Raw genomic sequence first — 56,155 nt, forward strand, 5'->3', positions numbered from 1 at the left:
GTGGTCGCCGTCACCGACGCCGAGGTGCTGTTCACCGCCTCCGGCGGCGCCGCGGAGACCGACCCCGAGCCCGGCTGGATCGCCGTCGGCCGGATCAGCCACGACGGCAAGCGGCTCGGCTGGGAGTCTTCCAACGGCCGTCCGTTCACCTCCGTCACCAGCGCCGTGCACGCGGGCGGGATCACCGTGCGCGCCACCGCCGAGCCCGACCTGCCCGGCACCCTCGTCCAGGTCGCCCGCGACCTGCCCGAAGGCGTGGTCGTCGACGACGTCGCCACCATCGCCTCCTACGCCGAGACCCCGGTCATCACCGCCCGCCCGGTGTTCCGCTTCGCCGGCGAGCGCCGCATCCCGTCCGCCGTCTTCCTGCCCACCGGCTACGACCGCGAGCGGGACGGCTTGCTGCCCGTCCTGATGGACCCGTACGGCGGCCCGCACGGCCAGCGCGTCGTCCAGGCGCACAACCCGCACCTCAACTCGCAGTGGTTCGCCGACCAGGGCTTCGCCGTGGTCGTCGCCGACGGGCGCGGCACCCCCGGGCGCAACCCGGCCTGGGAGAAGTCCATCGCCTTCGACTTCGCCGGGGCCACCCTCGACGACCAGGCCGACGCGTTGCAGGCACTCGCCGAGGAGTTCCCGCTGGACCTCGGCCGGGTCGCCATCCGCGGCTGGTCGTACGGCGGCTACCTCTCCGCGCTCGCCGTGCTGCGCCGCCCCGACGTCTTCCACGCGGCCGTCGCCGGCGCCCCGGTGACCGACTGGGAGCTGTACGACACCCACTACACCGAGCGCTACCTCGGCCACCCGGCCGAGCGGCCCGAGGTGTACGCGGCCAACTCGCTGACCGGCTACGCCGCCGGGCTGGAGCGGCCGCTGATGATCATCCACGGCCTGGCGGACGACAACGTGGTCGCCGCGCACACCCTGCGGCTGTCCTCCGCGCTGCTCGCGGCCGGCCGCCCGCACACCGTGCTGCCGCTGTCCGGCGTCACGCACATGACGCCGCAGGAGGAGGTCGCGGAGAACCTGCTGCTGCTCCAGGTCGACTTCGTGAAGCGCGCGCTGGGCCTCTGACAACCGGCCTGACCTGCGGTTGTGCGGCCGGTACCCCTGACCCGGGTACCGGCCGTAGCCATGACATCCGTCATACCGAAGGCACGACGGCGGACACTGCCGCCGCACCCTGCCCGCACGGGACTCTGAGGTGGTGCGAACGACACCGATCGCGACACCGATCGCGACACCGATCGCGACCACGGGCGCGACACCACCAGGAGAGAAGAGCAGGGCGATGAGCACCGAAGTGGCCGCCTTCCGCGGCGTCGGCAAGAGCTACGGGCGGGTGCGCGCCGTGGACGACCTCAACCTCGTGCTGCGCCCGGGCGAGACCGTCGCCCTGCTCGGCCCGAACGGCGCCGGCAAGTCCAGCAGCCTGGACCTGCTGCTCGGCCTGCGCCAGCCCGACCAGGGCAGCGTCACGCTGTTCGGCGGCACCCCGCGGGAGGCGATCGTGGCCGGCCGGGTCGGCGCGATGCTGCAGAGCGGCGGGCTGATGGCCGACGCCAAGGTCCGCGAGCTGGTCGAGCTCGCCCGCGCCGTGCACCCGCGCGGCCGGCCGGTCAAGGAGGTGCTGGCCGACGCCGGGATCACCGAACTGGCCGAGCGCCGGGCCGACAAGCTGTCCGGCGGCCAGGAGCAGCGGGTCCGCTTCGCACTCGCGATCGCGGGCGACAGCGACCTGATCGTGCTGGACGAGCCCACCACCGGCATGGACGTCACCGTCCGGCAGGCGTTCTGGGCGAGCATGCGGGCACAGGCCGACGCCGGGCGCACGGTGCTGTTCGCCACCCACTACCTGGAGGAGGCGGACTCGATCGCCGACCGCGTCCTCGTCCTGCACCGGGGCCGGCTGATCGCCGACGGCAGCTCCGCCGAGATCAAGGCGCGCGCCGGAGCCCGCCGAGTCGCCTTCGAACTCCACGACGTGGACGGGGAGTTCGACGAAAACGTGCTACGCCTGCTGCCGGGCGTGCAGTCCCTGGACGTCACCGCCCGGGTGCCGGGCGTGCGGACCGTCCGGATCCGCACCGCGGACGCCGACGCCAGCGTCGCCGGGCTCTACCGGGCGGGCCTGTATCCGCGGGGGCTGGAAGTCACCGGCCTCGGCCTGGAACAGGCCTTCCTGACGATCACCGGCGCGCAGGACCGGCACGAGGACGCGAAGGAGACCGTGCGATGACCACCCTGATCCGGCTGGAGATCCTGCGGACCTTCCGCAACCGGCGCTACCTGGTCTTCACCATCGCCTTCCCGGCGCTGATGTACTTCTTCTTCACCCACGCCTACGGCTCCTCCCCACTGGCCGGCGGGCTGTCGGTGAAGACCTACTTCATGGTCTCGATGGCCACCTTCGGCGCGGTCGGCGCGGTGCTCACCGGCAGCGCGCAGCGGATCTCGCTGGAGCGCAAGAGCGGCTGGGTGCGCCAACTGCGGCTCACCGCGCTGCCCGGCCGGGCGTACACCCTCGGCAAGATCGCCGCGAGCTCGGTGACCACGCTGCCGGCGATCCTGGTGGTCTTCGCGCTCGGCGCGGTCCAGGGCGTGTCGCTCGGCGCGGCGCAGTGGGCCGGTCTGGCGGCGGCGCTGTGGCTGGGCAGCTTCGTGTTCGCGGCACTCGGGGTGGCGCTCGGGTACGCGGCGGCGCCGGACTCGGTGCAGACCATCGTGATGATCACCTACATGGTGATGGCGCTGTTCGGCGGGACGTGGTTCCCGGTGAGCGGCTCGCTGGAGAAGTTCGCCCGGTTCAATCCGGTGTACCTGTACAACCAACTGGCCGCGTTCACCCGGCCCGGGCACTCCCTGGACACCGGCGCGGTCGCCGGACTGGCCGCCTTCCTCGTGGTGTTCGTCGTCGCCGCGGCGGCGCTGTACCGCCGCGACACCCGCCAGGCATGATGACCGACATGACCGAGCCGCGCCAGACCCGCCGATCCGACGAGCAGCCGGAGGCGGGTCCGGCGCGCACGTCGTTCATGACCGTCCCGGGCTCGCCGATCGAGACCAGGCGGCAACTGCTGGTCAAGGTCAGCTGGATGCTGCTGTGGACGATCTACCTGGCCTACCCGGTGGGCAACCTCCTGCACGGCGGGCACGGGACGGCCGCCCGGGTGTTCGGCTGGCTCTGCCTGGCGGTCTTCGTCGGCAGTTACGTCCTGCTGGTGATCTTCCGCTCGATGGTCGGGATGCGGCCCCGGGCCTGTCGGCTGATCGTCGCGACGATGGTCGCGCTCGCGACCGTGTCGGCCTTCGTCCTCGGCGAGGCCTTCCTGACCCTCTTCACCTACGCCTCGGTGTGCGTCGCCGTGGTCCTGCCGGTGCGCTACGCGCTGCCCGGCGTCGCCGCCATGGCCGTGCTCACCGCCACCGTCGGCGTGCTGAGCCACGCCGGCGGCGACACCATCCCCACCCTGGCCCTCACCTCCTTCCTCGCCGGCGCCGCGATGACCGGCATGCAGCGGCTGGTCGCCACCATGAAGGAGCTGCGCGAGGCCCGCGCCGCCGTCGCCCACCTGGCCGCGTCCGAGGAACGGCTGCGCCTCTCCCGCGACCTGCACGACCTGCTCGGGCACTCGCTGTCGCTGATCACGCTGAAGAGCGAACTGGCCGGGCGGTTCATGGACGCCGGCAAGGACGAGGCGGCGCGGGCGCAGGTCGCCGACATCGAGCAGGTCGCCCGGCAGTCGCTGATCGACGTCCGGGAGGCGGTGACCGGCTTCCGCCGCCCCACCCTGCCGGTCGAACTCGCCGCCGCCCGCACCGCGCTGGCCGCCGCACAGGTCCGGCTGGAGGCCGCGCCGGAACTGGCCGACACCTGGCCGGGGCTCGCCGACGAGGAGGCGGGCGCGCTGGCTTGGGCCCTGCGCGAGGCCGTCACCAACATCGTCCGGCACGGCGAGGGCGCCACCGTCTGCACCGTCACGGCCGACGAGAGCTGGGAGGGCGGCGGCGAGCGCTACGCCGTCCTGGAGATCGCCGACAACGGGCGCGGACCGGGCAAGTCCCAGCCGGGCAACGGGATTTCGGGCCTGGAGGAGCGGTTGGCCCTGGTCGGCGGGCGGCTGGAGGCCGGGCCGGGCGAGCGGGGCCGGGGCTTCCGGCTCCGGGCCCTCGTCCCGCTGCGGACGGTCACCGCGCCGGCCGGCACGGAACCCGGCCGGTCGGGTTGACCGTCCTCCCCGGCATGGCTACCGCACTCATCCTCGGCTTCGACCCGCACACCGTCCCCGGCATGGACGGCGACGGCCTGCGGGCCGTTCTCGACGCCGAACTCGCCCGCTTCGCCGACCACGGCATCGACGCGGCGATGGCCCTGGTCGCTCCCGACGAGACGGCCGGGCCCGCGATCACCGCCGCCCTCGCGGGTCGGGACTGGGACGTCGTCGTCATCGGCGGCGGCATCCGCAAGCCCGAACCCGCCCTGCCCTTCTTCGAGCTCGTCGTCAACCTCGTCCGGCGCCACGCCCCGCAGGCCGCCATCGCCTTCAACACCAGTGGCTCCGACAGTGTCGAGGCCGCCCAGCGCTGGCTCTGACCCGCATCCGGAGTGGGAAGTCGGCCGGGCCGACTTCCTATGCCGAGGCCCGGCCGTCGGTGAGGGAGCGGCTGAACCGGAGGCCGGGGCGGTCGTCGAGGGTGAGTTCGGCGACGACCGTGAAGCCGTTGCGGGTGAGGACGGCTTGGGAGGCGAGGTTGTCGAGGGTGGTGACGGCGGTCAGCGACGTGAGGGCGTAGTCCGCGGCGGCCAGCCGGCAGAGGTGGGCGACGGCGGTGGTGGCGACGCCCCGGCCGACCGCGTGTTCGCCGACGCGGTAGCCGAGTTCGGCGGTGCCGTCGGCGATGTCGACGAGGTTGACGCGGCCGAGGACGGCGCCGGCCGCGTCGAGGACGACGTGGAACCGGCAGACGCCGGAGTCCTGTTCGGCGAGCAGGGCGGCGTGGCGGGCCGGGAACTCGGCGAAGTAGGCGTCGCCGCGGTCCGGAACGGTCCGCGCGAACCAGGCGCGGTTGGCGCGCTCGAAGGCCAGCAGGGCGTCGGCGTGGTCCGGGCGGAGGCGCTCCAGGTTCAGCATGCGGCCAGTCTGGCCCGCAGGGCTTCGGCGAGCCAGGCGAATACCGCCCGCAGCCTCTCCGGCGCCCCTCTAAGGTCGTGGGCATGAGCGACATTCAGAACGGGGCCCTGATCCGCGTGCTGCTCGCCGAGGACCAGGGGATGGTCCGGGAGGCGCTGGCGGCGCTGCTCGGGCTGGAGGGGGACATCGACGTCGTCGCGCAGGTGGGGCGAGGGGACGAGGTGGTGGCGGCGGTGCTGGCGCACGAGGTGCAGGTGGCCGTGCTGGACATCGAGATGCCGGGGATGACGGGCATCGAGGCGGCCGCTGAGCTGCGCCGGAACGCGCCGGGGACGAGGGTGGTGATCGCGACGACCTTCGGTCGGCCGGGGTACCTGCGGCGGGCGATGGAGTCGGGGGCGGACGCGTTCCTGGTGAAGGACGCGCCGGCCTCGGAGCTGGCGGAGGCGATCCGCCGGGTGCTGCGCGGGGAGCGGGTGATCGATCCGGTGCTGGCGGCGGCCGCGCTGGCGGAGGGGGCGAACCCGCTGACGGCGCGCGAGCGGGACGTGCTGGGCGCGGCGGCGGACGGGGCGGTGAACGCGGACATCGCGCGGCGGCTGCACCTGTCGGAGGGGACGGTCCGCAACTACCTGTCGATGGCGATCCAGAAGACCGAGGCCCGCAACCGCACCGAGGCGGTGCGGATCGCCCGGGAGAAGGGCTGGCTCTGAGCGCGCCCCCGGCCGGCTCCGAGCGCGCTCCCGACTGGCTCCGAGCGCGTTCCCGGGCGGTCGTCAGTTGAGCCGGTGCCGGGCGGCCCGGGCCTCCTGGCGGACCTTGGCGGCGGTGTCGGGGTCGAAGGTGTCGAGGATCTGCGCGAAGGCGTCCATCTCGGCCGAGCCGCCGAGGAAGTCGCCGGTGCGGACGAGGAGTTCGGCGCGTTCGAGGCGGAGCTGGGCGGGATGGCGGGGCAGTAGGAGGGCGAGTTCGGTGGCCCAGAGCTGGGTGCGGGCGTGTTCGGGGCGGTCGGCGGCCCAGGCGCGGATGTTGCCGAGCACGCGCAGCACGAGGTCGAGCGGCTGGGCGGGGGTGAGCAGGTCGGGGCTGAACTCCTGCCCGGCGCCGCGGACCAGGCGCTCGGCGTCGTCCGGGTCGAGCAGCCGCCCGCCGTGGAAGGGGTCGGCGAGCACGTACTCGTCGCCGCCGCCCGGCCCTCCGACGGCGACGATGACGTGGCCGGGCAGCGCGATGCCGTGGACGGCGAGCCCGGCCCGCCGCCCGACCGCCATCCACACTAGGGACAGCATGATCGGCAGTCCGCGCCGCCGCCGCAGCACGTCGGGCAGCAGCGAGGATTCGAGCCGCCGGTAGTCGGACTGCCGCCCGTGGAAGCGTTCCCGCCCGCCGAGGACGGCGGCGAGCAGGGCGGCGGTCTCCTCCGGGCCGGCGGGGGCGCGTTCGGCGACGGCGAGCCGGACGGCGCTCGCGTGCCGGTCGAGGGCGGCCTCGCAAGCGGCGAGCAGGGCGTCCACGCTGGGCGGTTCCCCGGGGTCGTCCGGGTCGAGGACCGGGCCGTGTTCGGCGGCGGCGAGCAGGCAGAGCAGCACCGGGTCGGGATGCTCGGCGCGGGCGGCGGTCCGGAAGCGGTCTCTGCTCTGCTCGGTCACGGTGACGGCGACGGCTTTCGTACGGCGGGCGGGCGGGCAAAGGCGGGCGAGGAGCGGCGGGCGGGCGGGCAAAGGCGGGCGAGGAGCGGCGGGCGGGCGGGCGGGGCGGCGGTGCGGGCGGGCGGTGCTACCCCTGGGGGAGAAGGGCGTAGTGGTAAGTGTGACTGGTCGTGAAGCCGAGTCCGTCATAGAGCGCGATCGCCCCGGTGTTGTCCGCCTCGACCTGGAGGTACCCGCCGGTCGCCCCCTCCTCGGCGGCCCGGGCGGCGAGCACCGCCATGACGGTCGTGGCCAGCCCGGCCCGCCGGGCGTACGGCGCGACCTCGATCGCGCCGAAGCAGGCCCAGGGCCCGTCGATGACGCAGCGTCCGATCGCCAGCGGCGGCTGTCCGGGGGCGCCCGGCACGGTGGCGAACCAGACCGACGGCCCGCCATGCAGCACCTGCCGGGCGGCCTGCTCCAGCGCCTCGTCCTCGCCGACCCGGCGGTAGAGCGAGAGCCAGGCCGGGTCGGCGGTCCGGGCGAGCCGGACCCGCTCGGGCCCGGAGCCGGTCCGGGCGAGCCCGGCCAGCGGGGCGGTACGCACCAGGGTGGGCGCGTAGCCGGCGCCCAGCCGGTCGAGCTCGGCCCGCAGCTCGTCCGGCGAGCCCGGGGTGATCACCTCGACGTACGCGGGAAGGCCGCGCGCCGCGTACCAGCGGCGGACGGCGGCGAGCGCGTCGGGCAGCGGCAGTCCGGGGTCGCCGAGCGCCTGGACGGAGTTGGCGCGCCGGGTGAACCCGGCCGAGGCGCGCAGCGTCCACGCGCCGAGCGGCTCCTGTTCGACGGCGGGCCAGCCGCGGGCCGCGATCCGCTGGAGCTCGACGGGTGTGGCGGCGGGCAGCGGCGCGCGCCGGGCCGGGAAGAGCGGCACGACCTTGCCCGCGACCAGCAGCTTCTCGGCGAAGGAGACGGGGTCGCCGGTCCGCGGGGCGACCGTCAGTCCATGATCGTCCCACGATGTGAGCACGCCGATCGAATCCCGGAACACCGGACGGTCGTCCACGAACCCCGAGAGGCGGCGGACGGACACGCGTCGTCCCACGTCAGAGCGATCTATCCGGACCTCCGGACGGTCCTGGGCCGGGCCGCCTGCCGTCATCTGGGCACCTCCTGTGCATTTGCGGTCTCCGACCCGCGATACTAGGGGCGGGCATCGACGACGCCGCGCTCACCGCGCACGCGAGCAGAACAGAACGGGCCGCCACGGCCCTTCCGAGGAGGAACGACAGCGTGACCTACGTCATCGCGCAGCCTTGTGTCGACGTGAAGGACAAGGCGTGCATCGAAGAGTGCCCGGTTGACTGCATCTACGAGGGCGAGCGATCGCTCTACATCCACCCGGATGAGTGTGTCGACTGTGGCGCTTGCGAGCCGGTCTGCCCGGTCGAGGCGATCTTCTACGAGGACGACACCCCGGAGGAGTGGAAGGACTACTACAAGGCGAACGTCGAGTTCTTCGACGATCTGGGTTCGCCCGGTGGCGCCTCGAAGCTGGGTCTGATCGAGCGCGACCACCCCTTCATCGCCGCTCTGCCGCCGCAGAACGCCGACCACTGACGATCGGTGGCATCTGAGCTGTGAACACCAACAGCACGCGCGCGCCGTTCCCGGGTCACCCGGGGGCGGCGCGCCGCGTTTCCGACCTCCTGCCGGTCTTCCCCTGGGACAAGCTGGAGCCGTACAAGGCGACCGCGCTGGCCCACCCGGGCGGTCTCTGCGACTTCTCGGTGGGCACCCCGGTGGACCCGGTCCCCGAGGTGATCCAGAAGGCGCTGGCCGCCGCCACCGACACGCCGGGCTACCCGACGGTGTGGGGCCCGGTGGAGCTGCGCGAGGCGATCGCCGGCTGGCTGCACCGCCGCTGCGGCGCCGAGATCGGCCCGCAGGCCGTGCTGCCGACCGTCGGCTCCAAGGAGCTGGTGGCCTGGCTGCCGACCCAGCTCGGCCTCGGCCCGGGCGACCAGGTCGCCTACCCGCGGCTGGCCTACCCGACGTACGAGGTGGGCGCGCGGCTGTGCGGCGCGGAGCCGGTCGAGTACGACTCGGTGGACGAGCTGGACGGTTCGCGGGTGCGCCTGCTCTGGGTGAACTCGCCGTCCAACCCGACCGGCCGGGTGCTCGGCGGGGACGAGCTGCGCCGGGCGGTCGCCTGGGCCCGGGAGCACGGGGCGCTGCTGGTCAGCGACGAGTGCTACCTGGAGCTGGGCTGGTCCGCCGAGCCGGTCTCGGTCCTGCACCCGGACGTCTGCGGCGAGGGCCACGAGGGCCTGCTGGCCGTCCACTCGCTCTCCAAGCGCTCCAACCTGGCCGGCTACCGCGCCTCCTTCGTGGCGGGTGACCCGGTGGTGGTCAGGGAGCTGCTGGAGGTCCGCAAGCACGGCGGCATGATCGTGCCGGCGCCGGTCCAGGCGGCGACGATCGCGGCGCTGTCGGACGACGCGCACGTGGCGGAGCAGCGGGAGCGGTACGCGGCCCGGCGCTCGGCGCTGCGGGCGGCGCTGGAGGCGTACGGCTTCCGGGTCGAGCACTCGCAGGCGAGCCTCTACCTGTGGGTGACGCAGGACCGCCCGTGCTGGGAGACCGTGGCCGAACTGGCCGCACTGGGCATCCTGGTGGCGCCCGGTGACTTCTACGGGCCGGCCGGCGAGCGCTTCGTCCGGGTCGCGTTCACCGCGACCGACGAGCGGGTGGCCGCGGCCGTGGAGCGGCTGAACGCGGCCCGCTGACCGACGCCGAAGGGGCCGGTGTTCCGAACGGAACACCGGCCCCTTCGCCGTACCCGGGGCGGGTTACAGCGGCAGGCCGCTGATGCTGCCGCCGTTCACGCCGCCCAGCAGGCCGCCGATCGGGCCGAGCGCGCCGGTGAGGCCGGACAGCGGGTTGTTCGGGCCGAGGTCGGCGCCGCCGAGGCGGTTGGCCGAGCCGTGCTCGGCCAGGCCCAGGACGTCGGTGGCGGGCAGGGCGGGCAGCGCGCGCGCGACGGAGCCGAGCGGCAGCGCGTCGGTGACGGCGTTGGTGCCGGGGACGGCGCCGGCGAGCTTGTCGGCGCCGGGCAGGCCCTTGGCGATGGAGCCGGTCTGGGCGAGCCCGCCGACCGGGCTGGCCGCGGCGCTGCGGGTGCCGACGCCCTTGCCGGTGACGGCCTCGCCGAGCTTGCCGGCCAGTGCGGAGGCGACCTTCGGGGTGACGGCGGAGAGCTGGCCGGTGGTGGCGGCGGTCTGGTCGACCGGGGCGGTCAGCGAGCTGGCCTTCTCGTTCGCCTCGGGGAGCTGGTGGGCGACGATGTTGCCGGCGGCGTCGGCGGAGGCCGGTACGCCCGCGGCGACGGTGGCGGCGCCGGTGCTGCCGGCGGCCTGGCCCAGCTGGTGGGTGGTGTGCTGGAGGGTGGAACCGGTGTCGGTGTTGGTCAGCTGGCCCAGCGGCGCGACCAGGTCGCTCTTGGGCAGCAGGGCGTCGCCGCCCAGGGCGGACGCGGAGCCGGCCGCGACCAGCGGGGTCGCGCCGGCCGCCACGAGCAGCGCGGCGCTGGCGATCCGTCGCGTGAGGGGGTGAGACATGGGGCTCCTCGGAGGGTCTGGGTCCGTCACGTCCGCCGGGCGGACTGACGGTGTTACCGCTTGAGGAGCCAGAAGGTTTCGGCCTGGATCAGGAAAGTGTCTGACCGACCATCGGATCGTAGGACCGGCGTGACGGCGCCTGGCGGGCCCGTACGGCCCCCGTGGACCCGGCCCCGGGCAAGGGGAGTGACGGTTCTCCAGCGGGGCCGCCACGGCGGGCTCCCGGTCCACCGCGGTTGACCGGGTTCACCCGTCCGGCGGCCACCCGAACGTCGGTTCGTCAGCCCTTGTCGGACGTGGCGAGGGTGACCTGAACGAGCTTGGTCGACGTCCCGGAGGTCTGCGACTGCCAGCCGTCCTCCGACTTGGCCTTGCGCCAGATCTTCCCGTCGTAGGCGACCGTCGCGATGCCCAGCTGCTGGGCCTGGGCGACCGCCCAGTGGGCGACCTCCCAGCCGCTCGCCCGCTCGGCGGTGATCCCGCCGTCGGCTCCGTCGGCCGAGGAGGTCAGCGCGGCGGCGGACGGGTCCGGGGTGAGCGAGACCGCGTTCTCGGCGCCCTTGATGGTCGAGGCGTACCCGGTGGCCGGGGTCACGGTGCGGCCGAACTCGCGGCGCACCCGGTCGGACAGCACCTGGGCCCGGTCCGCGGCGGTGGGCTGGGAGGCGGCCGGGGAGACGGAGGCACTCGCCGTGGGGGAGGACGAGTCGGCCGGATCCGGCTTGGCGTAATCGCGCACCACGCAGGAGAACGAACCGGGCTCCCGGCCGGCCAGCGCCGAGGTGAGCAGCGTCGCCTTGGTCTCGTGCTTGGCGTACGCCTGCGGGTAGCCGCTCTTCTGCACGGCCTGGGCCGCGTCGGTCAGCGGCAGCCGGGTGTAGCCGGGCACCTTGACCAGGCCGTCCAGGAACTTGTTGGTCGCGTAGACCGGGTCCCCGATCTGCTGCGCCGTGCCCCAGCCCATCGAGGGCCGCTGCTGGAAGAGGCCGATCGAGTCCCGGTCGCCGCCCGCGAGGTTGCGCAGCTTGGACTCCTGCATCGCGGTGGCCAGCGAGATCGCCGTCGCCCGGTCCGGCAGCCCGCGCGAGCGCGCCACCGCGGCGATCGTCGCGGCGTTGGCCGCCTGCGGGAGCTCCAGCGTGCCGCTGCCGGCCGCGGTCTTCACCGTGCAGCCCTCGGGCTCGCCCTGCTTGAAGCCGAACCACCAGATGCCGACCACGGCCAGTCCCGCGACCAGCGCGAGGCCGAGCAGGCCGACGATCACGAGCAACAGCGCGCGCAGTGGACCGCGGCGGGGGGGCGCCAACTCCTCGCCCAGCTCCTCGCCGCTCTTTCTCCTGGCCACCGTCGCCCCTCTCGCGCCTTGCTTCTTGATCCGACACCGTACCCACTCGGACGGGTGTGCGGCGCCACCCGGTTGCGGTTACCCGCCCGCTCGCTCCGGGGCGGGCCGCCGCGTCCCGCGTCACGCAAGCGCCACGCGGGGCGCACACCCCGCGGACTAGGCTGGCGCCATGAGCAGCCCGAACCCGACGCCCCTGGACCTCACCCTCGACGGCGGCGCGCTGACCGCCCGGCTCGTCGACTTCCCGTCGGTGAGCGGCGACGAGCAGGCGCTCGCCGACGCCGTGGAGACCGCGCTGCGCGGCTACCCGCACCTGACCGTGGACCGGTACGGCAACAACGTGGTCGCCCGCACCACCCTCGGCCGCCCCGAGCGCGTCCTGCTCGCCGGCCACCTGGACACCGTGCCGATCGCCGACAACGTGCCCTCCCACGTCGAGGGGGACCTGCTCTACGGCTGCGGCACCTCGGACATGAAGTCCGGCGTCGCCGTCCAGCTGCGGCTCGCCGCCACCCTGCCCGAGCCCAACCGCGACCTCACCTTCGTGTTCTACGACTGCGAGGAGGTGGAGGCCCACCGCAACGGCCTCGGCCACCTCGCCAGGGAGCGCCCGGACTGGCTGGCCGCCGACTTCGCGGTGCTGATGGAGCCGAGCGGCGCGGTCGTCGAGGGCGGTTGCCAGGGCACCCTGCGGGCGCAGATCCGGCTCACCGGCGTGCGCGCGCACTCGGCCCGCAGCTGGCTCGGTGACAACGCCATCCACCACGCCGCCGAGGTGCTCACCCGGCTCGCGGACTACCGGCCGCGCCGGGTGGAGATCGACGGACTGGAGTACCGGGAGGGCCTGAACGCCGTCCGGATCGACGGCGGCGTGGCCGGCAACGTCATCCCGGACGAGTGCGTCGTGACGGTCAACTTCCGCTACGCGCCGGACCGCAGCGAGGCGGAGGCGGAGAAGCACGTGCGCGAGGTCTTCGACGGCTTCGAGCTGACCGTCACCGACTTCGCCCCGGGCGCGCTGCCCGGGCTCGCCCAGCCGGCCGCCCAGGCCTTCCTGGAGGCCACCGGCGGCCAGGCCCGGGCCAAGTTCGGCTGGACCGACGTCGCCCGGTTCAGCGCGCTGGGCGTTCCGGCGGTCAACTACGGCCCCGGTGACCCGAACCTCGCGCACAAGCGGGAGGAGCACTGCTCGCTGAGCGCCATCGCGGAGACCGAGGACCGGCTGAGGACCTGGCTGACCAGCTGAGGTGCCGCTCCGATGATCGGCCGGTCCGACCGGCCGATCATCGGCTGAGCGCCATCTTCCGGTCGCCCAACCGACCTTCCCCTGTTGCCTGAAAACCGGGATCACCGGACGTAGGGTTTCGTCATGACAGGCACAGGAGACGAGAAGCACTACGGACACGGCCCCGAGCAGGTCGGCGTGCCGCGGAAGAAGAAGGCCTGGCCCGAGAAGCAGAAGGGCCCGGTGCTGGTGCGCCGGGACCAGGTCGGCACGAGCACCACGGACCAGCGGCTGCTGGACACCACCGGCCCGACCGACTGGCTGCACACCGATCCGTGGCGGGTGCTGCGGATCACCTCCGAGTTCGTCGAGGGCTTCGGCGCCCTCGCCGAACTCCCGCCCGCGATCAGCGTCTTCGGCTCCGCCCGGACCCCGGCCGACTCGCCCGAGTACGAGGCCGGCGTGGCCATCGGCCGGGCCCTCGCCGAGGCCGGCTACGCGGTGATCACCGGCGGCGGCCCGGGTGCCATGGAGGCCGCCAACCGCGGCGCCTCCGAGGCCGGCGGCCTCAGCGTCGGCCTCGGCATCGAGCTGCCCTTCGAGCAGGGCCTCAACGAGTTCGTCGACCTCGGGCTGAACTTCCGTTACTTCTTCGTCCGCAAGACGATGTTCGTGAAGTACGCCCAGGGTTTCGTGGTCCTGCCCGGCGGGCTCGGCACGCTGGACGAGCTGTTCGAGGCGCTCACCCTGGTGCAGACGAAGAAGGTCACCCGCTTCCCGGTGATCCTCTTCGGCAGCGCGTACTGGGGCGGCCTCTACGAGTGGCTGAAGAACACCCTGGTCGCGCAGGGCAAGGCGGCCCCGCACGACCTGGAGCTGTTCCACATCACCGACGAGATCGACGAGGTCATGAAGATCCTCGCCGACACCCGCCGGCCGACCAACCAGATTTAGGCCCCGGGCCCTCCGGGCCGCCTACGCCAGCCCCCGGCGGGCGACCGCCGGGGGGCGGGTGCCCCGGATCGAGGCGACCATGTCCAGCACCTGGCGGGTCTCCGCGACCTGGTGGACCCGGTAGACCTGTGCGCCCAGCCAGGCCGAGACCGCGGTGGTGGCCAGGGTGCCGAGCAGCCGCTCGTTCACCGGCCGGTCCAGCGTCTCGCCGACGAAGTCCTTGTTGGACAGCGAGACCAGCACCGGGAAGCCGGTCGCGGTCATCTCCGGCAGCCGCCGGGTGGCCTCCAGCGAGTGCCGGGTGTTCTTGCCGAAGTCGTGCCCCGGGTCGATGATCACCGCGTCCCGCCGCACGCCCAGCTCCACCGCCCGCTCGGCCAGCCCGACGGTCACCCGCAGGATGTCCGCCATCACGTCCTGGTAGCCGACCCGGTGCGGCCGGGTGCGCGGCTCGGCGCCGCCCGCGTGCGTGCAGACCAGCCCGACGTCGTGGCGCGCGGCCACCTCGGCGAGCTTCGGGTCCACCCCGCCCCAGGCGTCGTTCAGCAGGTCGGCGCCCACCTCGCAGACGGCCTCGCCGACCTCGTGCCGCCAGGTGTCGACGCTGATCACGGCCTCCGGGTGGCGCTTGCGCAACTCGGCGACGAAGGGCACGGTGCGCCGCAGTTCCTCCTCCACCGTGACCTCGTCACCGGGCCCGGCCTTCACCCCGCCGATGTCCAGGATCGCCGCGCCCTCGGCCATCGCGCGGTCGGCGGCGGCGAACGCGGCCTCGTCCGCGAAGGTCGCCCCCTTGTCGAAGAACGAGTCCGGCGTCCGGTTGACGATCGCCATGATCACCAGCTCGTCGTCACCGAATTCCCGCGGTCCCAGGCGCAGTGCCACCGATGTCTCCTCCACAGCTGCTGCGGGTGCGATGATGGCCCCCGGCCTCACAGGGACCATGCTGTCATGATCAGTTTGGTCGGGGGCACTTCGCAGCAGGCCGGCCGGGAGTTCGGGAGGACAGCTCGTGTTCTGGGTGATCGTGGTCGCCATGGCCGTGGTGGTCGGCGGCGCCGCGCTGGTGGCGCTCGGCGGGGGCGGCTCGATGCCGGAGGCGGTGCAGGACCGCCTCGCGGCCCGGCTGCCGCAGGACCGTCCGCTGAGCAAGGCGGACGTCGACGACCTGCGGCTGCCGATGGCCGTCCGCGGCTACCGGATGGACGAGGTCGACGACGTCCTGGACCGCCTCGGCGCCGAACTCGCCTACCGCGACTCGCGGATCGCCGAACTGGAGGCCGCCGGCCACCTGCGCGGCGCGGTCGAGGCGACCGACGGCCCGGACGCCGGCGCCGAACCGCTGCCCGGCCTGGAGGAGTTCGCGAAGGTGGTCGAGCCGGCCGTCGCGCTCACCAAGGAGCGGCCCGAGCAGGAGCGGCCCGAGGACGCGAAACCGGTGAACGACCGGTGACCGCCCTCACCGAGGGCGCGGTGCTCGGCGCGGACGGCCTGCGCCGCTGCGCCTGGGGCGAGTCGACCGACGACTACCGGGCCTACCACGACACCGAGTGGGGCCGTCCGGTGCACGGCGACGACGCCCTGTTCGAGCGGGTCTGCCTGGAGGCGTTCCAGTCCGGGCTGTCCTGGCTGACCATCCTGCGCCGCCGGGAGGGCTTCCGGGCCGCGTTCGCCGGCTTCGGGATCGCCGAGGTCGCCGAGTTCGGCGAGGCGGACGTGGAGCGGCTGCTCGCCGACACCGGCATCATCCGCAACCGGGCCAAGATCCAGGCCGCCATCGCCAACGCCCGGGTCGCCCGCGACCTGGACGGCGGGCTGGACGCGCTGATCTGGCAGTTCGCCGGAGCCCCGGACCGGCCGGCCCCCCGCACGATGGGGGAGGTGCCGGCCGTCACGCCCGAGTCGACCGCGCTCGCGAAGGCCCTGAAGAAGGAGGGCTTCCGCTTCGTCGGCCCGACCACCGCCTACGCCCTGATGCAGGCCTGCGGCCTGGTCGACGACCACCTGGCGGACTGCCACGTCCGCACCGCGCGCCCGGTCTGACCGGTCGGGCAGGAAACCCTGGGACCCGCCCTAGCGGCCCAGGTACTGCGGCTTCTCCTTGGCGATGAAGGCGCGGACCGCGATCCGGTGGTCCTCGCTCTCGCCGGCCAGGGTCTGCAGCTCGTCCTCCTTGTCGAGCAGTTCGTCCAGCGAGTGCGAGGCGCCGTACGCCAGCGACTCCTTGATGGCGCCGTAGGCCACCGTGGGGCCTGCGGCCAGCTCCTGGGCGAAGGCCCGCGCGGTGGCGGCGAGCTCCTCGGCCGGCACCACCCTGGTGGCCAGGCCCAGCTCCAGCGCCTCGGCGGCCTTGACCGTCCGGGGCAGCATCAGCAGCTCCGTGGCCCTGGCGTGCCCGACCAGCCGGGGCAGCGTCCAGGAGGCGCCCGAGTCGGCGGTCAGGGCGATCCCGGCGAAGGCGGTGTTGAAGCCGGCCCGGTCGGAGAGGACCCGGAAGTCGCAGGCGAAGGCCAGCGAGGCGCCCGCGCCGGCCGCCACCCCGCCGACCGCGGCGACGGTCGGCTTGCGCATCCCGGCCAGCGCCCGCACCAGCGGGTTGTAGTGCTCGGCGACGGTGCGCAGCGCGCCCTCGCCGGTCTCGTCGGCCCGCTTCAGCATCGTCAGGTGCTCGTTCAGGTCCTGCCCGACGCAGAACGCGCGCTCGCCGGCCCCGGTCAGCAGCACCGCCCGCGCCGCCGGGTCCGCGGCCGCGGCGGCCACGGCGTCCCGCAGTGCGATCTTGGTCGCTACGTCGAGGGCGTTCATCGCCTCCGGGCGGTTGATGGTGATGACGGCCAGGCCGCCGTCCAGCTCGTACAGCACGGAATCGGACATGGGCGAGGGCTCCCCGGTGGTCGGCTCGGTGTCGGTCGAGTGCCAGGATGCCGGAGCGGACGGCCGGGTGGGGAGTGTGAGGTATCGCACCTTTCGACGGCCCGCGCACCGCCGCCACGCCGGGGCTTATGACGGCAATTGCGGCGCTTGGGGGCGGTCCGGCCGATGTTGCACCGAGAGTGATGTTGGTCATCAGCCCGTGGCATGCGGGATAATGGCTTCCGATCAATGCGTTCGATACCGGCGGTGGACGGACTGCCGGTGCGTAGCTGAGCGGTTGCAGGAAGGGGAACGAGCATGGCGGCCATGAAGCCGCGGACGGGTGACGGCCCGCTCGAAGTCACCAAAGAGGGACGGGGCATCATCATGCGCGTTCCGCTCGAAGGCGGCGGACGCCTTGTGGTGGAGCTCACACCTGACGAGGCCGACGCCCTCGGCGAGGCCCTGAAGAAGGCCTGCGGCTGACCGCAGCGGGTGCTCGTCATCTCCTGGAGATGTGCTGCCGGGCCCGGGTACGACGTCATGTCGGCCCGGGCCCCGCGGCGTTTGGGGCCCTGCGGCGTTCAAGGGCCCGGCGCGTCAGGCGCCCGGCGGCCGCGGCCTGAGGCGGCGGGACCGCCACCTGACGGTCCCACTGCCTGACGGCCCTGCCGCTCGACGGTCCTACCGTTTGATGGCGCAGAGCAGCCCGTCCGAGACCGGCAGCAGCGCCGGCAGCAGCGCCTCGCTCTCCCGGACGTCCCGGACCAGGTCGCGCACCGCGCCCGTCTGGGGGTCCTGCAGCTCCGGCTCGGCCAGCCGGCCCTCCTGGAACACCCCCTCGAAGCAGACCATCCCGCCCGGCCGCAGCAGCCGCAGCGACTCCAGCAGGTACTCCCGGGACTCGGCCGGGTCGCCGTCGCAGAACACCAGGTCGTACTGGCCGTCGGCGAGCCGGGGCAGCACCTCCAGCGCCCGGCCCGGTATGAACCGCGAGCGGTTGGCCGCGAATCCGGCCGCGTGGTACGCCTCGCGGGCCAGCTGCTGGCGCACCGGTTCGGAGTCCACCGTGGTGAGCACGCCGTCCGGCCGCATGCCGCGCAGCAGGTAGACCCCGGAGACGCCCGTCCCGGTGCCGATCTCGGCCACCGCCTTGGCGTCCAGTGCCGCGGCCAGCAGCCGCAGGCACGCCCCGCCGCTGGGCCCGATCGCCCGTATCCCGGTGCGCGCGGACTGCGCCCGGGCGTAGGTCAGCACCGCGTCCTCGCCGACGTAGGTGTCGGCGAGGGCCACACGCTCGGGCCCGAACTCGCTGATGGCTGCCTCTTTCGGAGCCCCGGGTTACGGCCCGGTGCCGAGGGAAGTCGATATTTCCTGGCACAGATTACTGGCCGACCGGGAACCGCGTACGGCGGCGGGCCGTTGTCACGAAGGACCGGGTACGGGAGACCTCCCGGGCACTTTTATCCGGGCTTGACGGGTGAGGTGGATATGGTGGTGGCCCTGCTGGGCAGAAGAGCCGACCGAGGAGGTGTGGCCGAGGGCGACGTCCCCGTGCGGCGGCACTCCCGCTGCACCGCGTCGGCCCGTACGCCGAAGCCCGTGATGAACCAGCCTGCGCACTCCGACCTGGACCAGCCCGCCGCCGCAACGCCGGCCGCCGGTACCACCGAGGCCCCCGCCCTCGCGACCTTCACCGAGGGCCCCGACGCGCAGACCTGGACTCCGCCCTCCTGGGAGGAGATCGTCGAGGCGCACAGCGCCCGGGTCTACCGCCTCGCGTACCGCCTGACGGGCAACCAGCACGACGCCGAGGACCTCACCCAGGAGGTCTTCGTCCGGGTGTTCCGTTCGCTGTCCACCTACACCCCCGGCACGTTCGAGGGCTGGCTGCACCGGATCACCACCAACCTGTTCCTGGACATGGTCCGCCGCCGCCAGCGCATCCGCTTCGACGCGCTCGGCGAGGACGCGGCCGAGCGGCTCGCCTCCCGCGAGCCCAGCCCGGCCCAGCACTTCAGCGACACCCACTTCGACGCCGACGTGCAGCACGCCCTGGACACCCTCGCCCCGGAGTTCCGCGCCGCCGTGGTGCTCTGCGACATCGAGGGGCTGTCCTACGAGGAGATCGCCGCCACGCTGGGCGTCAAGCTCGGCACCGTCCGCAGCCGCATCCACCGCGGCCGCTCGCACCTGCGCGCCGCGCTCAAGCACCGTGCCCCCGGCTCGGCCCCCGGGCGCGAGCGCCGCGGCGGCTCGGAGGAGCCGGTGCCGGTCGGCGCCGCCGTCGAGGGCGCGCTCGCGCCGGGTGTGCGCGGACGGAGGCGATCGTGAGCGGAACCGGCCGGTCCGGGCCGGGCCAGCCGGACCCGTCCGGCCGGTCGGCGGCCAGGCGGGGCTGGGCCCTGCCCGGCCGCCGCGGCGGCGACGAACCGGGCGAGCCCGTCCTGCCCGCGCTCCCGCTGCCGGGCGAGACGGCGCTGCGCGCGGTGCCGGTGCGCCCCGCCGAGCCGGCCGCCGAGGAGCACCACCTCGGTGAGCGCCTCTCCGCGTTCCTGGACGGCGAACTCGGCCACGACTCGCGCGATCGCGTCCAGGCCCACCTGGCGACCTGCCCGCAGTGCCTCGCCGAGGTCGACGCGGGCCGGGCCGTCAAGCACCTGCTGACCCGCACCGGCACCCCCGGGCCGTCCTCCGGCCTGATGGCCCGGCTGATGGCCGTCGGGGCCCTGCCGGCGGACGATCCGGCGGACGCCGACTGGCCCGTCGGGCGCGGCAGCCGCGGTGACGACGACGACCTGCCCGGCGGCGGGGTCGCGGCCGGCGGCACGCTCGGCGGCAGCCGGCTCACCGGCGGCTCCTTCGGCCGCGGCGCTGGCGCCTCCTTCGGCACGGGCGCGCTCGGCGCCGACACCCCGGTGCCCGGGGTCGACCCGCGGGCGTTCGGGCGCGGCGGCGCGGTGCTGCGGCCCCTGATGGGCCGGCGCAACGGCCGCCCCGAGGCCGCGGCCCGCCCCGAGAGCCCCGCCCGGCCCCGCCAGGCCGCCGCCTCCGTACGCTCCGCCGCGCCGCGCGGGCGCCGCTTCGTCTTCGCCGCCGCGGGCGCCTTCTCGGTCGCCGCGGTCACGCTCGGCGGGGTCGGCGGCCTCAGCGCGCAGAGCGAGGACCAGCACGGCAACCCGGTCAGCACGGTCGGCAACAGCGGCGGCACGGGCCGCGGCGGGGGCCTGGTCCCGATGACCGCGCAGATCCCGGTGGACTTCCCGGCCCACCCCGTCGCCGCGACCCGCGACGCGACGCCGCCGCCGGCCGCGGAGCGAAACTCGGGCGGCCTGCCCGCACTGCGCCAGCAGACCCGCTAGGCCCTGTCCGGGCCTGGAGCGCCGCTCGCGCCCCGGTCGCGACGATCTCGGCCATCGGCAGGTCTTTACCACGGCTTCATCGCAGCGTGGACCATGGACCCGCCGATGGCCATTACCCTGTAGGGACCGTCGTCCGACGAGCTAGGGAGCTTAGGTGTTCAGCGATGTAGGCGGGCTGGAGATCCTGACCCTGGCCGTGATGGCGATCATCATCTTCGGCCCCGACAAGCTCCCGAAGCTGATCCAGGACACCATGGGCTTCATCCGGAAGGTCCGTTCCTTCGCCGACAACGCGAAGGAGGACATCCGCAGCGAGCTGGGCCCCGAGTTCAAGGACTTCGAGTTCGAGGACCTGAACCCCAAGACCTTCGTCCGCAAGCAGCTCCTGGGCGACGAAGAGGACCCGCTGGGCCTCAAGGAGATGAAGGACTCGCTCGACATCCGCTCCGTCCTGGACGACAAGCCGGCGGCGCCGGTGAACGGCCGCAACGGCAGCGTCAGCTTCGAGAAGGCCGCCGCCCCGGTGGCGGCCTCCACCGGGGCGCCGTTGCAGCCCGGCGAGCGGCCCCCGTTCGACCCCGACGCGACCTGACCGGCCCCCGGTCACGCCCCGTACGACCACGCCACCGCCCCGCCCGGCCGCCCGGCTGAGCGGGGCGGCGGCGTGTGCGCCGCTATTGTGCTGATTGTTCCCGCTGAGCCGTCCGTCACATTCCGCGCTGTCGCGGACCAGGAACGGCTCCCGGGAACGCCGCGGTACGCCACGATGGGAGCGCGCCACGGCAGGCAAACGTGTGTTTGAGGAGGCCCGGGGATGGACGCGACGAGTCAGGCGGTGGGGACGACGGCCACGGCCGGCGGACCGGTGGTCGGCGGACAGGCCGGCCCGGCGGACCCGCTGGTGCCCTACCTGTCCGCCGACTTCCCCTGGTACGGCCTGGACGACGGCTGGACCGGCCGCCGCTACCTGATGCAGGCCGGCGCCGGAGGCCCCCGGGCCGGGGCGCCCGGCAGCGTCGACTACGGCAGCCTCGGCCACGGCGAGGAGCCGGCCAGGCAGTACGAGCCGCGCGACATGCGCAGGTTCGCGGTCGTGGTCACGGTGGCCCGCCGGGACAGCCGCCGCAGCGCCGACAACACCGGCACCCTGGAGGCGACCTCCGCCTCCTCCGCCGCCTGGCTGGCAGGCTCGGGCCTGCTCGCCTCGACCTGGCCCGGCCAGCTCGACCGCGCGCTGCGCCAGGACTGGCTGGACCAGCAGAGCACCCTCGCGTGGGACCTCGCCGACGACCTGGCCGGCCCCGGCTGGTCCACCCTCAGCCTCCCGGTGAACGGCCTGCCGCAGCCCTTCCGCTACCGCGAGTCCGAGTACGGCTGGGTGCTCGCCGGCGAGGCCCCCGGCGTCCTGCTCGGCGCCTACGGCCGCGGCGTCAGCGCCTACGGCGCCGGCTTCGCCACCGCGCCCGACCTGACCGCCTACACCCGCCCGTAGGGCGCGAGGACGCCGAGCACGCCGAAGGGGCCGGGTGGTCGAACCACCCGGCCCCTTCGGCGACGCGTCGTCAGAACTTGTTCTTCGGGGTCAGCCCGAGGGAGAGCCCGGAGAGGCCGCGCTGGCGGCCGCCGAGCTTGCCGGCGACGGCGCGCAGGGCGGCGCCGGCCGGGGAGTCGGGGGCGGCGAGCACGACCGGGCGGCCGTCGTCGCCGCCCTCGCGCAGGCGCACGTCGATCGGGATCGAGCCGAGCACCGGGACGGTCGCGCCGACGGTGCGGGTGAGCGCGTCCGCGACGGTCTGGCCGCCGCCGGTGCCGAAGACGTCGATCATCTCGTCGCAGTGCGGGCACGGCATGCCGGACATGTTCTCGATCACGCCGACGATCTTCTGGTGGGTCTGCACCGCGATGGTGCCGGCCCGCTCGGCCACCTCGGCGGCGGCCATCTGCGGGGTGGTGACGATCAGGATCTCCGCGTTGGGAACCAGCTGGGCCACCGAGATCGCGATGTCGCCGGTGCCGGGCGGCAGGTCCAGCAGCAGGACGTCCAGGTCGCCCCAGTAGACGTCGGCGAGGAACTGCTGGAGCGCGCGGTGCAGCATCGGGCCGCGCCAGACCACCGGGGCGTTGCCCGGGGTGAACATGCCGATCGAGATGACCTTCACGCCGTGCGACTGCGGCGGCATGATCATGTCCTGGACCTGGGTGGGCCGGCCCTCGACGCCGAGCATGCGGGGCACGCTGTGGCCGTAGATGTCGGCGTCCACGACGGCGACCTTCAGGCCGTCGGCGGCCATCGCGGCGGCCAGGTTGACCGTGACGGAGGACTTGCCGACGCCGCCCTTGCCGGAGGCGACGGCGTAGACCCGGGTCAGCGTGCCCGGCTTGGCGAACGGGATCTCCCGCTCGGGGGCGCCGCCGCGCAGCAGCTGGGAGAGCTCCTTGCGCTGCTCGTCGCTCATCACGTCGAGCTCGACCTCGACGCCGGTCACACCGGGCACGCGGCCGACCGCTTCGCGGACCCGGGTGACGATGGTGTCGCGCATCGGGCAGCCGGAGACGGTCAGGTAGACCGCGACGCGCACTGCGCCGTCCTCGGCGATCCCGACCGATTTCACCATGCCGATCTCGGTGATCGGGCGGTTGATCTCCGGGTCGTTGACGGTCGCCAGCGCCTGGCGTACGGACTCCTCCGTGACGCCGGCCGCGACCTCTGTCTCGTTGGCCATGCCTTGATGGTACGGCGCTCGGGGGATCCCCTAACCCGCCGGTAGCGTGCCGCCGGTCACAGCGTCCCGGAGGGCTCCCGGCGCTCCTCGATCTCCTTGAGCAGGGACTGGAGTTCGGAGCGGATGAAGTCTCGGGTGGCGACCTCGCCGAGCCCGTGCCGCAGTGCCGCGACCTCGCGGGTCAGGTACTCGGTGTCCGCGATGTTGCGGTCGCTGCGGGCTCGGTCCTGCTCCATGTTGACCCGGTCCCGGTTGTCCTGGCGGTTCTGCGCGAGCAGGATCAGCGGGGCCGCGTAGGAGGCCTGGAGGGACAGCACCAGGGTGAGGAAGATGAAGGGGTAGCTGTCGAAGCGCACGTTCTCCGGCAGCAGGGTGTTCCAGGCCACCCAGATGATGATCACCACCGTCATCCAGACGATGAAGCGGCCGGTGCCCAGGAACCGCGCGATCCGTTCGGAGAGCTTGCCGAACGCCTCCGGGTCGTAGGCGGGCAGCGAGATCAGCCCGGGCCGGGCGGTGCGGGGCTGGTCGAGCCGGGTGCGGGCCGGGCCGGCCACGGAGATCTCGGCGCGCCGCTCCCGGCCGCCCTCCCGGCCGCGCAGTTCGCGCAGCTGGCGCAGTTCCCGCAGTTCGCTCTGGATGCGTTGGCGGGGGGACTCGTCCCGCCGCCCCTTGCGGTCAGCGTCCACCGTGCACCTCTTCCCTCGTGCCGTCCGTGTCGTCGTGGCCGTGCAGGACGGACTCGCGCCAGTCCTCCGGCAGCAGGTGGTCGAGCACGTCGTCGACGGTCACCGCGCCGAGCAGGTGGTCGGCCTCGTCGACGACCGGCGCGGACACCAGGTTGTAGGTCGCCAGGTAGCTGGTGATCAGCGACAGCGGGGTGTCCGGCGGCAGCGGGTCCAGGTCGTCGTCGACCAGCGAGCCGACCAGCACGTACGGCGGCTCGCGCAGCAGCCGCTGGAAGTGCACGGTGCCCAGGTACTTGCCGGTCGGGGTCTCGTTCGGCGGCCGGCAGACGTACACCTGCGCGGCGAGCGCGGGCTTGTGGTCGGAGACCCGGATGCGGGCGAGCGCCTCGGCCACGGTCGCGTCCGGCTCCAGCACGACCGGCTCGGTGGTCATCAGACCGCCGGCGGTGTTCTCCTCGTACGACAGCAGGCGGCGGACGGGCTCGGCCTCGTCCGGCTCCATCAGCTGGAGCAGCCGCTCGGCCTCGTCGTCGGGCAGTTCGGAGAGCAGGTCGGCGGCGTCGTCCGGGTCCATCGCCTCCAGGATGTCGGCGGCGCGTTCGTCCTTGAGCTTGCCGATGATCTCGACCTGGTCGTCCTCGGGCAGCTCCTCCAGGACGTCGGCGAGCCGCTCGTCGTCGAGCGCGGCGGCCACCTCGGCGCGGCGCTTGGCGGACAGGTGGTGCATGACGCTGGCGAGGTCGGCGGCGCGCAGCTGGTCGAAGGTGGCGAGCAGGTTGGCGGCGCCCTGGTCCTGCTCGGGCAGCGTGAAGCCGGTGACGTCCTGCCAGTCCAGGGTGAGCCGCTCGCCCTTGCCCTTGCGCAGCCGGCCGGCCCGGCCGACCTGGACGAAGACCTTGCTGATCTCCCACTCGCGCATCCGGGTCTGCACCATCCCGACGTCCAGCACGGTGACGTCCTCACCGGTCTTGGACCAGGTGACGGTGCGGTCCAGCAGCTCGGCGAGCACCAGGGTCTCGGACGGGCGCTGCTCGAAGCGCCGCAGGTTGATCACGCCGGTGGCGAGCACCTGGCCGGACTCCAGGCTGGTCACCCGGGTCATCGGCAGGAAGATCCGGCGCCGGCCGACCACCTCGACCACCAGGCCCAGGACCCGCGGCGGGCGGCCGCCGAGCCGCAGCGAGACGACGACGTCACGGACCCGGCCGACCTGGTCGCCGTTCGGGTCGAAGACGGCGAGGGCGGAGAGGTGGGAGATGAAGACCCGGGTACCTGGCCCTGCCATGAACTCCCTCTACTCGTTCGACGCCGTGCCGGGTACGCCGGGGCGCACCTGCGGGCAAGGCTACCCGCGTGTCGCGAGCCCGGCCCGACGAGGCACGGTACACAGCCGAGGAGTCCCGGGCGTGAATCTTTAGCGGCGCTTGAACAGCAGTTTGGGCAGACCGGCCGGGACGGGGCGGCGGGTGGTGGCCGCGGTGGGCATCGGCTGGGCGGCGTGCGAGCCGTCCGGCATCGCGCCCGGACGCTCGGTCAGCGCTCCGGCGGGCTCCAGGCGCAGCACCCGGCACTCGCGGGCCCAGCGGTCGGTGATGGTGTCGGTGTCGGGCGCGTTCAGCCGCTTGCCCTTGAGCTCCTCGACGGCGCCCAGCCAGGCCTCGCCGCCCGGGGCCAGCTCCGAGACCCGGGCGCTCCAGCCGGTCAGCCGGCCGCCCTTGTCCTTGCTGCGGACGGTCACCACCGCGCCGGATCCGGCGGTCAGGCCGTGCAGCGGCTGCTCGCCGCCCTCGCCGACCACCACCACGGCGCCGTCGTGCCAGGCGTGCCAGAGCGGGCGGGCCTGCTCCTGGCCGTCCGCGCGGACCCAGAGGAGGCCGGACTTCTTCGCGGCCTCCTCCAGCAGGGCCTGGTCGAGGAGGTCGTCGGCGGTCGCGGCGGCGGGCGTACGGTCCATGGCGCCCAGGGTACGACCTCCGCCGTCCACGAGTTGTCTCAGCCGTCGGGCGACAGTTCCATCGGCTTGCCACGGGCCTTACCGTAGGAGCGCCCAGCCCCGGCCTGGTCCAGCCCGGCCCGGTCCAGCCCCGGCCCGGTTCAGTCAGGCCCCGCCTCGCCCCAGCCCACGTGACCAGCAGAGGAGCGCCGTGCCCGCCGCCCGGCCCGCGACCGCACCCGCACCAGCCGCCACCGCCACCGAGCCGGCGCACCCGCTCCCCACCGCCGACCTGCTGCTGCTCGCCGTCTCCATCGCCGGCATCTCGCTGTCCGGCCCGCTGATCAGCGCCACCGCCGCGCCCGCGCTGGCGATCGCGTTCTGGCGCAACGTCATGTCGGTCGGCGTCCTCGGCCCGTACGCGCTGCTGCGCCACCGCGCCGAACTGCGCGGGATCGGCCGGCGGGCGCTGCTGCTCGCGATCGCGGCGGGCGTACTGCTCGCCGTGCACTTCGCGCTCTGGATGCCCAGCCTGCGGATGACCTCGGTGGCCTCGGCGACCGCCCTGGTCACCACCACCCCGCTGTGGACCATCCTGCTGATGCGACTGCTCGGCGTCCGCGCCCCCCGGATGGTCTGGCTCGGTACGGGCGTGGCCTTCGCCGGCGTGCTGGTGCTGACCGGCGTCGACCTCTCGCTCTCCCCGCGCGCGCTGCTCGGCGACGCGCTCGCCCTCGGCGCGGGCCTGGCCGCCGCCGGGTACATGCTGCTGGGCGCGGAGGTCCGCAGGACCGTCAGCACCACCGCGTACACGCTGGTCTGCTACGCCACCACGGCGGTGGGCCTGCTGGCGATCTGCCTGGTCGCCGGGACGCCGCTGGCCGGCTGGCCGGCCGGGGTGTGGTGGCAGATCGTGCTGCTGATGGTCGCCGCCCAACTGCTCGGCCACTCGCTGAGCAACCGCGTGGTGCGCAGCCTCGGCCCGTCGATCACCTCCACCGCGATCCTGCTGGAGACGCCGGGCGCGGCCCTGATCGCCGCCCTGTGGCTCGGCCAGTGGCCCCCAGTGGCGGCGTATCCGGCGGTGGTGCTGATCCTGGTGGGCCTGGTCCTGGTCGCCCGCGGCGGCCGGCGGTAGCGGTCGGCGGGCGCCGCGGGCGGCTACAGCCAGCCGTTGCGGCGGAAGCCCCGGTACATCCCGACGCAGATCAGCATGATGGCGCCGAGCACCATCGGATAGCCGTACTTGTGGTGCAGCTCGGGCATGTACTCGAAGTTCATGCCGTACACGCCGGTGATCATGGTGGGCACGGCGAAGATCGCCGCCCAGGCGGTGATCTTGCGCATGTCCTCGTTCTGCGCCACCGAGACCTGCGCCAAGTTGGCCTGGAGCAGCGAGTTCAGCAGTTCGTCGAAGCCGTGCACCTGCTCGGTGACCCGGGCCAGGTGGTCGGCGACGTCCCGGAAGTACTTCTGGATGTCCGGGTCGACGAGGCGCTGCAGCGGCTCGGACAACTGCTGCATCGGGCGCAGCAGCGGCACCACGGCCCGCTTGAACTCCAGCACCTCGCGCTTGAGTTGGTACACCCGGCCGACGTCGGCGCTGCGCCCGCCCTTGGCCGAGAAGACGCCGTACTCGATCTCGTCCACGTCGTTCTGCAGCCGCTCGGAGACCAGCAGGTAGTTGTCCACGACGTGGTCGGCGATCGCGTGCAGCACCGCGGACGGGCCCTTGGCTAGCAGTCCGGACTCGTCCGCGTCGGCCTCCAGCCGGTGCCGCAGCTCCTGCAGCGAGCCGTGGCCGCCGTGCCGGACGGTGATCACGAAGTCCCGCCCGGCGAAGACCATCAGCTCGCCGGTCTCCACCACCTCGCTGGTCGGGGTGAGCTGGTCGTGCTCGACGTAGCGGATGGTCTTGAAGACGGCGAACAGCACGTCGTCGTAGCGCTCGACCTTGGGCCGCTGGTGCGCGTGCACCGCGTCCTCGACCGCGAGCGGGTGCAGGCCGAAGCGCTGGGCGATGCCCTCGAACTCGGCCTCGGTCGGCTCGTGCAGCCCGATCCAGCTGAACGAGCCGTCCCCGTCCGGGAGTTGGTGTGCGGCCTTGATCCGGCGGGCGGCCTCGCGGGGGCTGCAGGTCTCGCCGTGGCGCTTGCCGTGCTGGTACACCGCGCAGTCGACGACCGCCGAGCCGGCGCCCACCGGGACGGCGTCGTACGCGCCGACCGCGGAGCGGCGGCGGTTGGTGCGGACGGCGGCGCGCAGGCTGTTGATCATCGACATGGCAGGCTCCCTGGAACAGGAGCCGCCGCACAGCGGCGTAGGGGTCCCCCCGGTCGGAAGGCGGGGGAGGAGCGGGCGGCCGTGGTGCGACGGCGAAGAACACCGGTGAAGGGGGGTGAGGGTGCTCTCCCGGCCGGTTCGTCCGCGTCCGGCCTGCCCGGGCTACCTCGGCTGGATCAGCCGGTTCAGCCTGCGTGGCGAGGGGTACGGGGAAGTCGGGGCCGGGTAGAGCTGCCGGTACTGCATGGTCGGCCGGTATCCACCGCAACCACCTCCTTCGTGCCGCCGCCCCGGGAACCTGAGGATTCCCGGTGGCCAGTCGCTCACCCTAACATCTGACCGACCATCGGCGCCCCGGGCTTTCCCGAGGCTTTGCCCAGGCCGCCCGCACACGGCCGGCCCGCCCCCGGGGGTTACGCTCACCGGCATGGCGCACGACTTCCCGCTCTTCGGCGAACCCCACGGCGGCAGCTCCCCGGCGCTCTCCCGGGAGGCGGTGCTGGCCGCCGTCGAGGCCCGGCTGATCACCACCTTCGGCGAGCCGAGCGGCCGCGCCGCGGTCACCTTCCTCGGCACCGACCGGATTGAGGTGCTGCGCTTCGGCCCGGACGCCGACGGCCTGGTCCGGTACGCGACGCTCGGCATGGCCGCCGCGCCGATGGCCGACCCGACCGCACCGGTGGCCGACCAACTGCGCGGCCCGCGCGCCGAACTGGTGCTGACCGTCCGCGGCGGGCGCGACAGCGTGCTGCGCAGCCTGGCCACCCTGGCCGCGACCCCGCAGGTCGAGGGGCTGGTGGTGGCCCCCGGCGGCTCGCTGGACCTCGGCGCCCCGCTGTGGGACGGCGCGCCGTTCACCTCGGTACTGGCCGCCGAGCCGGGCGGCCTGGTGCCGGACCTGGAGCTGGACGAGCCGGCCGACCCGGTCCGCTTCCTGCCGCTGCTGCCGATGACGCCCAACGAGGCCGGCTGGAAGCGGGTGCACGGCGCGGCCGCGCTCCAGGAGCGCTGGCTGGACCAGGGTGCCGACCTGCGCGACCCGGACCGCCGCGGTGTCCGGCTGGACTGACCGGGGCTCAGGCCGCGGGCCTCCCGTCCTGGCCCCGCGCTCCCGCCGCGCCCCCGCACCCCGGCGTGCGGCCCTCAGCCGCCGATCGGTTTCGTGCCGGTGGCCTGCGCCAGCAGGGCCTCGTACACCGCGGGATCGGTGGTGTGCTCGCCGAGCCGGACGGTCTTGCGGCTGCCGTGGTAGTCGCTGGAGCCGGTGACCAGCAGCCCCAGCTCGCCCGCCAGGCCGCGCAGCCGCACCCGGGTCTCCTCGTCGTGGTCGGTGTGGTCGACCTCCAGCGCGGCCAGCCCGGCCGCCGCGAGGTCGGCGATCACCTGGTCCGGGACGGTCCGCCCGCGCTTGACCGCGCCGGGGTGGGCGAACACCGGCACCCCGCCGGCGGCCCGGACCAGCCGGACCGCCTCGATCGGGTCGGTCTCGTGCTTGCGGACGTCCGCCCGGGCGCCGTTGGCCAGCCACTCGGCGGTGAAGGCGTCCGAGACGGTGGCCACCACGCCCGCCTCGACCAGCGCGCTGGCGATGTGCGGGCGCCCGACCGAGCCGGCCCCGGCGATCCGCTGCACCTGCTCCCAGCTGATGTCCGCGCCGAGTTCGCGGCAGCGCTCGACGACCGCCCGCCCGCGCCGGAACCGGTCGGTGCGCACCAGCTCCCGCTCGCGCGCGAACTCCGGCTCGTCCGGGTCGAACAGGTACGCCAGCAGGTGCATGCTGACGCCGCCCACCACGCAGGACAGTTCGGCGCCCGGGACGACGGTCAGCCGGCTGCCGGCCGGCAGCGCGCGCACCGCCCCGGCGGCCTCCGCATGGCCCGCGACGGTGTCGTGGTCGGTGAGTGCCACGACGTCGAGGCCCGCGGCCACGGCCGCCGCGACCAGCTCGGCCGGGCTGTCGGTGCCGTCGGAGGCGTTGCTGTGGGCGTGCAGGTCGATGCGCACGGGGCGGACTCCTGGGGGCTCGGGGTGCCGCCCAGGATAGGACAGGGCGCCAGGCCCCGGCCGGACGGGACTTATCCCAGCAGGCGGGGGGAGAGGGCCCCGCAGGGGAGCAGGTCCAGTTCGGCGCCGGCCTCGCGCAGGTCGGTGAGGACGAGTTCGTCGTACATCACCAGGGCGGACTGCTCGGGCCAGGCGACCGCCCAGAGCCAGAGGCCGCGGGCCTCGCCGACGAACACCGCGCGGTCGGCCGGGGCGTCCGGGATGTGGAACATCGGGGTGGGCCGGCCGGCGGCCAGCAGCTTGGCGTCGGCGGGCTTGTAGAGGCCGACGGAGTCGCCCGGATCGGGCCCGGGCATCCCGGCGTAGCGGGCGCCGAGGCCGACCCCCAGCTCCTCGGCGACGAGCACCAGCTCGCCGAAGCCGCCGAGCGGGGCCGGTCCGGAGCAGGCGACGGCGGTGGCCCGGGCGCCGGAGACGTCGTCGCCGACGTGGGCGATGCCGGTGTAGAGCCAGCCGACCGGGAGCGGCCAGGGCAGCCAGACGGGGACCTGCGAGCGGGCGACGGCGACGCCCAGGGCTTCGACGCTCGGTGGCAGCACGGGCTGCATCGGGTGCACGGCTCCGTGCCGGTCGCACTGCCAGGTGTCTGAGAACAGACCGGGGGCGCGGACCCGACCGGCGCACCTCGGGCAGCTTGGCTCGCCCCTCATAGGCGACAACGCTCCTCCCTCCGGACCGCCGCGTCAAGGACGATCACCCGTACGGAGGGCTCGGCGGCACCTGTCGGTGGCGGGGCCCGTTCGGCGCGGGGTGGGGCGGCGCGGCACGGGCGGTTCCCGTTGGGGGATGTCCCGTGGCGGGCGGCGGCAAACGTCGACGGGCGCAGGGCCCGGACACACTGACGCCCCGTCATCGGCGATCGCGGTGACAGGGCGTCAGTCGGGTATCGGAACGTCCGGATCGGACGCTCCCGGCTCGTCGGCGGCGGGTGAGGGCTCCCGGTCGGAGGCGCCGCGCGTGGTCAGACGGTCGGGCACGGGCGGATGAGCAGGCGCTCACCGGTGCGGGCGGCGGCCTGGACGAACTCGCGGACGGTCTCGGCGTCGGCTATCAGGCGGTCGGCGGCGGAGCCGTTGGCGTCGTCCAGTCGAACGATCTCGAAGCGCATGGTCTTCGTCATGGGCGTCTCCTGTTCCTGCCCCGTCGGTCGGGGCGATTGCGGCTGGGTGGATACCAGCCCTTGAGGGGTCCTACGGGTCCGGCGGTGCGGCCGGATCGCTCGGTTCGTACGTGCGGCGGTCTGCTGCGGCAAGGGCTCCCCCTGCTTGCCCGGTGCGTCTGGTGCCTCGTGAACCACGGTGACGTGGTGGTGCTTCCGGGTCGTTGCCCGCCCGTGAAGTCCAGGTTTCGGCTGATTCGCGCCGACGCGGAGGCCGGCGATGATTCCCGGACAGAATCAAAGATTACCGTAACTAACGACTTTTGTCCTGTGTTGAAGACGGTCGAACTTCGAGAAGTGGTTCAGACCACTCTCCGGATCGGCCCGGTTCAGGCCCAGAACGCGGCCAGCGCCCCGGCCGTGGCGGCCGGGCGTTCGGCGTTGGGGGAGTGGCCGGCGTCCTCGACGACCACCCGGCGGGCCCCCAGGCGCTCCGCCATCCGGGTCTGCTCCGGCACCGGCCAGGCGTAGTCCCGCACCCCGGACAGCACCAGCACCGGCAGGCCGGCGGTGGCGGCGGCCAGCTCGGCCACCCGGTCCGGCGCGGCGACCAGATGACCACCGGTGACGCTCAGCGACAGCGGCACGTTGGCCAGCCAGCGGCGGTGCAGGAACTCCGCGACGGCCGGCTCCGGGCGCTGCTTCTGGTCCCCGCTGCCCTCCTCCATCTGCCGCATGACCTGCCAGATCTCCTCCAGGCTCATGACCGGCAGCACGTCCAGCAGCAGCTTGGTGCGGGCCGCCTCGGCCGGATCGATCGCGCCCGGGCCGGTGGACATCAGGGTCAGCGAGCGCCACGGCGACGGGCCGTCCGCGGCCGCGGCCAGCACCGCCTCCCGGACCACCTGGCCGCCGAAGGAGTGCCCCAGCAGGTGCGGCGGCCCGCCGCCGTCGGCGGCCACGGCCTCGGTGAGCGCCCGGACGTCCGCGCCGAGCGCCTCGACGGCGTACGCGGCCGGGTCGTCCGGGCCGCCGGTCTCGTACTGGCCGCGCTGGTCGACGGCGGTCACCCGGTAGCCCGCCGCCGCCAGCGGCTCCAGCAGGGCGATGAAGTCCTCCTTGCTGCCGGTGAAGCCCGGCACCAGCAGTGCCGAGCCGCGCACCGGCCCGTCCGGATCGGCCCGCAGCGCGGCGAACCCGCCGCGGCTGGTCGACAGCCGCAGCGCGCGGGCGCAGCGGGGAAGGGTGAGGAACGGCGGCGTGCTCATGGGCTGCTCTCCTGCGGGCGACTGGCCGGTAACCCCGACCCTATCCAGCCTGCGCCGGAACGCCGGAACGCCGGAGGGGGCGGGCCGGACCACCAGGGGCCCGGCCCGCCCCCTCCGGGGCGGGGTGCGTCAGCTCTCCGGGGTGGTCTCCGGCGCGGCGGCGGCCTTGCGGGCCCGGGTGCGCTTGCGCGGGGCCGGTACCTCGGTCGCGGCGTCGGCGGCCGCAGCCTCCGGAGCCGCCGGGGCGGTCGCGGCCTCGGCCTTGGGCTTGCGGGTGCGCGTCCGGGTGGCCGGCTTCTCCGCGACGGCGGCCTCGGCGGCGGGTGCCTCGGCCGGGGCCTCGACGGCCTCGGCCTTGGGCTTGCGGGTGCGCGTCCGGGTGGCCGGCTTCTTCGCGACGGCGGTCTCGACGACGGCCTCGGCGGCGGGTGCCTCGGTCGGCGCCTCGACGACGGCCTCGACGGCCTCCGCCTTCGGCTTGCGGGTGCGCGTCCGGGTGCGGGCGGCCGGCTTCTCCTCGACGACGGCCTCGACGACGGCCTCGGCGGCGGCCACGACGGCCACCGCGGCCGGAACCTCGGCCGGGGCCTCGGCGACCGGAGCCGCCACGGCCGCCTCGGTCACCGCGACGGCCTCGGCCACCACAGCGGCCTCGCCGGCGGCGGCGCCGCGCGAACGGCGGCGACGGCGGCGCGGGGCCGCCTCGCCCTCGGTGCCCTCGACGGCCGGGGCCGCGGCGGCCTCGACGACGCTCCCGGCCTCGCCCTCGGCGACCGTGGAGCCCCCGCGGGTGCGGCGGCGCTCACGGGTGCGGCGCGGCTTCTCCTCGGTCGCCACGGCGGCCTCGGGGGCGCCGGTGCGGCCGGCGCCGCTGCGCGGGCCCTTGGCCCGGGCGGTGCGCGCACCGCGCCCGCCGGTCTCGCCGAGGTCCTCGACCTCCTCCGCGCCGAGCCCGGCCCGGGTCCGCTCCGAACGCGGCAGCACACCCTTGGTGCCCGGCGCGATCTTCAGCAGCTCGTACAGGTGCGGCGAGGTGGAGTAGGTCTCCTCCGGGTCGTTGAAGGTCAGCTCCAGCGCCTTGTTGATCAGCTGCCAGCGCGGGATGTCGTCCCAGTCGACCAGGGTGACGGCGGTGCCCGAGGCGCCGGCCCGGCCGGTGCGGCCGATCCGGTGCAGGTAGGTCTTCTCGTCCTCGGGGCACTGGTAGTTGACCACGTGCGTGACGCCCTCGACGTCGATGCCGCGGGCGGCGACGTCGGTGCAGACCAGCACGTCGACCTTGCCGTTGCGGAACGCGCGCAGCGCCTGCTCGCGGGCGCCCTGGCCGAGGTCGCCGTGGACGGCGCCGGCCGCGAAGCCGCGCTGGGTCAGCTGGTCGGCGACGTCGGCGGCGGTGCGCTTGGTCCGGCAGAAGATCATCGCCAGCCCGCGGCCGTCGGCCTGGAGGATGCGCGAGACGAGCTCGACCTTGTCCAGCGAGTGCGCGCGGAAGATGTGCTGCTCGATGTTGGCGACGGTGGTGCCGGTGTCGTCCGGGGCGGCGGCCCGGATGTGGGTGGGCTGGCTCATGTACCGGCGGGCGAGGCTGATGACCTGACCCGGCATGGTGGCCGAGAACAGCAGGGTCTGCCGCTTGGCCGGCAGCATGGTGATGATCTTCTCGACGTCCGGCAGGAAGCCGAGGTCGAGCATCTCATCGGCCTCGTCCAGGACCAGCGAGCGGACCTTGGACAGGTTCAGCTTCTTCTGCCCGGCCAGGTCCAGCAGGCGGCCCGGGGTGCCGACCACGATGTCGACGCCCTTGGCGAGCGCCTCGACCTGCGGCTCGTACGCGCGGCCGCCGTAGACGGCCAGGACGCGCACGTCGCGGACCTTGCCGGCGGTCTGCAGGTCGTTGGTGACCTGGGTGCAGAGCTCGCGGGTCGGGACGACGATGAGCGCCTGCGGGCCGTCGGAGAGCTGCTCCTCGGTCGCCCGGCCGGCGTCCACGTCGGCGCGCACGATGCAGCGCTCGATCAGCGGGAGGCCGAAGCCGAGGGTCTTGCCGGTGCCGGTCTTGGCCTGGCCGATGACGTCGTGGCCGGTCAGCGCGACCGGGAGGGTCATCTCCTGGATGGGGAAGGGGTGGACGATGCCGACGGACTCGAGCGCCTCGGCGGTCTCCGGGAGGATTCCCAGATCCCGGAACGTCGTCTTGATGGGTTCAGCGGTGGTGGACAGGGTGCTGCCTCTTCCGTGTGAAAGGGGCCGAGAGCGAGCGGCGGGCGGGCAGCCGCACGGCTGCGTACGGGCCTGGCGGCCCTGATGCAGCTGAGCGGACGCACAACCGCGCCGGTCCCTGCGGCCGGCCGGTGCGCGCTGCCCTGTGCGGGGCGCGTCGCCGGCGGCGTCGGGGAGGATTCCCATGAGGGACCTGCGCGGGACCTTCGCCAGGGGGCGCGGTCTCGGCGGCCCTCGCTCGGCCACTGATGCGGTGCCAAGGCTTGAAGTCCAAGCCATGGTCGGAGCCGATCGGCTCTCCGACCGGGCATCCGCGTACGTGAGTACCCGTGGCTCCGGTGCGGACACGTCCGGATGGACGGTGCCGCTTCGGAGCGGGCTTGCGCGGGACACCGAGACGGCGGTGACACCGTGCGAACACGACGGGGCTCCGTACCACCATACAGTCAGGCGACGACTCGAACACGTGACGCGTCTGACATTGCCCCTGCCGACCCGGGCCGGAAGCAGTGTTCCGGCCGGTCACCCGGGCGACCGGCCGACGGTCGGCCAGGGTGGGTCCCCCGGGCCGGCGGGACTAAGGTGGCGGGTCATGGAGACCCATGGTGAGACGCAGGACGCCGCGGCCGGCTCGATCGGGGACTGGGCCGCGTGCTCGGCCGACCCCGGCTACCGGGCGGCGGTGCTGGATCTGCTCGGCGCACTCGCCTACGGCGAGCTGAGCGCCTTCGAGCGGCTCGCCGAGGACGCCAAGCTGGCGCCGGACCTCGCCGACAAGGCGGCCCTGGCCCGGATGGCCTCCGCCGAGTTCCAGCACTACCAGCGCCTGCACGACCGGCTCGCCGAGATCGGCGCCGACCCGCAGGAGGCGATGCGCCCGTTCGTCGAGCCGCTGGAGCTGTTCCACCGGATGACCGCGCCCTCGGACTGGCTGGAGGGCCTGGTCAAGGCCTACGTCGGCGACGCCATCGCGACCGACTTCTACCGCGAGGTCGCCGTCCGGCTCGACGACGACACCCGCGACCTGGTGCTCGGCGTCATGTCCGACACCGGCCACGCCCAGTTCGCGGTGGACAAGGTGCGCCAGGCCATCGAGGCCGACCCGCGCTCCGGCGGCCGGCTCGCGCTGTGGGGCCGACGGCTGATGGGCGAGGCGCTCAGCCAGGCCCAGCGGGTGGTCGCCGAGCGGGACGCGCTGTCCAACCTGCTGGTCGGCGGCGTCCAGGTGCAGGGCTTCGACCTGGTCGAGGTCGGCAAGATGTTCAACCGGATCACCGAGGCGCACACCCGGCGGATGGCCGCTCTGGGCTTGGCCAGCTAGGGCCTGTCCGGCCCCAGGCGTCAGGCCGGCCGGTGGCGCCGCGTGCGGTGGACACCGGCCCGGTGCGGGTGGTGCCGGTGCGCCGGGGCCCGCCCGGCGGCGAGGTCCGGCCGGGCCAGCGTCGTGGTCAGCACCGCCGAGGCCAGCGCGGCGGCCGCGATCGACACCGCCGGGTAGCGCCCGTCCAGGCAGAAGTGCGCCACCGTCCCGCCGAGCAGCGCCGCCGCCAGGGCGGTGCCCAGGGTCAGGGTGCGGGCCGCCCGGAAGTACGCGGGCCGCGCCAGCAGTGCGGCCAGGCCCGCGGCCAGGCCGACGAGGGCGAAGGCGATCGACTCGACCAGCAAAACTGCCTCCCCGGGGACGGGCGCGCGGCGCCGACGGCCGCACTGTCGCCGTACCCCGGCCGACCCGGCCGTACACGCAACGGTGCCCCGCTCCCTGGGGGAGCGGGGCACCGGGTGAGCAGCTCGGACGACGCCTCAGGCGGTGCCGAAGCCGACCTTGCGGGCGGCCTGCTCGCCGATCTCCACGTACGCCAGGCGCTCGGCCGGGACGATGACGCGGCGGCCGTGCTCGTCGGTCAGCGCGAAGAGCTTCTCCGAACCCTCCAGCGCCTTGGCGATCGCGCTCTGGATCTCATCGGCACTCTGCGTGCTCTCGATCACGATCTCGCGCGGCGTGTTCTGCACGCCGATCTTGACCTCCACGGCTTCCGTCCCTCCGGGGTTGCAGCCTCCACGCGCGGACACCCCGACCGCCTGGGACAAGCGTTCGCGACGACCGCGCCGTACGGCTTCACCATAGAGCACGGGATCACCGCGACGGCGAAGATCGGTGGATCACCCCTGCTAGAGGGCCTCCCCGCCCTCTGAGACGGGGTGCATCGGGAAGCCCTTCAGCCCGCGCCAGGCCAGGCTGGCGACCAGCCGCACCGCCTCGTCGCGGGGGATGTCCAGGCCCTGCGACAGCCAGTACCGGGCGGTGATCTGGGCCAGGCCGCAGACCCCGGCGGCGAGCAGCTTGGACTCCGCCTCGGGCAGGTCGGTGTCCTCCTGGATCACCTTGCTGACCAGCGTCGCGCTCGCCTCGGAGGCCCGCTCGACCCGCTCGCGCACGGCCGGCTCGTTGGTCAGGTCCGACTCGAAGACCAGGCGGAACGCGCCGGACTCGCTGGAGACGTAGTTGAAGTACGCCTCCATCGTCGCGGCCACCCGGAGCTTGTTGTCGGTGGTCGTCGACAGTGCGTCGCGGGTCGACTCGACCAGGGCGTCGCAGTGCTTGTCCAGCAGTGCCAGGTACAGCTCCAGCTTCCCGGGGAAGTGCTGGTACAGCACCGGCTTGCTGACCCCGGCGCGGTCGGCGATGTCGTCCATGGCGGCCGCGTGGTAACCCTGCGCGACGAACACCTCCTGGGCGGCACCGAGCAGTTGTTCACGGCGGGCGCTTCGCGGCAGGCGGGCACCGCGCGGGCGCTCCTGCGCCTCCTGGATGGCCGTCACGGCGCTCCTCACTTCGGTTGTTCGGGGCTGGCAAGAGGGCCGATTCTACTTTTCGGTAACCGCTTCCGCGTTCGGCGGGAGTGAGAAAAGGACCTCGGCCTCCTTGTCAGGAGCCCACAATACGGCGCTGACCTCGGCGTCGGCAGGGGTGTGACAGGGGCCGGAACGGCCGTCCCGGCCGCCGGAATCCGAACCTCGTGACGCACCGCACCGGCGGTGTCACCGAGCGCGGAGCACGGGCCGGGCATCGCGGACCCGGGGACCCCTCGCAGCGGCGAACAAGGTCACTCCCATCGTCCGTCATGAGCGGGGAGGTCGGCGACCGGCGCCCGGTCGCGCGGACCGCGCGGTAACGGCCCGGTTCGGGGCGAGGTCACGCTCGTTCACTCGTTCAGGTGGCAACCAGGCATGTGACCGATGGATTGCCCGGGCCCGGTCCTACCTTTCTGCTGTCGGACCGAACAGGTGTGGGGGAGGCCGCGGACGCCGGGGAAATCCGGGGGCGGCCGCACCCAGGGGGCCCGGCGGGTCGGGCCCGGCCCGCCGGAACGGGCGTGCGCCCGGGGGAACGGATCGCGGGAGGGGCGCGGCCGGACCGTCGGGCCGGACGGCCGCACCACCGCTCGGTGGTGCCCCGCCCCGGGGGAGCGTCGCGGTGTCGTACCCGGCCGACCGCACTCCTCGCCCCCGGACCGTCCCCGCCGCCGTGCGGGGCCGCCCCGGTGACCACTCAAGCCGCTCAAGCCATCCGCCGATCCCGCCCGCCCGTGATCCGCCCGCCCGTGATCCGCTCTGCCCTGGAGGTCTCCCGTGCGCATCGCCCTGCTCACCGAGGGTGCCCGCCCACATTCCCGGCGCGGCGCCGGAGGCTGGTGCGACCGGCTGGCCGCGGGCCTGCCGGAGCACGAGTTCGGGCTGTACCTGCTGACCGGCCAGGCCGGCCAGGGTGGCCAGGGCGCCGCCGAGCGGCCGTCCCCCGCCTGGCGCGGGGCGCGCGAGCTGGCGCTGTGGGGGCGCCGGCCGGGCGGCCGGGTGCCCGGCGCGCTGCGCAGACGCCAGTACGCCCGGGCGTACGAGGACCTGGTCAGAGCCCTGGTGCTGCCGGGGGAGCGGGCCGGCTTCGGGGCCGGGCTGTACCGGCTGGCCGTCCTCGCCCGGGAGGACGGCACGCTGCCCGCCTTCCTCGCCTCCGCGCACGCCCGGCGCACCCTGGAGCGGGTCTGGCGGCTGCCGGGCGCGGAGACCTCGGCCGGGCAGCCGCTGGTCCGCGACGTGCTGGTCGCGGCGGACCTGCTGGAGCAGTGCCTGCGGCCGCTGTCCGCGCCCTGGTACGGCACCGGGCCCGACGGCCTCGGCGGCGCCGACCTGTGCCACGTGGTCGGCGGCGGCCCCGCGGCGCTGCCCGCACTCGTCGCCCGGTATCTGCACGGGGTGCCGTTCGTGGTCACCGAGCACGGCCTGCACCTGCGCGAGCAGTACCTGGGCTACCGCGAGGCGCCGTACCGGTGGCCGGTCCGGGCGCTGCTGCTGGCGTACTTCCGGGCGCTCACCGAGGAGACCTACCGGCAGGCGGCCGTCCTGACCCCCGGCAGCGCCCACGACCAGCAGTGGCAGCGCCGCTGCGGGGCCGACCCGGCGCGCACCCGGGTGGTGTACGAGGGGACGCCCGCAGTGGTCCGCCCGGCGGCCGGGCCCGAGCCCGCCGCGCCGACCCTGGTGTGGGCGGGCGCGCTGGAGCCGGGGCGGGACACCGAACTGATGCTGCACGCCTTCGCGCAGGTGCACGCCGACCTGCCGCGCGCCCGGCTGGTGATCCACGGCGAGGAGGCCGTGCCCGGTTACCGGGCGCACTGCGCGGCGCTGGCCGAGCGGCTCGGACTGGCCGCGGCGGTGGACTTCGCCGGGCGGCCCGGCTCGCTCGCCGAGGTCTGGGAGGGCGGCACGCTGGCCGTCTTCTCCGCGCTGTCCCAGCGCAGCCCCCGGCTGCTCGCGGACGCGATGCTCAGCGGCCGGGCGGTGGTGTCCACCGACGTCGGGGTGGCCCGCGAGGTGGTCGGGCCGACCGGGCTGCTGGTGCCCGCCCGGGACCCGCGCGCGCTGGCCGGCGCCTGCCTGGCGCTGCTGCGCGACGAGGAGCGGCGCGCCCGGCTCGGGCTGGCCGGGCGGCTGCGGGCGCAGGAACGCTTCGCCGTGGAGCCGGTGATCGGCGCCTTCCGGGAGATCTACCTGGAACTGGTCTCGCAGTACCCGGCCTTCCCCGGCGGCGGGGCCGGCGGCGCGGCGGGGGAGCCGCCGCGCCCGTTCGCCCGGCCCGCCGAGTACTGGCTCGCCGACGGCCGCCGCGCGCCGGACGGCCCGGACGGCCAGGGCGCCCCGGACGCGGCGGACGGCCCCGACGGCCGCCACGGCGCCGGGCCGGCCGGGTCCGAGCGGTCGGAGGACGAGGGCGGCGACGCCGGCGCGCAAGAGCGCCCCGGCGCCCTCGCGGAGGCCGTCTGATGGCGGGCGGCGCGGCGCCGGGCGGCCCCGGGAGCCCGGTGGGGGACCCGGTGCGCGAGGTGATGGCCGAGCACCGGGCGCTGTGCGAGCGGGCCGTCGACCCGCTGGAGATCGCCGCCGGACTGGAGGAGGCCGGGCTCGGCCCGCAGGCCGCCGCACGCTGCCGGCACGCCGACCTGTTCTCGCTCGCCGAGGAGCTGTACGCGCGGGTGCCCCGCCGCCCGCCCCCGCCGGAGCCGCCGCCGGGCCGGGAGTGCGCCGCCGCGACCCGGGCGACGCTGACCGCCGCCGCGCTGGCCGCGCTGCCCTGCGCGGCCGTGGTCGCGCTCGGCGCCCGCTGGCCGGTGCTGCTGCCGGCCGCCGTCCCGCTGGTGCTGGTGCCCGCCCTGGCCGCGGACCCCGCCGTCGAGCCCGGCCCGCCGTGCACCGGCCCCTGCCGCGCGGTGGACGGGCTGGGCCCGGCGCGGGCGCCGCGGCGGGCCGGCTCCCGGTGGCGCCCGGCGGCGCTGGGGTACGGGCTGGGCCTGGCCGCGCTGCTGCTGCTCCCGCTGGCCGCGGCGGACGGGGACCGGCGGCTGACCGCCGCGCTGGTGCTGGCCGGGGCGGTGTCGGCCGGGTCGGCCGAGCGGGCGGCCCGCTGGTACCGGCAGGTCGGCCGCGGCCATCTCGGCGCGGCGGCCACGCTGGCCGAGTTCCGGTCCCGGATGCGGCCGGTGCTCCCGGTGGCGGTCGCCCTGCACCTGGCGGTGCTCGCGGTGCTGACCTTCGCCGCGCTGGCGGTGCTGACCGTCCTCGCGCCGCGCCCCGGGCCGGGCCACGGCGGGGGCCTGCTGCACCTGGCGGCCGAACGGGCCGGCGCCGCGCAGTGGGCGGCGCAGGGCGTGCTGGGCCTGCTGCTGGTGCTGCCCGCGCTGCTGGCCCGCTGCGGCCGGACGACGGCCGCGGCGGCGGGGGCGCTGGCCGGGCCCGCCGTGGCGCTCGGGCTGCTCGCCCTGGGCCGCTCCGGGCCGACGGCCGGGCTGCTCGGCGGCGGCGCGGTCGCCGCGGTGCTGCTGGCGTACGCCTGGGCCGTGCTCGGCCGGGCCGGTTCGCACCGCTGAGCCCCGCCCGCCGGTGCGGCCCCGGGTGCCGCCCCCTTCTCGTTGCTCTCACTCAGTCCGCTCTTGATTTCAGTCCGCCAGGTCGTCCCCGACCTCGCTTCGTGGAAGGACGCCCCCGATGAGGGTGCTGCTGCTGGGCGCCGACGGTTTCATCGGCCGCCGGGTCACCGATCGTCTGCTCATGGACCAGGAGTTGCAGGTGACGGTGCTCGGCCGGCGCGACTCGGCCGATATCCGCTTCGACCTGACCACCGGAAGCCCGGGCGCGCTGGCCCGGTTCCTGGACGCGGTCGCGCCGCAGGTGGTGATCAACTGCGCGGGCGCCACCTACGGCAGCTCGCGCACCCTGATCCGGTCGAACACGCTGGCCGTCGCCACCGTCTGCGAGGCGATCCGGCGCAGCCGGGAGCCGGCCCGGCTGGTGCACGTCGGCTCGGCCGCCGAGTACGGCCCGGTGCCGGGCGGGGTGCCGGTGTCGGAGCAGGCCGAGCCGCGGCCGGTCGGCCCGTACGGGGTGTCCAAGCTGGCCGGGACGGAGCTGGTGCTGGCGTCGGGCCTGGACGCGGCGGTGCTGCGGGTGTTCGACGTGGTGGGCCCGGGGGCGCCGACCGCCTCGCTGTTCGGGCGGCTCGCGGAGGGGCTGCGGCGGGCCCTGGAGCGGGACGAGGCCCAGGTGCGGATGCCGGACCTGTCCGGATACCGGGATTTCGTGGACGTGCGGGACGTCGCGCGGGCGATCCAGGCGGCGGCGGTGTCGGCCGCCACCGGGGTGGTCAACATCGGCAGTGGGCACGCCGTCCGGGCCCGGGACGCGGCCCAGCTGCTGGTCCGGGCGTCCGGCTTCGAGGGGGCGATCGTCGAGGAGAACCGGCAGGTCCTGCTGCCCGCGCAGGCCGGCGGCCCGGTCGGCGACCACCTGCCCGGCCACCACCTGCCGGGCCACCGGGTGGAGGGCCACCGGCCGGAGGGCCGGGTCGCGACGGGGGAGCCGGTGCCGTGGCGGCAGGCGGACGTGCGCACCGCCCGGGACCGTCTCGGCTGGCGGACACAGGTGCCGCTGGAGGAGTCGCTCGGGGACGTCTGGCTGGAGACGGCCTGCCGGGTCTGAGCGGTCACCGGGAGCGCCCCGGGCCTGTCGGCACAGGCCTGGGGCGCTTTTCCGGGCTCCCGCGGGCGGTCCCACGATCCGACGCCGGCTGTCTCGCCCATCGGACGAGCTGTCTCGGAATACCGGAGGGGCGTGACACTGTTGGCCTAGGAGCCACCCGCGTGGCGGCGCAGCAACCACCATGAGGCTGGCCCAGGCCACCTGAACCAGACACCCATCGGAGTCCCCGTGTCGTTGCCACCCCTGGTCGAGCCGGCTGACGAGCTCACCGTTGACGAGGTCCGCAGGTACTCCCGCCACCTGATCATCCCCGACGTGGGCATGGCCGGGCAGAAGCGGCTGAAGAACGCCAAGGTGCTGTGCGTCGGCGCCGGCGGCCTGGGCTCGCCCGCGCTGATGTACCTGGCCGCGGCCGGTGTCGGCACGCTGGGCATCGTCGAGTTCGACGTGGTCGACGAGTCGAACCTGCAGCGCCAGATCATCCACGGCCAGTCGGACGTGGGCCGCTCCAAGGCGGAGTCGGCGCGGGACTCGGTCAAGGAGATCAACCCCTACGTCGACGTGATCCTCCACGAGGAGCGCCTCGACAACTCCAACGTCATGGAGATCTTCGCCGGCTACGACCTGATCGTGGACGGCACCGACAACTTCGCCACCCGCTACCTGGTGAACGACGCCGCGGTGCTGCTCGGCAAGCCGTACGTGTGGGGCTCGATCTACCGCTTCGACGGCCAGGCCAGCGTGTTCTGGGCCGAGCACGGCCCCTGCTACCGCTGCCTCTACCCGGAGGCCCCGCCGGCGGGCATGGTCCCCTCCTGCGCCGAGGGCGGCGTGCTGGGCGTGCTGTGCGCGTCCATCGGCTCGATCCAGGTCACCGAGGCGATCAAGCTGCTGGCCGGCGTGGGCGACCCGCTGGTCGGCCGGCTGATGATCTACGACGCCCTGGAGATGAACTACCGCCAGGTGAAGGTCCGCAAGGACCCGGACTGCGCCGTCTGCTCCGAGCACCCGACGGTCACCGAGCTGATCGACTACGAGGCCTTCTGCGGCGTCGTGTCGGAGGAGGCGCAGGCCGCCGCCGCGGGCTCGACCGTCACCTCGGCGCAGCTCAAGCAGTGGCAGGACGACAAGGAGGACATCTTCCTGATCGACGTCCGCGAGCCCGGCGAGTACGAGATCGTCAACATCCCCGGCGCGGTGCTGATCCCGAAGAACGAGTTCCTCATGGGCGACGCCCTGGAGAAGCTGCCGCAGGACCGCAAGATCGTGCTGCACTGCAAGTCGGGCGTGCGCTCGGCCGAGGTGCTGGCCGTGGTCAAGGCGGCCGGCTTCGCCAACGCCGTCCACCTGGGCGGCGGCGTGCTCGGCTGGGTCAACCAGATCGAGCCGCACAAGCCGGTCTACTAGGACGCCGGAACGTAGACGCCGGAACGTACCGGAAGGGCCCGCCTCGGCGGGCCCTTCCGCGTATCCGGTGGACGTCAGAGCGCGCCGCGGCGCTGCAGCATGTTGTAGGAGATCCAGCCCGGCAGCACCGGCAGCCAGAAGGTGAGCGCCCGGTAGAGGAAGACCGCCGGGGTGGCGACCGCCGGCGACACGTCCGCGACCGTCAGGGCGCCGATCAGGGCGACCTCGACCGGGCCGATGCCGCCCGGGGTGGGGATCGCCGAGCCGGCCGCGTTGGCGGTCAGGAAGACCACCGCGACCGCCGAGAAGCTGACGTCGCCGCCGAAGGCCTGCACCGAGGCGTCCAGGCAGGCGGTGAAGGACAGGGTCAGCAGCAGGATGCCGCCGAAGCCGGTGACCAGCTTGCTGGGCGTCTGCATCAGGTCGAGCATCCGCGGCACCACGCCGAAGAACAGCGAGCGCAGCCGGCCCAGGACGAACCGGCGCAGTGGCGCGACCGCCGCCACCACCAGGGCGAGCACGGCGGCGGTCAGCACGCCGATGATCACCGCGCGGGAGGCGGACAGGTCGCCGTTGGTCTGGCTGCCGGTGATCAGGCCGAAGCTGAACAGCAGCAGCAGGTGCCCGGCCAGGCCGGCCAGCTGGGAGGCGCCGACCGAGGCCACCGCCTGGCCGGAGCGGATCCCGGCCTTCTGTAGGTAGCGGGTGTTGAGCGCGATGCCGCCGATCGCGGCGGGCGCGACCAGCTTGACGAAGGAGCCGGCCAGCTGGGCCGCGACGGTGCGCCGGAACGGCAGCTTCTCCGGGACGAAGCCGGTCAGGCTCATCGCGGCGGCGACGTAGCTGAACGCGGCCGCCAGCAGGGCCGCCGCCGCCCAGACCCAGTCCATCTGGGAGAGCTTGAGCTGGGCCGGCTTGATGGTGGTCAGCGCCAGGTAGGCGGCGAAGGTGAGCGCGATCACCATGATCAGGCTCTTCGGCTTCAGCCGCTCCAGCTTGGCCGGCTCCATCGGTGCCTCGGGGGCGATCTGGAGGATCTGGCCGCGGATGCGGCTCAGCAGGTCCTCGCCGGCCACCGCGATGTCCTCCTCGGCCTGCTGCTGGGTGCGCTCGCCGGCCGCGACCTGCTCCAGCGCCCTGGCCCGGGCGACGGTCTTGCGCTCCTTGGTGAGCCGCGAGAGGTCGACCCTGGTGGAGCGGCTCATCCCGACCGGCTGGAGCAGCGGCAGCGCCTGGGCGACCCGGTCGGCGCCGAGCACCGCGTTGGCGGTGGCGACGGCCCGCTCCGGGCCGATCCGCAGCGCGAAGGTGGTGACCAGCTGGGCGACGTCGATGCGCAGCGTCAGGTCGGTGGCGGCGATGTCGCCGCCGGAGAGGTTGACCAGGCAGGCCGTCCTCTCGTCCACCACCAGCAGCGACTCGCCGGTCAGCCGGCGGTGGGCGATCCGGCGCTCGTGCAGGGCCGCCACCGACTCCCAGAGCGAGGCCATCACCTGGTCGGTGACCTCCTCGTCGGAGAGCTCGTCCAGGATGCGGCCCTCGACCTTGCCGTAGACCAGGATCGCGGCGTCCGGACCCAGCTCGGAGGTGGCGACCAGCTGCGGCGCGCGGGCGCCCGAGGCGGCCGCCGCGTAGGCGATCAGGGCCTCCTGCTCCAGCGCCTGGCGCAGCGACTGCGGGCTGCGGCGCACCGCCACCGAGCGCAGCCGCAGCCGCCGCCAGGCCCGGTAGAAGAAGCCGGAGGCCTGCTGCTCGCGGTCGATGATGTGGACGTCCAGCGGCGGGCCGCTCTGCTGGGTGACGTAGTAGCGGCGGGTGCCGCCGGGTGCGTCCGGGGCGCGGTGGGCGCTCTCCGGGGTGAAGCCGACCTTGCGCAGGCCGATCATCAGGTGCTGGCCGGTGGGCCGGATGTTCGGGGAGCCGATCGCGTACAGCGTGCCGTACGCGACGGACCAGCCGATCAGGACGGTGAGCAGCAGCGACAGCGGGGTGGTGTAGCCGCCGAGCAGTTCGGTGATCCCGCTGAAGACCACCACCACCCACAGGGCGACCCGCCACCGGGGGCGGCTCGACATGCCGACCGCGGTCATGTAGGCGATCACCGGGGCGAGGTAGCCGTGCACCGGGTCGGTGAGGGTGCCGTTGCTGTCCATCGGCAGCCTGGTCAGCGCGTCCCGGATGTGGTCGGAGGCGCCTTCGGCCACCCACCAGTCGATGCCCAGCGAGACGCCGTAGGCGAGCACCGAGGCGAGCACGCCGTCGGCGACCCGCAGGCCGTCGCGTTTGATCAGCCGCTCGACCGCGAAGGCCAGCGGTACGGCGAGCACCGCGACGCTGGAGAGCAGGCCGGTGATCGTGGAGAGCACCGCGGAGAAGTGCGGCGCGTTGGTGGCGATGTCCTGTTCGATGCCGGTGGTGGTCGAGGTGGCGATGCCCGCCAGCACGAAGACGGCGACTATGCCGAAGACGCCGGCCAGGAAGCGGATCAGGTCGGACGGGCGGTGCGCCCGGGCGGCGAGCAGGGGCTCGTCGACGTCCAGGTGCGGGGTGTCGCCCAGCGGGTCGTGGTAGTCGGGCAGCGGGCGCCGGGCCGGCGGCGCGGCGGCGGCCGGATCCCCGGGGGCTTCGGCGGCTTCGGCGGGTTCGGCGGGTTCTTCGGAGGCCTCGGCGGGCGCGGGGGTCTTGATCGTCAGGTCCTTGATCAGGGAGACTTCCGGTGTCGGCCCGGTCGCGGGCCCATCACCGGGAGCCGAGGGCACGGCGGCGGCGGACTCGTCGGAGTCCTCGTCCACACCCACGTCAGCCGTCCCGGTCATCTGGTCTTGTCCTCGTATCACCACTCACCGCCCCGAAGATGGTGGCATGCCTCGGCGCCCCGTGCTGGACAGGGGCCGGATCGGGCGCGGCGGATCGTTCGTACGGGGCCGCGGGTGTGCCCCCGTGAGGAAGAATGCCGCAGGTGACGGACGTAACAGACGACGGCCTCCCGGACACCCTGCCACCCTTCGCCGAACTGGTGCTCGACCTGACCGAGCGGATTCCACCCGGCAGGGTGATGACCTACGGGGACGTTGCCGAGTACCTCGGCCAGGGCGGCCCCCGGCAGGTCGGCCGGGTGATGGCCCTGTACGGCGGCTCGGTCCCCTGGTGGCGGGTCATCCGCGCCGACGGCCGCTTCCTGCCCGGACACGAGCACCGCGCCCTCTCCCACTACGGCGAGGAGGGCACCCCGCTGCGCGAACTCGCCGACCCGCCCCGGGTCGACCTGCGGCGGGCCCGCTGGGACGGGCGGGAGCCGGGCGCCACGCCATGAGGCCGCCGCGGAACGCGGAGTGAGGTCGCCGCGGACCGGGGATGCCGCGAAACCGCCGCGCCGACGGGAATGACGGGGCAGGATCGTAGGCTCGATACGGGCGGGCCCCGGCGGGCCCGCCCGGCCACGCCTCCAGCACAACCCCAGGATCCGCCTCCGTGAGTTCCCCGTACCGGCTCGTGCGCAGCCCGCTCGTCCAGCCCGCCCCACCCGTGCTGGACGAGTACCAGCGCGCCGTGGTCGAGCACGGCGGCGGGCCGCTGCTGGTGCTCGCCGGCCCCGGGACGGGCAAGACCACCACCCTGGTCGAGGCCGTCGCCCGGCGGATCGAGCATGGCACCGACCCCGAGCGCATCCTCGTCCTCACCTTCAGCCGCAAGGCCGCGACGGAACTGCGCGACCGGATGTCCGCCCGGCTCGGCTCCTCCTCGGCCGCCCCCCAGGCCACCACCTTCCACTCCTTCAGCTACGCCCTGCTGCGCGCCCACCAGGACCCGCAGGACTACGCCGAACCGCTGCGGCTGCTCTCCGGCCCCGAGCAGGACGTCATGGTCCGCGAACTGCTGGCCGGCGGCGCCGAGGACGCGAAGCTCGGCAGCTCCCGGATCCACTGGCCGCTCGACCTGCGGGCCTGCCTGACCACCCGCGGCTTCGCCGACGAGGTCCGCGCCGTCCTCGCCCGCAGCCGCGAGCTGGGCCTGGGCGAAGCCGAACTGGAGCGCTTCGCCCAGGGCGTCCAGCGCCCCGACTGGGCCGCCGCCGCGCACTTCCTCGCCGACTACCTCGACGTGCTCGACCTGCGCGGCGTCCTCGACTACGCCGAACTCGTCCACCGGGCCGTCCTGCTCGCCGAACGCCCCGAGGTCGCCGAACAACTGCGGCGGCGCTACGAGGTGGTGTTCGTCGACGAGTACCAGGACACCGACCCCTCCCAGGTCCGGCTGCTGCGCCAGCTGGCCGGCGGCGGCCGCGAACTCGTCGCGGTCGGCGACCCCGACCAGTCGATCTACGCCTTCCGCGGCGCCGACATCAACGGCATCCTCGACTTCCCGCAGACCTTCCGCCGGGCCGACGGCGAACCCGCCGACGTCAAGGTGCTGCGCGTCTCCCGCCGCTCCGGCGCCGTCCTGCTCGCCGCCTCCCGGGAGCTCGCCCGGCGGATGCCGATGGGCCGGCTGCCCGCCGACAAGCTCGCCCAGCACCGCGCGCTGCTGCCCTCCCGCGAGGGCGGCCGGGCCGAGGTCTACACCTACCCCACCCCCGGCGCCGAACTCGACTCGATCGCCGACCTGCTGCGCCGCGCCCACCTGGAGGACGGCGTGCCCTGGGGCGAGATGGCCGTCCTGGTCCGGGCCGGCGCCCGCTCCATCCCCGGCGTGCGGCGGGCGCTCAGCGCGGCCGGCGTCCCGCTGGAGATCGACGGCGACGACCTGCCGCTGCGCGAGGAGCCGGCCGTCGCCCACCTGCTGCTCGCCCTGCGGGTCTGCGCCGAGCAGGCCGCCCGCGACCGGCACGGCGACCCCGACACACCCGACCCGCTCACCACCGACCTGGCCCACGCCCTGCTCACCGGCCCGCTCGGCGGCCTCGACGGCTCCGACCTGCGCCGCCTCGGCCGCGCCCTGCGCGAGGAGGAACGCGCCGCCCTGCGCGCCGACGGGGACCCGGCCGCCCCCCGCCCGGCCGGCGACCTGCTGCGCGAGGCCCTCGCCGAACCCGAGCGGCTGATCGCCCTCGACCCCGCCCACGCCCGCCGGGCCCGCGACCTCGGCACCCTGCTGCGCAAGGTCCGCGAACGCCTCGCCGGCGGCTGCACCGCCGAGGAGGCGCTCTGGGAGCTGTGGGACGGCAGCCGCCGCTGGCGCGAACGCCTGGAACGGGCCGCCCTGCGCGGCGGCGCCGCCGGCCGCAACGCCGACCGCGACCTCGACGCGCTGTGCGCCCTGTTCGAGACCGCAGCCCGCGCCGAGGAGCAGGTCACCGGCCACCGCGGCGCCCTCGACCTGCTCGCCGAGCTCGACGCCCAGGACATCGCCGCCGACACCCTCACCGTCCGGGCCGTGCGCCCCGAGGCCGTCCGGCTGATGACCGCCCACCGCTCCAAGGGCCTGGAATGGCGCCTGGTCGTCGTCGCCGGCGTCCAGGACGGCCTCTGGCCCGACCTGCGCCGCCGCGGCTCCCTGCTGGAGGCCGACCGGATCGGCCGCGACGGCCTCGCCGAACCGCTCTCCCCGGGCGCCCTGCTCGGCGAGGAGCGCCGGCTCTTCTACGTCGCCGCGACCCGCGCCCGGGAACGGCTGATCGTCACCGCCGTCAAGGCCCCCGCCGACGACGGCGACGAGCCCTCCCGCTTCCTGCGCGAGCTCTACCGCGAGGACGTCGACCCGCGGACCGGCAGGGTCGTGCGCCGCACCCCGCCCGTCGTCGTCGAGGACGTCACCCACCGCCCGCGCCGCCCGCTGTCCGTCGCCGCACTGGTCGCCGAACTGCGGGCCGTCACCGTCGACCCGGCCCGCTCGCCCGAACTGCGCCGGGCCGCCGCCGAACGGCTCGCCCTGCTCGCCACCGCCACCGACGACGAGGGCCAGCCGCTGGTGCCCGCCGCCCGCCCCGACCGCTGGTGGGGCCTGGCCGACGCCACCGCCGCCCCCGACCCGCTGCGCAGCGCCGACCTGCCGGTGCGGCTGTCCGGCAGCGGCCTGGAACAACTGGAGAACTGCTCGCTGCAGTGGTTCCTGGACAAGGAGGTCAAGGCCCGCGCAGCCGGCTCCGCCGCCCAGGGCTTCGGCAACGTCGTGCACGCGCTCGCCGACGAGGTCGGCTCCGGGCGCACCCCCGCCGACCTCGCCGTCCTGATGGAACGCCTGGACACCGTCTGGGACGCGCTGGCCTTCGACGCGCCCTGGAAGTCCCACCAGGAGAAGACCCAGGCCCGCGCCGCCCTGGAGCGCTTCCTCAACTGGCACGTGCTGGAACGCGGCCGCGACCTCGTCGCCACCGAGCACGGCTTCGACGTCACCCTCGACGCCGGCGGCGTCTCGGTGCGCATCCGCGGCTCGATGGACCGGGTCGAGAAGGACGCGGCCGGGCGCGCCTACGTCGTCGACTTCAAGACCGGCAAGCAGATCCCCACCGACAAGTCGCTGCCCGAGCACAAGCAGCTCGCCGTCTACCAGCTCGCCGTCCGCGCCGGGGCCCTCAACGAACTGCCCGGCTTCGCCGACCGCCCCCCGGCCACCGGCGGCGCCGAACTCGTCCACCTGCGCGAGCCCGCCGCCAAGGCCGCCCAGGACGCCCCCAAGGTGCAGCGGCAGGACCCGCCGGAGGGCGAGCCGTGGATCGAGAACCTGCTCGCCGACGCGGCCGGCCGGGTCCTCGCCGAGCGCTTCGTCCCGCAGACCGGCGGCGGCTGCGACCGCTGCACCTTCCGCCGCAGCTGCTCCGCCCAGCGGGACGGGGCGCAACTCGTCGAGTGAAGGTTGTCCGCCGCTCCGGTTAACGTTGCGGGGTGACCGCCGTGCTCAGCCATCCCGACCAGCTCAAGGAGCTGCTGGGCATCCCGTTCAACCGGGAGCAGATGGCGGCCATCGGCGCCCCCCTGGAACCGGCCGTGATCGTGGCCGGCGCCGGCTCCGGCAAGACCACGGTGATGGCCGCCCGGGTGGTCTGGCTGGTCGGCTCCGGCGCCGTCCGGCCCGAGGAGGTGCTCGGCCTCACCTTCACCAACAAGGCCGCCGGCGAACTCGCCGAACGCGTGCGCACCGCCCTGCTGCGGGCCGGCGTCACCGGGCAGGACGGCGCGGAGCCGCTCGGCGAACCGGAGATCTCCACCTACCACGCCTTCGCCGGCCGGCTGCTCAAGGAGCACGGCCTGCGGATCGGCATCGAACCCGACGTGCGGCTGCTCGCCGACGCCACCCGCTTCCAGCTCGCCGCCAAGGTGCTGCGCACCGCCCGCGGCCCGTTCCCCGCGCTCACCGGCACCTTCGCCAACCTCGTCGCCGACCTGATCGCCCTGGACGGCGAACTCGCCGAGCACCTGGTCGAGCCGGACACCCTGCGCGCCCACGACGAGGACCTGCTGGACACCCTCGCCACCGTCAAGCTCACCAACGACGACCTGCGGGCCGTCCCCGCCACCGCCCGGGCCCGGCTGGAGCTGCTGCGCCTGGTCGAGGACTACCGGCGCCGCAAGCACACCGCCGGGCTGATGGACTTCGGCGACCAGATAGCCGCCGCCGCCCGGCTCGCCCAGCAGCGGCCCGAGGTCGGCGCGCTGCTCCGCGGCCAGTTCCGGGTCGTGCTGCTCGACGAGTACCAGGACACCTCGGTCGCCCAGCGGCTGATGCTGGCCGGCCTGTTCGGCGCCGGCCCCGGTCCCGGTCATCCTTTTGCCGGCCACCCCGTCACCGCCGTCGGCGACCCCTGCCAGGCGATCTACGGCTGGCGCGGCGCCTCCGTCGCCAACCTCGACGAGTTCCCCCGGCACTTCCCGAAGGCCGACGGCCGCCCCGCCGCCCGCTACGCGCTCAGCGAGAACCGCCGCAGCGGCGGGCGGCTGCTCGCCTTCGCCAACGAACTCGCCGCGCCGCTGCGGGCCATGCACGAGGGCGTCGAGGCGCTGCGCCCGGCCCCCGGCGCCGAGCAGGACGGCTACGTGCGGGCGGCGCTGCTGCCCACCCACGCCGAGGAGGTCGACTGGCTCGCCGACTCGATCGCCCACCTGGTGCGTACCGGCACCGCGCCCGGCCGGATCGCCGTGCTGTGCCGTGGCGGCGCGGCCTTCCCGGACATCCACGCCGCCCTGGTCGCCCGCGAGGTGCCGGTCGAGGTGGTGGGCCTGGGCGGGCTGCTGCAACTGCCCGAGGTGGCCGACCTGGTGGCGGTCTGCGAGGTGCTCCAGGACCCGACCGCCAACGCCGCGCTGGTGCGCCTGCTGATCGGCCCGCGCTGGCGGATCGGCCCGCGCGACCTCGCCCTGCTCGGGCGCCGGGCCGCCGACCTGGTGCGCACCGACCGGCCCGAGGGCGTGGAGGCGCTGACGGCGGCCGTCGCCGAGGCCGACCCCACCGAGGTGGTCTCGCTCGCCGACGCGGTGGAGACCTTCCTCGACGCGGAGCAGCCCGACGAACTGCCCTTCTCCGCCGAGGCCAGGGTCCGCCTGGCCCGCCTCGGCCAGGAGCTGCGCGACCTGCGCCGCTCGCTCGCCGACCCGCTGATGGACGTGCTGCACCGGGTGCTGGCCGTCACCGGCCTGGAGGTCGAACTCGCCGCCTCCCCGCAGGCGCTGGCCGCCCGGCGGCGCGAGACCCTGCACGCCTTCCTGGACGTCGCCGCCTCCTTCGCCGACCTCGACGGCGACCCCGGCCTGGCCGCCTTCCTCGGCTTCCTGCGCGCCGCCCAGGAGTACGAGCGCGGCCTGGACAGCAGCCTGCCCGGCGGCGAGGACACCGTGAAGGTGCTCACCGCGCACAAGTCCAAGGGCCTGGAGTGGGACGTCGTCGCCGTCCCCGGCCTGGTCAAGGGCTCGTTCCCGTCCACCACCTCGCGCGAGCGCTGGACCAGCAGCAAACGGGTGCTCCCGCACGCCCTGCGCGGCGACGCGGACACCCTGCCCGACGTGCGCGGCGGGTGGGACGGCAAGGCCATGACCGCGTTCAAGCGGCAGCTGGCCGAGCACTCCGGCACCGAGGAACTGCGCCTGGGCTACGTCGCGTTCACCCGCCCGCGCACGCTGCTGCTGGCCTCCGGGCACTGGTGGGGGCCCAGCCAGAAGACCGTCCGCGGCCCGTCCGCCTTCCTGGAGCAGCTGCGCGAGCACTGCGAGCGGCCCGGCGCCGGGGAGGTTGAGCACTGGGCCGAGCAGCCCGAGAAGGGCGCCGAGAACCCGGCGCTGGCCGATCCCGTCGAGCGCCCCTGGCCGCTGCCGCTGGACCCGGCCGCCCAGCTGGCCCGCCGCCGGGTCGCCGAGGTGGTGCACGCCCGGCTGGCCGGCGCGCCCGCCCCCGAACCCGAGCCGATGGCCGCCGAGGACCAGCGCCAGGCGGCCTCCTGGGACCGCGACCTCGCCGCGCTGCTGGGCGAGTTGGAGCGCTCCCGGCGCACCGCCCGCGACGTGCCGCTGCCCGCCGCGCTGTCCGCCACCCAACTGCTGCGCCTGGCCGCCGACCCGGACGGCTTCGCGCGCGACCTGGCCCGGCCGATGCCGCGCCCGCCGCAGCCGGCCGCCCGGCGGGGCACCCGCTTCCACGCCTGGGTGCAGTCCCGGATCGAACCGCTGCTGCTGATCGAGCCGGGCGCGCTGCCCGGCGCCGACGACGACGGCATCGAGGACGAGCAGGACCTGGAGCGGCTCAAGGAGGCGTTCCTGCGCACCTCGTACGCCCAGCGCCGGCCGCACCGGGTGGAGGCGCCGTTCCAGCTGGTGCTCGGGGGGCGGGTGGTGCGCGGCCGGATCGACGCGGTATACCGGGACGGTGACGTGACGTCAGTAACCGGTGGCGCGTCACGCTACGAAGTGGTGGACTGGAAGACCCACCGCGAGGAGACCGCCGACCCGTTGCAGCTCGCGGTCTACCGGATCGCCTGGGCCGAGCAGGCGGGCGTTCCGCCGGAGCAGGTCACGGCTTCCTTCCTGTACGTCCGCAGCGGGCGGATCGTCCGTCCGACAGGACTTCCCGACCGAAAAGAGTTGGAACGGCTCCTGATCGGGAACAGTGAAGAATGAGTCACGCAGAGCATTCAAGTCATCACGGCAGCGCCCGAAACCTGTGCGCCATGCACGTTTCGTGCCTATTGTGGGGTCGGTAACCGGTCAACCCCCGTGCTCCGGCCGCCAGCGAGGCCCGCATTCCCTAACCCTCAGTCATCACCGCAGGTGCCCCCGGGCATCGGCGTCTTCTGCTGGAGTAACCGACGTTGAGCGCGACCGGATGGATCAGAGAGCGGTTCACCGGGCCGACCCCGGGACCCGCTCCGGGCACGACCGGCACCTGGCCGAGGACGGCGCTCGCGCTGCCCTTCATCGGCATGGCGCTGATCGTCGCCCTCGACTTCGTCAGCAACACCGAGGTGACGGTCGAACCGGCCCTCACCGCCGTCCCCGCGCTGGCCGCCGTGGTCAGCCACCGAACCTGGTACCCGCTCGCCATCGGCCTCTTCACCGAGGCGGTGGCCTTCCTGATGGCCTTCCGCAGCGACGCCCTCGACCAGTCCGTGCACGCCGCCAGCGTCTTCGCGATCCTGCTGGTCGCCCTGATCGGCTGGGTCAGCGCCACCCTTCGGCTGCGCCAGGAGCGGGCGCTGGCCGACGCCCAGCTCGTCGCCTCGATCGCCCGCCGGGTGTTGCTGCGGCCCGTCCCCGAGCGGGTCGGCACCGTCCAGGCGGCCGTCCACTACGAGGCCGCCGCCGCGCACGCCAGGATCGGCGGCGACCTGTACGAGGTGGTCAACACCCGGCACGGGGTGCGGGCCGTGGTCGGCGACGTCCGCGGCAAGGGCCTCGGCGCGGTCGAGACCGCCGCCGCCGTCCTCGGCGCCTTCCGCGAGGCCGCGCACCAGGAGCCCGCACTGGACCGGGTCGCCGGCTGGCTGGCCGTCAGCCTCGACCGGGCCCTGCACGAGAACGACCACCCGGGCGTGGAGGAGGAGTTCGTCACCCTGGTGCTGATCGGCGTCGGCGCGGACGGCACCGCGGAACTGGTCAACTGCGGCCACCCCTCGCCGCTGCTGCTGCGCGGCGGGGACGTCCGGCCGCTCGAACTCGCCGAGACCGTCCCGCCGCTGGGCGTCCTCGACCCGGCCGACGTCCGGCCGCCGGTGCACCGGGTGGCACTGCGGCCCGGCGACCGGGTCCTGCTGTTCACCGACGGGGTGATCGAGGCCCGCGACCGCTCCGGCGCCTTCTACCCGCTCGCCGAACGCCTCCCGCGCTGCGCCGACGGCCGCCCGGCGGACGTCCTGCAGCGCCTGCACGAGGACGTGGTACGCCACGTCGGCCGCCAACTCGGCGACGACGCGGCCATGCTGCTCCTCCAGTACGCGCCGGCCCCCGCCGCCGGCCCCCAACTACCGCACCAGCACGGCATCCTGTCCCGCCAGCGCTGATCTAGAGCGAGACCTCCACCAGCAGCGGCCGGTGGTCCGACACCGCCGCGCGCGGCGCCGCCGCCGGGCCGACCGCGGCGCGCGGCACACCGACCGCCAGCACGTGGTCGAACTGCACCGCCGGGCGGTGCGAGGGGTACGTCGGGGTGCGGGCCAGGTCGTACCAGCCCTGCAGCCGGGGGCGGGGCTCGCGCACCCGGCGCCGGCGCGGCTCGGCCAGGGCCGGCCGGGCCCGCCGGGCCGCCCGCAGCTCCCGGACCCGCGCCCGGGGCGCGGTGCGCTCCAGCGCGGTCGCCCCGCCGAGGACGGTGCGCGGCACCGCGCCGACCAGGTTGAAGTCGCCCAGCACCAGGTACGGCTGCGGCAGGTCCGCGATCCACCGCCGGATGCCGGCCAGCTGCGCCATGTTCCACCCGGGGACGAAGGACAGGTGCGCCGCCACCACGGTGAACGGGCCGTGGTCGCCCTCCAGCACGGCCGCCAGCGCCGCCCGCGGCTCGTCCGGCACCGGGGTGAGCCCGCGCCGGCCGGCCACCCGCAGCGGCAGCCCGAACGGAGCCGGGGCGAACCGGCGGGCCCGCCAGTGCCGCACCGGCAGCCGGGTCAGCAGCGCGGTGCCGTACGAGGGCGGGGCGCCGTCGCCGACGTCGCCGGGCCCGTACACCCGCAGGCCGCCGGGCACGGAGGGCTCCGGCACCCAGCCCGCGACCGGCGCCGGGCGCCCGTGCAGGGCGGCGGCGAACCGCCAGTCGGCGGCCCCCATGGCTTTGGCGGCCACCGCGGCCTGGTCGGTGCCGCCGGAGCGGGACTGGTGGCGGTCCACCTCCTGCAGGGCCAGTACGTCGGCGTCCAGCGCGGCCACCGCCTCCGCCAGCGGCCCGCCGGCGTCGGCGGGGTAGGGCCGCGGGGCGCCGTCCGGGGCGAGCGGCTGACCGTGCAGCAGGTTGAAGGTGGCGATGCGCAACTGGCTCACACCGCACGACGGTACCCGCTCGCCGGGGGAGGGGGCGCGGCTTGAGCCTGTAGGGCATACCGGGTATACATACTGAGTATGTCCATCCGACACGGTCTGCTCGCCCTGCTCGACCAGGGCCCGCGCTACGGCTACCAACTGCGCACCGAGTTCGAGGCGCGCACCGGCGCCACCTGGCCGCTCAACGTCGGGCAGGTCTACACCACGCTGTCCCGACTGGAGCGGGACGGCCTGGTCGAGCCCGCCGGAGAGGACGACGAGGGCCACCAGTTCTACGCCGTCACCGAGGAGGGGCGCACCGAGCTGCGGGCCTGGTTCGACACCCCGGTGCCCCGGACCAACCCCCCGCGCGACGAACTGGCCATCAAGCTCGCCATGGCCGTCACCGTCCCCGGGGTGGACGTCTCCGCCGTCGTCCAGGGCCAGCGCCG

51 protein-coding genes and 1 pseudogene (1 of these 52 cut by a window edge) are annotated in these 56,155 nt (G+C 74.6%); 29 read left to right on the forward strand and 23 right to left on the reverse strand.

Annotated features, from left to right (window positions below):
- The 5 genes from ACFVHI_RS20540 to ACFVHI_RS20560 all read left to right on the forward strand — a co-directional run.
- Nucleotides 1-1,074: S9 family peptidase (locus ACFVHI_RS20540; protein ID WP_380341365.1), on the forward strand; the 1,074-nt coding region annotated here is incomplete at its 5' end.
- 217 nt (nt 1,075-1,291) lie between these two features.
- Nucleotides 1,292-2,239 carry an ABC transporter ATP-binding protein gene (locus ACFVHI_RS20545; RefSeq protein ID WP_063347947.1) on the forward strand — a complete coding sequence of 316 codons (948 nt, stop codon included), beginning with the start codon at nt 1,292-1,294 and terminating at the stop codon, nt 2,237-2,239.
- Nucleotides 2,236-2,958, forward strand: coding sequence for an ABC transporter permease (locus ACFVHI_RS20550; protein ID WP_063347946.1), 723 nt, complete (start codon nt 2,236-2,238; stop codon nt 2,956-2,958). Before ACFVHI_RS20545 ends, ACFVHI_RS20550 begins: the two co-directional genes overlap by 4 nt.
- An 8-nt stretch (nt 2,959-2,966) precedes the next feature.
- Nucleotides 2,967-4,229: a sensor histidine kinase gene (locus ACFVHI_RS20555; protein WP_380341369.1), complete on the forward strand. Its 1,263-nt coding sequence runs from the start codon at nt 2,967-2,969 to the stop codon at nt 4,227-4,229.
- Between the two features lie 14 nt (nt 4,230-4,243).
- A complete protein-coding gene (locus tag ACFVHI_RS20560; RefSeq protein ID WP_063347945.1) occupies nt 4,244-4,594 on the forward strand; it encodes a hypothetical protein in 351 nt (116 codons plus the stop codon).
- 37 nt (nt 4,595-4,631) lie between these two features.
- Here the strand turns inward: ACFVHI_RS20560 and ACFVHI_RS20565 are convergent, their stop codons facing one another.
- The gene (locus ACFVHI_RS20565; RefSeq protein ID WP_380341372.1) at nt 4,632-5,132 is read right to left on the reverse strand and encodes a GNAT family N-acetyltransferase; all 501 of its coding nucleotides are present in this window, start codon (nt 5,130-5,132) and stop codon (nt 4,632-4,634) included.
- A gap of 83 nt (nt 5,133-5,215) precedes the next feature.
- On the opposite strand from ACFVHI_RS20565, the gene ACFVHI_RS20570 reads away from it, so the two are divergent.
- Nucleotides 5,216-5,845, forward strand: a complete 630-nt coding sequence (locus ACFVHI_RS20570; protein ID WP_063347943.1) for a response regulator transcription factor — start codon at nt 5,216-5,218, stop codon at nt 5,843-5,845.
- 63 nt (nt 5,846-5,908) lie between these two features.
- On the opposite strand, the gene ACFVHI_RS20575 is transcribed toward ACFVHI_RS20570, so the two are convergent.
- Together ACFVHI_RS20575 and ACFVHI_RS20580 are read right to left on the reverse strand one after the other, a co-directional pair.
- Nucleotides 5,909-6,781 carry a transglutaminase-like domain-containing protein gene (locus ACFVHI_RS20575; protein ID WP_350879909.1) on the reverse strand — a complete coding sequence of 291 codons (873 nt, stop codon included), beginning with the start codon at nt 6,779-6,781 and terminating at the stop codon, nt 5,909-5,911.
- Between the two features lie 127 nt (nt 6,782-6,908).
- Nucleotides 6,909-7,853 (reverse strand): GNAT family N-acetyltransferase, encoded by a 945-nt coding sequence (locus tag ACFVHI_RS20580; RefSeq protein ID WP_380341376.1) that lies wholly within the window; start codon nt 7,851-7,853, stop codon nt 6,909-6,911.
- A gap of 200 nt (nt 7,854-8,053) precedes the next feature.
- Between ACFVHI_RS20580 and fdxA the strand changes: the two genes are divergently transcribed.
- Together fdxA and dapC are read left to right on the forward strand one after the other, a co-directional pair.
- Nucleotides 8,054-8,380 (forward strand): ferredoxin, encoded by a 327-nt coding sequence (gene fdxA / locus ACFVHI_RS20585; protein ID WP_030061559.1) that lies wholly within the window; start codon nt 8,054-8,056, stop codon nt 8,378-8,380.
- A 20-nt stretch (nt 8,381-8,400) separates the two neighbouring features.
- Entirely contained in the window at nt 8,401-9,549 is a 1,149-nt protein-coding gene (gene dapC / locus ACFVHI_RS20590) for a succinyldiaminopimelate transaminase (RefSeq protein ID WP_063347940.1), read from the forward strand.
- Between the two features lie 63 nt (nt 9,550-9,612).
- Here the strand turns inward: dapC and ACFVHI_RS20595 are convergent, their stop codons facing one another.
- Nucleotides 9,613-10,380: a hypothetical protein gene (locus tag ACFVHI_RS20595; protein ID WP_063347939.1), complete on the reverse strand. Its 768-nt coding sequence runs from the start codon at nt 10,378-10,380 to the stop codon at nt 9,613-9,615.
- A gap of 280 nt (nt 10,381-10,660) precedes the next feature.
- A complete protein-coding gene (locus tag ACFVHI_RS20600; RefSeq protein WP_159398441.1) occupies nt 10,661-11,725 on the reverse strand; it encodes a hypothetical protein in 1,065 nt (354 codons plus the stop codon).
- Between the two features lie 169 nt (nt 11,726-11,894).
- Here ACFVHI_RS20600 and dapE point away from each other — a divergent pair, with 169 nt between their 5' ends.
- Both dapE and ACFVHI_RS20610 read left to right on the forward strand, forming a co-directional pair.
- Nucleotides 11,895-12,971: a succinyl-diaminopimelate desuccinylase gene (gene dapE / locus ACFVHI_RS20605; protein WP_380341380.1), complete on the forward strand. Its 1,077-nt coding sequence runs from the start codon at nt 11,895-11,897 to the stop codon at nt 12,969-12,971.
- Nucleotides 12,972-13,094: 123 nt separating this feature from the next.
- A complete protein-coding gene (locus ACFVHI_RS20610) occupies nt 13,095-13,904 on the forward strand; it encodes a TIGR00730 family Rossman fold protein (RefSeq protein WP_063347937.1) in 810 nt (269 codons plus the stop codon).
- Between the two features lie 21 nt (nt 13,905-13,925).
- Here the strand turns inward: ACFVHI_RS20610 and folP are convergent, their stop codons facing one another.
- Nucleotides 13,926-14,738, reverse strand: coding sequence for a dihydropteroate synthase (gene folP / locus ACFVHI_RS20615; RefSeq protein WP_063351161.1), 813 nt, complete (start codon nt 14,736-14,738; stop codon nt 13,926-13,928).
- 178 nt (nt 14,739-14,916) lie between these two features.
- Here folP and ACFVHI_RS20620 point away from each other — a divergent pair, with 178 nt between their 5' ends.
- Nucleotides 14,917-15,357 (forward strand): DivIVA domain-containing protein, encoded by a 441-nt coding sequence (locus tag ACFVHI_RS20620; protein ID WP_063347936.1) that lies wholly within the window; start codon nt 14,917-14,919, stop codon nt 15,355-15,357.
- Entirely contained in the window at nt 15,354-15,947 is a 594-nt protein-coding gene (locus ACFVHI_RS20625; protein WP_363372569.1) for a DNA-3-methyladenine glycosylase I, read from the forward strand. The genes ACFVHI_RS20620 and ACFVHI_RS20625 overlap by 4 nt, the downstream gene beginning before the upstream one ends.
- A 30-nt stretch (nt 15,948-15,977) precedes the next feature.
- On the opposite strand, the gene ACFVHI_RS20630 is transcribed toward ACFVHI_RS20625, so the two are convergent.
- Nucleotides 15,978-16,778: an enoyl-CoA hydratase-related protein gene (locus ACFVHI_RS20630; protein WP_063347934.1), complete on the reverse strand. Its 801-nt coding sequence runs from the start codon at nt 16,776-16,778 to the stop codon at nt 15,978-15,980.
- A gap of 297 nt (nt 16,779-17,075) precedes the next feature.
- On the opposite strand from ACFVHI_RS20630, the gene ACFVHI_RS20635 reads away from it, so the two are divergent.
- Nucleotides 17,076-17,243: a DUF3117 domain-containing protein gene (locus tag ACFVHI_RS20635; RefSeq protein WP_014137929.1), complete on the forward strand. Its 168-nt coding sequence runs from the start codon at nt 17,076-17,078 to the stop codon at nt 17,241-17,243.
- A gap of 198 nt (nt 17,244-17,441) precedes the next feature.
- On the opposite strand, the gene ACFVHI_RS20640 is transcribed toward ACFVHI_RS20635, so the two are convergent.
- Nucleotides 17,442-18,050 carry an O-methyltransferase gene (locus tag ACFVHI_RS20640; RefSeq protein ID WP_244293377.1) on the reverse strand — a complete coding sequence of 203 codons (609 nt, stop codon included), beginning with the start codon at nt 18,048-18,050 and terminating at the stop codon, nt 17,442-17,444.
- Between the two features lie 312 nt (nt 18,051-18,362).
- Between ACFVHI_RS20640 and sigE the strand changes: the two genes are divergently transcribed.
- The 4 genes from sigE (at nt 18,363) to ACFVHI_RS20660 (ending at nt 21,611) form a co-directional block, all read left to right on the forward strand.
- Nucleotides 18,363-19,091 carry an RNA polymerase sigma factor SigE gene (gene sigE, locus ACFVHI_RS20645; protein ID WP_063351160.1) on the forward strand — a complete coding sequence of 243 codons (729 nt, stop codon included), beginning with the start codon at nt 18,363-18,365 and terminating at the stop codon, nt 19,089-19,091.
- Nucleotides 19,088-20,119, forward strand: a complete 1,032-nt coding sequence (locus ACFVHI_RS20650) for a zf-HC2 domain-containing protein (protein WP_380341385.1) — start codon at nt 19,088-19,090, stop codon at nt 20,117-20,119. The genes sigE and ACFVHI_RS20650 overlap by 4 nt, the downstream gene beginning before the upstream one ends.
- 154 nt (nt 20,120-20,273) lie before the next feature.
- The gene (locus tag ACFVHI_RS20655; RefSeq protein ID WP_063347931.1) at nt 20,274-20,711 is read left to right on the forward strand and encodes a sec-independent translocase; all 438 of its coding nucleotides are present in this window, start codon (nt 20,274-20,276) and stop codon (nt 20,709-20,711) included.
- 222 nt (nt 20,712-20,933) lie between these two features.
- Nucleotides 20,934-21,611 carry a hypothetical protein gene (locus ACFVHI_RS20660; protein ID WP_063347930.1) on the forward strand — a complete coding sequence of 226 codons (678 nt, stop codon included), beginning with the start codon at nt 20,934-20,936 and terminating at the stop codon, nt 21,609-21,611.
- Between the two features lie 70 nt (nt 21,612-21,681).
- Here ACFVHI_RS20660 and ACFVHI_RS20665 read toward each other — a convergent pair whose 3' ends face one another.
- The 4 genes from ACFVHI_RS20665 to ACFVHI_RS20680 form a co-directional block, all read right to left on the reverse strand.
- A complete protein-coding gene (locus tag ACFVHI_RS20665; protein ID WP_063347929.1) occupies nt 21,682-22,842 on the reverse strand; it encodes an Mrp/NBP35 family ATP-binding protein in 1,161 nt (386 codons plus the stop codon).
- Between the two features lie 56 nt (nt 22,843-22,898).
- Nucleotides 22,899-23,471 carry a DUF1003 domain-containing protein gene (locus ACFVHI_RS20670; protein WP_079136259.1) on the reverse strand — a complete coding sequence of 191 codons (573 nt, stop codon included), beginning with the start codon at nt 23,469-23,471 and terminating at the stop codon, nt 22,899-22,901.
- Nucleotides 23,472-23,520: 49 nt separating this feature from the next.
- Nucleotides 23,521-24,816 carry a magnesium transporter MgtE N-terminal domain-containing protein gene (locus ACFVHI_RS20675; RefSeq protein ID WP_380341390.1) on the reverse strand — a complete coding sequence of 432 codons (1,296 nt, stop codon included), beginning with the start codon at nt 24,814-24,816 and terminating at the stop codon, nt 23,521-23,523.
- Between the two features lie 129 nt (nt 24,817-24,945).
- Entirely contained in the window at nt 24,946-25,485 is a 540-nt protein-coding gene (locus ACFVHI_RS20680; RefSeq protein WP_063347927.1) for a hypothetical protein, read from the reverse strand.
- 190 nt (nt 25,486-25,675) lie between these two features.
- Here ACFVHI_RS20680 and ACFVHI_RS20685 point away from each other — a divergent pair, with 190 nt between their 5' ends.
- Nucleotides 25,676-26,602 (forward strand): DMT family transporter, encoded by a 927-nt coding sequence (locus ACFVHI_RS20685; protein ID WP_380341393.1) that lies wholly within the window; start codon nt 25,676-25,678, stop codon nt 26,600-26,602.
- Nucleotides 26,603-26,625: 23 nt separating this feature from the next.
- On the opposite strand, the gene corA is transcribed toward ACFVHI_RS20685, so the two are convergent.
- Nucleotides 26,626-27,747, reverse strand: a complete 1,122-nt coding sequence (gene corA, locus ACFVHI_RS20690) for a magnesium/cobalt transporter CorA (RefSeq protein WP_063347925.1) — start codon at nt 27,745-27,747, stop codon at nt 26,626-26,628.
- Nucleotides 27,748-28,174: 427 nt separating this feature from the next.
- Between corA and ACFVHI_RS20695 the strand changes: the two genes are divergently transcribed.
- Nucleotides 28,175-28,816 carry a suppressor of fused domain protein gene (locus ACFVHI_RS20695; protein ID WP_079135643.1) on the forward strand — a complete coding sequence of 214 codons (642 nt, stop codon included), beginning with the start codon at nt 28,175-28,177 and terminating at the stop codon, nt 28,814-28,816.
- Nucleotides 28,817-28,890: 74 nt separating this feature from the next.
- Here ACFVHI_RS20695 and ACFVHI_RS20700 read toward each other — a convergent pair whose 3' ends face one another.
- From ACFVHI_RS20700 to ACFVHI_RS20720, 5 genes and pseudogenes are all read right to left on the reverse strand, one after another.
- The gene (locus ACFVHI_RS20700) at nt 28,891-29,751 is read right to left on the reverse strand and encodes a PHP domain-containing protein (protein ID WP_380341396.1); all 861 of its coding nucleotides are present in this window, start codon (nt 29,749-29,751) and stop codon (nt 28,891-28,893) included.
- Between the two features lie 71 nt (nt 29,752-29,822).
- Entirely contained in the window at nt 29,823-30,461 is a 639-nt protein-coding gene (locus ACFVHI_RS20705; protein WP_063347923.1) for a DUF6758 family protein, read from the reverse strand.
- A 311-nt stretch (nt 30,462-30,772) separates the two neighbouring features.
- The gene (locus ACFVHI_RS20710) at nt 30,773-30,931 is read right to left on the reverse strand and encodes a hypothetical protein (RefSeq protein ID WP_159398440.1); all 159 of its coding nucleotides are present in this window, start codon (nt 30,929-30,931) and stop codon (nt 30,773-30,775) included.
- Nucleotides 30,932-31,299: 368 nt separating this feature from the next.
- Nucleotides 31,300-32,178 carry an alpha/beta fold hydrolase gene (locus ACFVHI_RS20715; protein WP_380341398.1) on the reverse strand — a complete coding sequence of 293 codons (879 nt, stop codon included), beginning with the start codon at nt 32,176-32,178 and terminating at the stop codon, nt 31,300-31,302.
- 132 nt (nt 32,179-32,310) lie between these two features.
- Nucleotides 32,311-34,284 (reverse strand): annotated as a pseudogene (locus ACFVHI_RS20720) (DEAD/DEAH box helicase); the annotation flags it as partial.
- A gap of 706 nt (nt 34,285-34,990) precedes the next feature.
- On the opposite strand from ACFVHI_RS20720, the gene ACFVHI_RS20725 reads away from it, so the two are divergent.
- On the forward strand, nt 34,991-35,719 hold the full coding sequence (locus ACFVHI_RS20725) for a ferritin-like fold-containing protein (RefSeq protein ID WP_063347921.1): 729 nt from the start codon (nt 34,991-34,993) through the stop codon (nt 35,717-35,719).
- Between the two features lie 20 nt (nt 35,720-35,739).
- On the opposite strand, the gene ACFVHI_RS20730 is transcribed toward ACFVHI_RS20725, so the two are convergent.
- The 3 genes from ACFVHI_RS20730 to ACFVHI_RS20740 all read right to left on the reverse strand — a co-directional run bounded on the left by ACFVHI_RS20730 (nt 35,740) and on the right by ACFVHI_RS20740 (nt 37,218).
- Nucleotides 35,740-36,063, reverse strand: coding sequence for a hypothetical protein (locus ACFVHI_RS20730; RefSeq protein WP_363372586.1), 324 nt, complete (start codon nt 36,061-36,063; stop codon nt 35,740-35,742).
- 135 nt (nt 36,064-36,198) lie between these two features.
- Nucleotides 36,199-36,426 (reverse strand): DUF3107 domain-containing protein, encoded by a 228-nt coding sequence (locus ACFVHI_RS20735; protein ID WP_063347919.1) that lies wholly within the window; start codon nt 36,424-36,426, stop codon nt 36,199-36,201.
- A gap of 141 nt (nt 36,427-36,567) precedes the next feature.
- Nucleotides 36,568-37,218 (reverse strand): TetR/AcrR family transcriptional regulator, encoded by a 651-nt coding sequence (locus ACFVHI_RS20740; protein WP_063347918.1) that lies wholly within the window; start codon nt 37,216-37,218, stop codon nt 36,568-36,570.
- An 810-nt stretch (nt 37,219-38,028) separates the two neighbouring features.
- Between ACFVHI_RS20740 and ACFVHI_RS20745 the strand changes: the two genes are divergently transcribed.
- The 4 genes from ACFVHI_RS20745 (at nt 38,029) to moeZ (ending at nt 43,332) form a co-directional block, all read left to right on the forward strand.
- The gene (locus ACFVHI_RS20745; RefSeq protein WP_380341404.1) at nt 38,029-39,717 is read left to right on the forward strand and encodes a DUF3492 domain-containing protein; all 1,689 of its coding nucleotides are present in this window, start codon (nt 38,029-38,031) and stop codon (nt 39,715-39,717) included.
- The gene (locus ACFVHI_RS20750) at nt 39,717-40,817 is read left to right on the forward strand and encodes a hypothetical protein (protein WP_380341407.1); all 1,101 of its coding nucleotides are present in this window, start codon (nt 39,717-39,719) and stop codon (nt 40,815-40,817) included. Before ACFVHI_RS20745 ends, ACFVHI_RS20750 begins: the two co-directional genes overlap by 1 nt.
- Nucleotides 40,818-40,935: 118 nt before the next feature.
- Nucleotides 40,936-41,925, forward strand: coding sequence for an NAD(P)-dependent oxidoreductase (locus ACFVHI_RS20755; protein ID WP_063347915.1), 990 nt, complete (start codon nt 40,936-40,938; stop codon nt 41,923-41,925).
- Between the two features lie 228 nt (nt 41,926-42,153).
- A complete protein-coding gene (gene moeZ, locus ACFVHI_RS20760; RefSeq protein ID WP_380341410.1) occupies nt 42,154-43,332 on the forward strand; it encodes an adenylyltransferase/sulfurtransferase MoeZ in 1,179 nt (392 codons plus the stop codon).
- 74 nt (nt 43,333-43,406) lie between these two features.
- On the opposite strand, the gene ACFVHI_RS20765 is transcribed toward moeZ, so the two are convergent.
- The gene (locus ACFVHI_RS20765; protein ID WP_380341413.1) at nt 43,407-46,148 is read right to left on the reverse strand and encodes a flippase-like domain-containing protein; all 2,742 of its coding nucleotides are present in this window, start codon (nt 46,146-46,148) and stop codon (nt 43,407-43,409) included.
- A 134-nt stretch (nt 46,149-46,282) separates the two neighbouring features.
- Between ACFVHI_RS20765 and ACFVHI_RS20770 the strand changes: the two genes are divergently transcribed.
- The 4 genes from ACFVHI_RS20770 to ACFVHI_RS20785 all read left to right on the forward strand — a co-directional run bounded on the left by ACFVHI_RS20770 (nt 46,283) and on the right by ACFVHI_RS20785 (nt 54,751).
- The gene (locus ACFVHI_RS20770; RefSeq protein ID WP_380341416.1) at nt 46,283-46,645 is read left to right on the forward strand and encodes an MGMT family protein; all 363 of its coding nucleotides are present in this window, start codon (nt 46,283-46,285) and stop codon (nt 46,643-46,645) included.
- Nucleotides 46,646-46,803: 158 nt separating this feature from the next.
- On the forward strand, nt 46,804-50,121 hold the full coding sequence (locus ACFVHI_RS20775; protein WP_063347912.1) for an ATP-dependent DNA helicase: 3,318 nt from the start codon (nt 46,804-46,806) through the stop codon (nt 50,119-50,121).
- 32 nt (nt 50,122-50,153) lie between these two features.
- Nucleotides 50,154-53,372 carry a UvrD-helicase domain-containing protein gene (locus tag ACFVHI_RS20780; protein ID WP_380341419.1) on the forward strand — a complete coding sequence of 1,073 codons (3,219 nt, stop codon included), beginning with the start codon at nt 50,154-50,156 and terminating at the stop codon, nt 53,370-53,372.
- Between the two features lie 191 nt (nt 53,373-53,563).
- Nucleotides 53,564-54,751: a PP2C family protein-serine/threonine phosphatase gene (locus tag ACFVHI_RS20785; protein WP_079135641.1), complete on the forward strand. Its 1,188-nt coding sequence runs from the start codon at nt 53,564-53,566 to the stop codon at nt 54,749-54,751.
- Nucleotide 54,752: 1 nt separating this feature from the next.
- Here ACFVHI_RS20785 and ACFVHI_RS20790 read toward each other — a convergent pair whose 3' ends face one another.
- Nucleotides 54,753-55,724: an endonuclease/exonuclease/phosphatase family protein gene (locus ACFVHI_RS20790; RefSeq protein ID WP_363372609.1), complete on the reverse strand. Its 972-nt coding sequence runs from the start codon at nt 55,722-55,724 to the stop codon at nt 54,753-54,755.
- Nucleotides 55,725-55,802: 78 nt separating this feature from the next.
- Here ACFVHI_RS20790 and ACFVHI_RS20795 point away from each other — a divergent pair, with 78 nt between their 5' ends.
- Nucleotides 55,803-56,155, forward strand: partial view of a PadR family transcriptional regulator gene (locus tag ACFVHI_RS20795; protein ID WP_063347909.1) — the 5' portion only. Its footprint extends 280 nt past the window's final position; the window shows 353 of its 633 coding nt (coding positions 1-353); the start codon lies at nt 55,803-55,805; the stop codon falls past the right edge of the window.

It is taken from the genome of Kitasatospora sp. NPDC127121 (assembly GCF_042677305.1).
In the GTDB taxonomy this organism is placed as follows: Bacteria; Actinomycetota; Actinomycetes; order Streptomycetales; family Streptomycetaceae; genus Kitasatospora.

What these genes read in the sequence shown, in the direction of transcription:
- ACFVHI_RS20550 (WP_063347946.1), top strand. Translation starts at nt 2,236, where the DNA reads ATGACCACCCTGATCCGGCTGGAGATCCTGCGGACCTTCCGCAACCGG.
- ACFVHI_RS20545 (WP_063347947.1), top strand. Translation starts at nt 1,292, where the DNA reads ATGAGCACCGAAGTGGCCGCCTTCCGCGGCGTCGGCAAGAGCTACGGG.
- ACFVHI_RS20765 (WP_380341413.1), bottom strand. Translation starts at nt 46,148, where the DNA reads ATGACCGGGACGGCTGACGTGGGTGTGGACGAGGACTCCGACGAGTCC.
- ACFVHI_RS20565 (WP_380341372.1), bottom strand. Translation starts at nt 5,132, where the DNA reads ATGCTGAACCTGGAGCGCCTCCGCCCGGACCACGCCGACGCCCTGCTG.
- ACFVHI_RS20660 (WP_063347930.1), top strand. Translation starts at nt 20,934, where the DNA reads ATGGACGCGACGAGTCAGGCGGTGGGGACGACGGCCACGGCCGGCGGA.
- ACFVHI_RS20725 (WP_063347921.1), top strand. Translation starts at nt 34,991, where the DNA reads ATGGAGACCCATGGTGAGACGCAGGACGCCGCGGCCGGCTCGATCGGG.
- ACFVHI_RS20635 (WP_014137929.1), top strand. Translation starts at nt 17,076, where the DNA reads ATGGCGGCCATGAAGCCGCGGACGGGTGACGGCCCGCTCGAAGTCACC.
- ACFVHI_RS20630 (WP_063347934.1), bottom strand. Translation starts at nt 16,778, where the DNA reads ATGTCCGATTCCGTGCTGTACGAGCTGGACGGCGGCCTGGCCGTCATC.
- ACFVHI_RS20570 (WP_063347943.1), top strand. Translation starts at nt 5,216, where the DNA reads ATGAGCGACATTCAGAACGGGGCCCTGATCCGCGTGCTGCTCGCCGAG.
- corA (WP_063347925.1), bottom strand. Translation starts at nt 27,747, where the DNA reads ATGTCGATGATCAACAGCCTGCGCGCCGCCGTCCGCACCAACCGCCGC.
- sigE (WP_063351160.1), top strand. Translation starts at nt 18,363, where the DNA reads ATGAACCAGCCTGCGCACTCCGACCTGGACCAGCCCGCCGCCGCAACG.
- ACFVHI_RS20695 (WP_079135643.1), top strand. Translation starts at nt 28,175, where the DNA reads ATGGCGCACGACTTCCCGCTCTTCGGCGAACCCCACGGCGGCAGCTCC.
- ACFVHI_RS20675 (WP_380341390.1), bottom strand. Translation starts at nt 24,816, where the DNA reads ATGGCAGGGCCAGGTACCCGGGTCTTCATCTCCCACCTCTCCGCCCTC.
- ACFVHI_RS20770 (WP_380341416.1), top strand. Translation starts at nt 46,283, where the DNA reads ATGCCGCAGGTGACGGACGTAACAGACGACGGCCTCCCGGACACCCTG.
- folP (WP_063351161.1), bottom strand. Translation starts at nt 14,738, where the DNA reads ATGGCGATCGTCAACCGGACGCCGGACTCGTTCTTCGACAAGGGGGCG.
- ACFVHI_RS20705 (WP_063347923.1), bottom strand. Translation starts at nt 30,461, where the DNA reads ATGAGGGGCGAGCCAAGCTGCCCGAGGTGCGCCGGTCGGGTCCGCGCC.
- ACFVHI_RS20710 (WP_159398440.1), bottom strand. Translation starts at nt 30,931, where the DNA reads ATGACGAAGACCATGCGCTTCGAGATCGTTCGACTGGACGACGCCAAC.
- ACFVHI_RS20595 (WP_063347939.1), bottom strand. Translation starts at nt 10,380, where the DNA reads ATGTCTCACCCCCTCACGCGACGGATCGCCAGCGCCGCGCTGCTCGTG.
- ACFVHI_RS20560 (WP_063347945.1), top strand. Translation starts at nt 4,244, where the DNA reads ATGGCTACCGCACTCATCCTCGGCTTCGACCCGCACACCGTCCCCGGC.
- ACFVHI_RS20750 (WP_380341407.1), top strand. Translation starts at nt 39,717, where the DNA reads ATGGCGGGCGGCGCGGCGCCGGGCGGCCCCGGGAGCCCGGTGGGGGAC.
- ACFVHI_RS20665 (WP_063347929.1), bottom strand. Translation starts at nt 22,842, where the DNA reads ATGGCCAACGAGACAGAGGTCGCGGCCGGCGTCACGGAGGAGTCCGTA.
- dapE (WP_380341380.1), top strand. Translation starts at nt 11,895, where the DNA reads ATGAGCAGCCCGAACCCGACGCCCCTGGACCTCACCCTCGACGGCGGC.
- ACFVHI_RS20715 (WP_380341398.1), bottom strand. Translation starts at nt 32,178, where the DNA reads ATGAGCACGCCGCCGTTCCTCACCCTTCCCCGCTGCGCCCGCGCGCTG.
- ACFVHI_RS20610 (WP_063347937.1), top strand. Translation starts at nt 13,095, where the DNA reads ATGACAGGCACAGGAGACGAGAAGCACTACGGACACGGCCCCGAGCAG.
- ACFVHI_RS20755 (WP_063347915.1), top strand. Translation starts at nt 40,936, where the DNA reads ATGAGGGTGCTGCTGCTGGGCGCCGACGGTTTCATCGGCCGCCGGGTC.
- ACFVHI_RS20680 (WP_063347927.1), bottom strand. Translation starts at nt 25,485, where the DNA reads ATGGACCGTACGCCCGCCGCCGCGACCGCCGACGACCTCCTCGACCAG.
- ACFVHI_RS20555 (WP_380341369.1), top strand. Translation starts at nt 2,967, where the DNA reads ATGACCGAGCCGCGCCAGACCCGCCGATCCGACGAGCAGCCGGAGGCG.